Source organism: Sneathiella sp. P13V-1 (assembly GCF_015143595.1).
Classification (GTDB): domain Bacteria; phylum Pseudomonadota; class Alphaproteobacteria; order Sneathiellales; family Sneathiellaceae; genus Sneathiella.
The window spans coordinates 342292-397744 of sequence record NZ_WYEU01000002.1; the positions used below are offsets into that span (position 1 = coordinate 342292).

64 protein-coding genes and 1 tRNA gene (2 of these 65 running past the window's edge) are annotated in these 55453 nt (G+C 48.0%); 47 read left to right on the forward strand and 18 right to left on the reverse strand.

Annotation, left to right across the window (positions count from 1 at the left end):
• On the reverse strand, positions 1-88 hold the 5' portion of the coding sequence (gene motA, locus GUA87_RS08605; protein WP_193716152.1) for a flagellar motor stator protein MotA. 770 nt of this gene lie to the left of the window's left edge; 88 of the gene's 858 nt are visible here — the first part of the coding sequence; the start codon lies at positions 86-88; its stop codon lies off the left edge, out of view.
• Between the two features lie 225 nt (positions 89-313).
• Between motA and GUA87_RS08610 the strand changes: the two genes are divergently transcribed.
• A complete protein-coding gene (locus tag GUA87_RS08610; protein ID WP_193716153.1) occupies positions 314-796 on the forward strand; it encodes a flavin reductase family protein in 483 nt (160 codons plus the stop codon).
• Between the two features lie 12 nt (positions 797-808).
• Here the strand turns inward: GUA87_RS08610 and GUA87_RS08615 are convergent, their stop codons facing one another.
• Positions 809-3208 carry a penicillin acylase family protein gene (locus GUA87_RS08615; protein ID WP_193716154.1) on the reverse strand — a complete coding sequence of 800 codons (2400 nt, stop codon included), beginning with the start codon at positions 3206-3208 and terminating at the stop codon, positions 809-811.
• 159 nt (positions 3209-3367) lie between these two features.
• On the opposite strand from GUA87_RS08615, the gene GUA87_RS08620 reads away from it, so the two are divergent.
• On the forward strand, positions 3368-4243 hold the full coding sequence (locus tag GUA87_RS08620; RefSeq protein ID WP_193716155.1) for an NAD(P)-dependent oxidoreductase: 876 nt from the start codon (positions 3368-3370) through the stop codon (positions 4241-4243).
• Between the two features lie 4 nt (positions 4244-4247).
• Here GUA87_RS08620 and GUA87_RS08625 read toward each other — a convergent pair whose 3' ends face one another.
• Positions 4248-4673, reverse strand: a complete 426-nt coding sequence (locus GUA87_RS08625; protein ID WP_193716156.1) for a CAP domain-containing protein — start codon at positions 4671-4673, stop codon at positions 4248-4250.
• 74 nt (positions 4674-4747) lie between these two features.
• Here GUA87_RS08625 and GUA87_RS08630 point away from each other — a divergent pair, with 74 nt between their 5' ends.
• Positions 4748-5893, forward strand: coding sequence for a trans-sulfuration enzyme family protein (locus GUA87_RS08630; protein WP_193716157.1), 1146 nt, complete (start codon positions 4748-4750; stop codon positions 5891-5893).
• Positions 5894-5914: 21 nt separating this feature from the next.
• Here GUA87_RS08630 and hemB read toward each other — a convergent pair whose 3' ends face one another.
• On the reverse strand, positions 5915-6916 hold the full coding sequence (hemB, locus tag GUA87_RS08635; RefSeq protein WP_227711811.1) for a porphobilinogen synthase: 1002 nt from the start codon (positions 6914-6916) through the stop codon (positions 5915-5917).
• 154 nt (positions 6917-7070) lie between these two features.
• Between hemB and GUA87_RS08640 the strand changes: the two genes are divergently transcribed.
• Positions 7071-8219: an acyl-CoA dehydrogenase family protein gene (locus tag GUA87_RS08640; protein WP_193716158.1), complete on the forward strand. Its 1149-nt coding sequence runs from the start codon at positions 7071-7073 to the stop codon at positions 8217-8219.
• Positions 8220-9278 (forward strand): enoyl-CoA hydratase/isomerase family protein, encoded by a 1059-nt coding sequence (locus GUA87_RS08645; RefSeq protein WP_193716159.1) that lies wholly within the window; start codon positions 8220-8222, stop codon positions 9276-9278.
• On the opposite strand, the gene GUA87_RS08650 is transcribed toward GUA87_RS08645, so the two are convergent.
• Positions 9279-9575, reverse strand: a complete 297-nt coding sequence (locus GUA87_RS08650) for a DUF1330 domain-containing protein (RefSeq protein WP_193716160.1) — start codon at positions 9573-9575, stop codon at positions 9279-9281. It abuts the gene before it with no gap.
• Positions 9576-9641: 66 nt separating this feature from the next.
• Between GUA87_RS08650 and GUA87_RS08655 the strand changes: the two genes are divergently transcribed.
• Positions 9642-10436, forward strand: a complete 795-nt coding sequence (locus GUA87_RS08655; protein WP_193716161.1) for an enoyl-CoA hydratase/isomerase family protein — start codon at positions 9642-9644, stop codon at positions 10434-10436.
• A 58-nt stretch (positions 10437-10494) separates the two neighbouring features.
• Here GUA87_RS08655 and GUA87_RS08660 read toward each other — a convergent pair whose 3' ends face one another.
• Positions 10495-11262 carry an SDR family oxidoreductase gene (locus tag GUA87_RS08660; RefSeq protein WP_193716162.1) on the reverse strand — a complete coding sequence of 256 codons (768 nt, stop codon included), beginning with the start codon at positions 11260-11262 and terminating at the stop codon, positions 10495-10497.
• 135 nt (positions 11263-11397) lie between these two features.
• Positions 11398-12591, reverse strand: coding sequence for an acyl-CoA dehydrogenase (locus tag GUA87_RS08665; protein ID WP_193716163.1), 1194 nt, complete (start codon positions 12589-12591; stop codon positions 11398-11400).
• A gap of 153 nt (positions 12592-12744) precedes the next feature.
• Here GUA87_RS08665 and GUA87_RS08670 point away from each other — a divergent pair, with 153 nt between their 5' ends.
• From GUA87_RS08670 to GUA87_RS08725, 12 genes are all read left to right on the forward strand, one after another.
• Positions 12745-12984: a DUF6898 family protein gene (locus tag GUA87_RS08670; RefSeq protein ID WP_193716164.1), complete on the forward strand. Its 240-nt coding sequence runs from the start codon at positions 12745-12747 to the stop codon at positions 12982-12984.
• Between the two features lie 183 nt (positions 12985-13167).
• Positions 13168-14463, forward strand: a complete 1296-nt coding sequence (gene glyA / locus GUA87_RS08675; protein ID WP_193716165.1) for a serine hydroxymethyltransferase — start codon at positions 13168-13170, stop codon at positions 14461-14463.
• A 52-nt stretch (positions 14464-14515) separates the two neighbouring features.
• Complete coding sequence (gene nrdR / locus GUA87_RS08680) at positions 14516-14992, forward strand: transcriptional regulator NrdR (RefSeq protein WP_193716166.1); 477 nt, start codon at positions 14516-14518, stop codon at positions 14990-14992.
• Positions 14958-16085, forward strand: coding sequence for a bifunctional diaminohydroxyphosphoribosylaminopyrimidine deaminase/5-amino-6-(5-phosphoribosylamino)uracil reductase RibD (ribD, locus tag GUA87_RS08685; protein ID WP_227711812.1), 1128 nt, complete (start codon positions 14958-14960; stop codon positions 16083-16085). The genes nrdR and ribD overlap by 35 nt, the downstream gene beginning before the upstream one ends.
• 3 nt (positions 16086-16088) lie before the next feature.
• The gene (locus GUA87_RS08690; protein WP_193716167.1) at positions 16089-16679 is read left to right on the forward strand and encodes a riboflavin synthase; all 591 of its coding nucleotides are present in this window, start codon (positions 16089-16091) and stop codon (positions 16677-16679) included.
• Position 16680: 1 nt separating this feature from the next.
• Positions 16681-17793, forward strand: coding sequence for a 3,4-dihydroxy-2-butanone-4-phosphate synthase (gene ribB, locus GUA87_RS08695; RefSeq protein ID WP_193716168.1), 1113 nt, complete (start codon positions 16681-16683; stop codon positions 17791-17793).
• A 6-nt stretch (positions 17794-17799) separates the two neighbouring features.
• Positions 17800-18261, forward strand: a complete 462-nt coding sequence (locus GUA87_RS08700; protein WP_193716169.1) for a 6,7-dimethyl-8-ribityllumazine synthase — start codon at positions 17800-17802, stop codon at positions 18259-18261.
• A complete protein-coding gene (gene nusB / locus GUA87_RS08705; RefSeq protein WP_193716170.1) occupies positions 18258-18740 on the forward strand; it encodes a transcription antitermination factor NusB in 483 nt (160 codons plus the stop codon). Before GUA87_RS08700 ends, nusB begins: the two co-directional genes overlap by 4 nt.
• A 2-nt stretch (positions 18741-18742) precedes the next feature.
• The gene (gene thiL, locus GUA87_RS08710; RefSeq protein WP_193716171.1) at positions 18743-19735 is read left to right on the forward strand and encodes a thiamine-phosphate kinase; all 993 of its coding nucleotides are present in this window, start codon (positions 18743-18745) and stop codon (positions 19733-19735) included.
• 122 nt (positions 19736-19857) lie between these two features.
• Entirely contained in the window at positions 19858-20418 is a 561-nt protein-coding gene (locus GUA87_RS08715) for a DUF4865 family protein (RefSeq protein ID WP_193716172.1), read from the forward strand.
• An 86-nt stretch (positions 20419-20504) separates the two neighbouring features.
• Positions 20505-20954 carry a flagellar basal body-associated FliL family protein gene (locus GUA87_RS08720; protein ID WP_193716173.1) on the forward strand — a complete coding sequence of 150 codons (450 nt, stop codon included), beginning with the start codon at positions 20505-20507 and terminating at the stop codon, positions 20952-20954.
• 48 nt (positions 20955-21002) lie between these two features.
• A complete protein-coding gene (locus tag GUA87_RS08725) occupies positions 21003-22199 on the forward strand; it encodes an MFS transporter (protein ID WP_193716174.1) in 1197 nt (398 codons plus the stop codon).
• 67 nt (positions 22200-22266) lie between these two features.
• Here GUA87_RS08725 and ppa read toward each other — a convergent pair whose 3' ends face one another.
• Positions 22267-22800: an inorganic diphosphatase gene (ppa, locus tag GUA87_RS08730; protein WP_193716175.1), complete on the reverse strand. Its 534-nt coding sequence runs from the start codon at positions 22798-22800 to the stop codon at positions 22267-22269.
• 500 nt (positions 22801-23300) lie between these two features.
• Between ppa and GUA87_RS08735 the strand changes: the two genes are divergently transcribed.
• Both GUA87_RS08735 and GUA87_RS08740 read left to right on the forward strand, forming a co-directional pair.
• Complete coding sequence (locus tag GUA87_RS08735; RefSeq protein WP_193716176.1) at positions 23301-25406, forward strand: sodium-translocating pyrophosphatase; 2106 nt, start codon at positions 23301-23303, stop codon at positions 25404-25406.
• Between the two features lie 105 nt (positions 25407-25511).
• Complete coding sequence (locus tag GUA87_RS08740; RefSeq protein WP_193716177.1) at positions 25512-25931, forward strand: GFA family protein; 420 nt, start codon at positions 25512-25514, stop codon at positions 25929-25931.
• 3 nt (positions 25932-25934) lie between these two features.
• Here GUA87_RS08740 and GUA87_RS08745 read toward each other — a convergent pair whose 3' ends face one another.
• Positions 25935-26381, reverse strand: coding sequence for an outer membrane protein assembly factor BamE (locus GUA87_RS08745; protein ID WP_193716178.1), 447 nt, complete (start codon positions 26379-26381; stop codon positions 25935-25937).
• A gap of 192 nt (positions 26382-26573) precedes the next feature.
• Between GUA87_RS08745 and GUA87_RS08750 the strand changes: the two genes are divergently transcribed.
• The 11 genes from GUA87_RS08750 to GUA87_RS08800 all read left to right on the forward strand — a co-directional run bounded on the left by GUA87_RS08750 (position 26574) and on the right by GUA87_RS08800 (position 34886).
• Positions 26574-27113: a ubiquinol-cytochrome C chaperone family protein gene (locus GUA87_RS08750; RefSeq protein WP_193716179.1), complete on the forward strand. Its 540-nt coding sequence runs from the start codon at positions 26574-26576 to the stop codon at positions 27111-27113.
• Positions 27114-27309: 196 nt separating this feature from the next.
• Positions 27310-27876 carry a DUF177 domain-containing protein gene (locus GUA87_RS08755; protein WP_193716180.1) on the forward strand — a complete coding sequence of 189 codons (567 nt, stop codon included), beginning with the start codon at positions 27310-27312 and terminating at the stop codon, positions 27874-27876.
• Positions 27877-27943: 67 nt separating this feature from the next.
• Positions 27944-28129: a 50S ribosomal protein L32 gene (gene rpmF / locus GUA87_RS08760; RefSeq protein ID WP_193716181.1), complete on the forward strand. Its 186-nt coding sequence runs from the start codon at positions 27944-27946 to the stop codon at positions 28127-28129.
• Between the two features lie 39 nt (positions 28130-28168).
• Positions 28169-29278: a phosphate acyltransferase PlsX gene (gene plsX, locus GUA87_RS08765; RefSeq protein ID WP_193716182.1), complete on the forward strand. Its 1110-nt coding sequence runs from the start codon at positions 28169-28171 to the stop codon at positions 29276-29278.
• A gap of 41 nt (positions 29279-29319) precedes the next feature.
• Positions 29320-30291, forward strand: coding sequence for a beta-ketoacyl-ACP synthase III (locus GUA87_RS08770; protein ID WP_193716183.1), 972 nt, complete (start codon positions 29320-29322; stop codon positions 30289-30291).
• Positions 30292-30495: 204 nt separating this feature from the next.
• The gene (locus GUA87_RS08775; protein ID WP_193716184.1) at positions 30496-30801 is read left to right on the forward strand and encodes an integration host factor subunit alpha; all 306 of its coding nucleotides are present in this window, start codon (positions 30496-30498) and stop codon (positions 30799-30801) included.
• Positions 30802-30820: 19 nt separating this feature from the next.
• The gene (locus GUA87_RS08780; RefSeq protein ID WP_193716185.1) at positions 30821-31312 is read left to right on the forward strand and encodes a MerR family transcriptional regulator; all 492 of its coding nucleotides are present in this window, start codon (positions 30821-30823) and stop codon (positions 31310-31312) included.
• Between the two features lie 112 nt (positions 31313-31424).
• Positions 31425-31501: transfer RNA gene (locus GUA87_RS08785), tRNA-Pro, on the forward strand.
• 157 nt (positions 31502-31658) lie between these two features.
• Entirely contained in the window at positions 31659-32933 is a 1275-nt protein-coding gene (locus GUA87_RS08790) for a hypothetical protein (protein WP_193716186.1), read from the forward strand.
• A gap of 136 nt (positions 32934-33069) precedes the next feature.
• The gene (locus tag GUA87_RS08795) at positions 33070-33762 is read left to right on the forward strand and encodes a TetR/AcrR family transcriptional regulator (protein ID WP_193716187.1); all 693 of its coding nucleotides are present in this window, start codon (positions 33070-33072) and stop codon (positions 33760-33762) included.
• 92 nt (positions 33763-33854) lie between these two features.
• Entirely contained in the window at positions 33855-34886 is a 1032-nt protein-coding gene (locus GUA87_RS08800; RefSeq protein WP_193716188.1) for a COX15/CtaA family protein, read from the forward strand.
• Positions 34887-34927: 41 nt separating this feature from the next.
• Here GUA87_RS08800 and GUA87_RS08805 read toward each other — a convergent pair whose 3' ends face one another.
• The 3 genes from GUA87_RS08805 to GUA87_RS08815 are packed head-to-tail and all read right to left on the reverse strand — an operon-like array spanning position 34928 to position 36651.
• Positions 34928-35419: a hypothetical protein gene (locus tag GUA87_RS08805; RefSeq protein ID WP_193716189.1), complete on the reverse strand. Its 492-nt coding sequence runs from the start codon at positions 35417-35419 to the stop codon at positions 34928-34930.
• A 46-nt stretch (positions 35420-35465) separates the two neighbouring features.
• The gene (locus GUA87_RS08810; RefSeq protein ID WP_193716190.1) at positions 35466-36254 is read right to left on the reverse strand and encodes a CsgG/HfaB family protein; all 789 of its coding nucleotides are present in this window, start codon (positions 36252-36254) and stop codon (positions 35466-35468) included.
• Positions 36247-36651 (reverse strand): hypothetical protein, encoded by a 405-nt coding sequence (locus GUA87_RS08815; RefSeq protein ID WP_193716191.1) that lies wholly within the window; start codon positions 36649-36651, stop codon positions 36247-36249. The genes GUA87_RS08810 and GUA87_RS08815 overlap by 8 nt, the downstream gene beginning before the upstream one ends.
• Before the next feature lie 111 nt (positions 36652-36762).
• Here GUA87_RS08815 and GUA87_RS08820 point away from each other — a divergent pair, with 111 nt between their 5' ends.
• Positions 36763-37143: a VOC family protein gene (locus GUA87_RS08820; protein ID WP_193716192.1), complete on the forward strand. Its 381-nt coding sequence runs from the start codon at positions 36763-36765 to the stop codon at positions 37141-37143.
• Between the two features lie 3 nt (positions 37144-37146).
• On the opposite strand, the gene GUA87_RS08825 is transcribed toward GUA87_RS08820, so the two are convergent.
• From GUA87_RS08825 to GUA87_RS08835, 3 genes are read right to left on the reverse strand one after another with little or no spacing between them, the layout of a single operon-like run.
• On the reverse strand, positions 37147-38427 hold the full coding sequence (locus GUA87_RS08825; protein ID WP_193716193.1) for an O-acetylhomoserine aminocarboxypropyltransferase: 1281 nt from the start codon (positions 38425-38427) through the stop codon (positions 37147-37149).
• Positions 38414-38917: a CoA-binding protein gene (locus GUA87_RS08830; protein ID WP_193716194.1), complete on the reverse strand. Its 504-nt coding sequence runs from the start codon at positions 38915-38917 to the stop codon at positions 38414-38416. Before GUA87_RS08830 ends, GUA87_RS08825 begins: the two co-directional genes overlap by 14 nt.
• 12 nt (positions 38918-38929) lie before the next feature.
• The gene (locus GUA87_RS08835) at positions 38930-39736 is read right to left on the reverse strand and encodes an enoyl-CoA hydratase (protein ID WP_193716195.1); all 807 of its coding nucleotides are present in this window, start codon (positions 39734-39736) and stop codon (positions 38930-38932) included.
• Positions 39737-39909: 173 nt separating this feature from the next.
• Here GUA87_RS08835 and GUA87_RS08840 point away from each other — a divergent pair, with 173 nt between their 5' ends.
• The 6 genes from GUA87_RS08840 to GUA87_RS08865 all read left to right on the forward strand — a co-directional run bounded on the left by GUA87_RS08840 (position 39910) and on the right by GUA87_RS08865 (position 43486).
• Positions 39910-40329 carry a PaaI family thioesterase gene (locus GUA87_RS08840; RefSeq protein ID WP_193716196.1) on the forward strand — a complete coding sequence of 140 codons (420 nt, stop codon included), beginning with the start codon at positions 39910-39912 and terminating at the stop codon, positions 40327-40329.
• A gap of 185 nt (positions 40330-40514) precedes the next feature.
• On the forward strand, positions 40515-40979 hold the full coding sequence (rplM, locus tag GUA87_RS08845; RefSeq protein ID WP_193716197.1) for a 50S ribosomal protein L13: 465 nt from the start codon (positions 40515-40517) through the stop codon (positions 40977-40979).
• 2 nt (positions 40980-40981) lie between these two features.
• On the forward strand, positions 40982-41497 hold the full coding sequence (gene rpsI, locus GUA87_RS08850; protein WP_193716198.1) for a 30S ribosomal protein S9: 516 nt from the start codon (positions 40982-40984) through the stop codon (positions 41495-41497).
• Positions 41498-41599: 102 nt separating this feature from the next.
• Entirely contained in the window at positions 41600-41887 is a 288-nt protein-coding gene (locus GUA87_RS08855; RefSeq protein WP_193716199.1) for an antibiotic biosynthesis monooxygenase family protein, read from the forward strand.
• Positions 41888-42041: 154 nt separating this feature from the next.
• Positions 42042-42707: a substrate-binding periplasmic protein gene (locus GUA87_RS08860; RefSeq protein ID WP_193716200.1), complete on the forward strand. Its 666-nt coding sequence runs from the start codon at positions 42042-42044 to the stop codon at positions 42705-42707.
• Positions 42708-42790: 83 nt separating this feature from the next.
• A complete protein-coding gene (locus GUA87_RS08865) occupies positions 42791-43486 on the forward strand; it encodes a nitroreductase family protein (protein ID WP_193716201.1) in 696 nt (231 codons plus the stop codon).
• Here the strand turns inward: GUA87_RS08865 and GUA87_RS08870 are convergent.
• Together GUA87_RS08870 and GUA87_RS08875 are read right to left on the reverse strand one after the other, a co-directional pair.
• Positions 43481-44110: a chloramphenicol acetyltransferase gene (locus tag GUA87_RS08870; protein WP_193716202.1), complete on the reverse strand. Its 630-nt coding sequence runs from the start codon at positions 44108-44110 to the stop codon at positions 43481-43483. The genes GUA87_RS08865 and GUA87_RS08870 overlap by 6 nt on opposite strands.
• A 1-nt stretch (position 44111) precedes the next feature.
• Positions 44112-44771, reverse strand: a complete 660-nt coding sequence (locus GUA87_RS08875; RefSeq protein ID WP_193716203.1) for a LysE family translocator — start codon at positions 44769-44771, stop codon at positions 44112-44114.
• Between the two features lie 78 nt (positions 44772-44849).
• Between GUA87_RS08875 and GUA87_RS08880 the strand changes: the two genes are divergently transcribed.
• Genes GUA87_RS08880 through GUA87_RS08895 form a run of 4 tightly spaced genes read left to right on the forward strand, consistent with a single transcriptional unit; the run spans position 44850 to position 47368 of the window.
• The gene (locus GUA87_RS08880) at positions 44850-45326 is read left to right on the forward strand and encodes a GNAT family N-acetyltransferase (protein ID WP_193716204.1); all 477 of its coding nucleotides are present in this window, start codon (positions 44850-44852) and stop codon (positions 45324-45326) included.
• Positions 45327-45380: 54 nt separating this feature from the next.
• Positions 45381-45713, forward strand: a complete 333-nt coding sequence (locus GUA87_RS08885) for a hypothetical protein (protein WP_193716205.1) — start codon at positions 45381-45383, stop codon at positions 45711-45713.
• Between the two features lie 43 nt (positions 45714-45756).
• Positions 45757-46818, forward strand: coding sequence for an N-acetyl-gamma-glutamyl-phosphate reductase (argC, locus tag GUA87_RS08890; RefSeq protein WP_193716206.1), 1062 nt, complete (start codon positions 45757-45759; stop codon positions 46816-46818).
• A gap of 25 nt (positions 46819-46843) precedes the next feature.
• Positions 46844-47368: a gamma carbonic anhydrase family protein gene (locus GUA87_RS08895; protein WP_193716207.1), complete on the forward strand. Its 525-nt coding sequence runs from the start codon at positions 46844-46846 to the stop codon at positions 47366-47368.
• Between the two features lie 3 nt (positions 47369-47371).
• Here the strand turns inward: GUA87_RS08895 and GUA87_RS08900 are convergent, their stop codons facing one another.
• On the reverse strand, positions 47372-49204 hold the full coding sequence (locus GUA87_RS08900; RefSeq protein WP_193716208.1) for a PHA/PHB synthase family protein: 1833 nt from the start codon (positions 49202-49204) through the stop codon (positions 47372-47374).
• Between the two features lie 246 nt (positions 49205-49450).
• Here GUA87_RS08900 and GUA87_RS08905 point away from each other — a divergent pair, with 246 nt between their 5' ends.
• From GUA87_RS08905 to recJ, 5 genes are all read left to right on the forward strand, one after another.
• Complete coding sequence (locus GUA87_RS08905) at positions 49451-50599, forward strand: OmpA family protein (RefSeq protein WP_193716209.1); 1149 nt, start codon at positions 49451-49453, stop codon at positions 50597-50599.
• Between the two features lie 112 nt (positions 50600-50711).
• Positions 50712-51932 carry an LL-diaminopimelate aminotransferase gene (locus GUA87_RS08910; RefSeq protein WP_193716210.1) on the forward strand — a complete coding sequence of 407 codons (1221 nt, stop codon included), beginning with the start codon at positions 50712-50714 and terminating at the stop codon, positions 51930-51932.
• Entirely contained in the window at positions 51929-53209 is a 1281-nt protein-coding gene (locus GUA87_RS08915; RefSeq protein WP_193716211.1) for a homoserine dehydrogenase, read from the forward strand. Before GUA87_RS08910 ends, GUA87_RS08915 begins: the two co-directional genes overlap by 4 nt.
• Positions 53210-53259: 50 nt before the next feature.
• Complete coding sequence (glpX, locus tag GUA87_RS08920) at positions 53260-54201, forward strand: class II fructose-bisphosphatase (RefSeq protein ID WP_193717009.1); 942 nt, start codon at positions 53260-53262, stop codon at positions 54199-54201.
• A gap of 6 nt (positions 54202-54207) precedes the next feature.
• Positions 54208-55453, forward strand: partial view of a single-stranded-DNA-specific exonuclease RecJ gene (recJ, locus tag GUA87_RS08925; protein ID WP_193716212.1) — the 5' portion only. The gene runs 536 nt beyond the window's last position; only the first 1246 of its 1782 coding nucleotides appear in the window; its start codon is at positions 54208-54210; its stop codon lies off the right edge, out of view.

A 55453-nucleotide genomic window follows, 5' to 3' on the forward strand; every position in this document is an offset into this window, starting at 1 on the left:
GCTGGAATAGAACGCCTGGTTCACCGTGGGGCAGATAACCCCCGGCAACAGAGCCGAACACGATGACTACACCGATGATAAAAAACATGCTTTTAAAAGCCCCTGTTATCTCTCTCACTTGTTTGGTTAACGGATATTGGCTGGATTTGGTTAATAAACAGTGAGCAATTTGATTAAGATTTTAGCTTTTTACACTCTTCGCTCTATGAATGTGGAGAGGGTTTAAAAAAAGAGATGATTTTCTGTCAAAGCTGTGTGAAATTGCCGAAGTGGAGAGATTTATTGTATTTTCAGGTAAAAAAAACAGAACTAAATGACCTTTGATTCTAGACAGTTTCGTGATGCGATGGGCAGCTTTGCGACCGGAGTAACGGTTGTAACATCCATGAGTAATAGGGGTGAGCCTATGGGGATCACCGTAAATTCCTTTTCATCTGTGTCTTTGGACCCTCCATTAGTTCTGTTTTGTCTGGGATTTGACGGAAACCACTGCCGAGAGTTTAAAGAAAGTGGTCAATACGCCATTCACATCCTCGCAGAGGACCAAGGTGATTTGTGTCAGCGCTTTGCCTCTCCCATTGAGAACCGTTTTGAAGGGGTTGAGTATCGTAAAGGTAGCGGGGGCGATGCCCCGGTATTTGACGGAAGCATCGCAGTAATCGAATGTCGTCAGCATCAATTAATCGAAGCCGGCGATCATCTCATTTTCCTTTGTAATGTCACAGATTTGGAAGTGAATATGGAAAAGAAGCCACTCCTGTATTACCGCGGTGGTTTTCCAGAACTGACTTCTTGATCCTTTTAGTATTTACATCTTCGGTTTCAGGATCAGGGTACCCAAGGCACCCTCCATATATTCCTCCCGATTTGTTGTCATTTTCCGATACTTCATATTCGCCCAGTCTTCCGACATGTCTCCATATAAAGGAGATAAAATGTTTCCTGACTGACCTGTGGAGTGAATGAACAGGGAATTGTTCAGATCTGAAAAATCATAAATCGCACGTAGTGATGCCGCATGTGTGTTCGCAAAAGGTTGTGTTTCATCCTTTAAGCGGTTGCGGCCAACATTAACTGTATATGTATCTCCCATTGAGGGCACTTTAATGTCGAACAGCCATGCAAGGGGTTTGATATGCGTAAATGGTAGATGATCACTATGGGCGAAATGGGCCTCTCCCCAGTTCCATTCCAGCATGTCGGCACCATAACGAGCCGTAAGGTCCATAAGAGCGTTTGAAAGAGAGTTTTGTAAAACACTCGCGCAATTTTCGACGACCACTGTTGAGATATTATCGCACCAGGTCTGATGACCATTTTCAGCTTTCAGGACCCGCGCGATAAAGTTAGGGCGCGGCTTCCAATATTGCTCAAAAATTTCTCCAAGCTCATCTGCATATACTTCACGATATAACTCGCGCATCCAGCCATTAAAGATAAGAGGAGTCGGGCCATTTTTGGTCATGCTTCCGTCCCAGATGGACAGCAGTGTCAAAGCCTGTCTGCTTTTGTCATCTTTTGGTTTGGTGGTGAGCAGAATTTCAAGGAATTCTTTCGCCATCAAGGACTGTACATCTGATTGCAAGTCAATGAAGGACTGGACACTGTGTGTATCTTCCTGTTCAAGTCGGTCAGCAATTCGTTTGGCGCGATAAGGAAGCGTCCAATCACTTGTGATGAAGTGTTTATAGTGACTGGGTACGATTTTTTCGTTGGCAGTATAGTGATACCCCCGCTCCGGGTTAAATACCTGAGGTAGTTCTTCAAAAGGAATGAAACCTTGCCAGTCATACTTTGCTTCCCACCCGGGAACCGGAAGGCGGCCTTTGACCTCGTTGTCCTGATGCCTTACAGGAACACGGCCTGGGGCATAATATCCGATATTACCGTCTACATCCGCATAGACCATGTTTTGTTGCGGGCTGGTAAAATCTCGAATTGCTGTTTTAAACTCTTCCCAATTTGTGGCGCGCATCATTTTGGCGGCAGAGGAAGCGGTTAGATCGCCATCTTGCAAGGTTGTCCAGGCAAAGGCCAAAGCATAGCCGTTTGACAAATATTTTTCAGATGAGGCTAGTGCATCGCTTAAGATCGGTCCGTGGCGCGTTATTCTTACCTTAATGCTAACGGGATCAGCGTCTTTTACTTGGATGACCTCTTCGCGAACTTCAAAATTCTGCCATCCTGTTGGCGTTTTATATTGAGCAGGGTTATCGGGGTTTATTTTTTCAATAAACAGATCCTGTGTATCAGGCCCCGTATTTGTGAAGCCCCAGGCAATTTTCTCGTTGCGGCCCAGAATGACTGCGGGTACACCCGGCAGGGTCGCCCCAATGGCGCTGATCTCAGGTGTTTTGATATGGGCGAAATACCATAGGGCAGGCGCCGCCAAGCCTAGATGAGGGTCGTTAGCGAGCAGCGGTTTACCGGTATTGGTAAGATTGCCTGAAACCACCCAGTTATTGGATCCAGCGCCTTCAGGAAGTGGTTCAGGTGCCATCGCAAACAAGTTGTCAGCAGCTTTCATGGCGCTTTTGTAAACGTCATCGAAACGGGGAAGTGGAGTGTTCGGCTCCCCTGGGTAGGAAGGCATGATTTCAGCAACTTTTTGCGGAGACAGGCGCTTCATCAGGCGCATACGTTCAATTTCCTGTCCCCAGTTTTTACCAAGATCCCATGCCATCATTTTTGTCCAAACGATGGAGTCGGTCACTTTCCATGGTTCTGGTTCGAATCCGAGAACAAGAAATTCAGGTGGTAATGCGCCACTTCTGTTTTCTAGAAACGCGTTGACGCCATCAGCATAGGTCTGCATCAAGTCGCGTGTATCTTCGTCAAGGGCTGCGTAAGTGCGTTCAGCCGCTTTGTAAACACCAAGAGTACGCAGGAACTTATCTTTGGAGATCGCAGATTTGCCGAGGATTTCTGACAAACGTCCGGCGCCAATCCGTCGGTTGGTTTCCATTTGCCACAGGCGATCCTGTGCGTGAACATAGCCGAGCGAAAAGACCGCATCTTTTAGGGATTTGGCTTCAATATGCGGGACACCAGATTTATCGCGAACAACGACAACTTCCCGGGCAAGGCCCGCAAGTTGTGTCTGCCCATCTATGGTTGGCAAAGATGTCCGAAGATAGAAATATCCTCCAGCGGCAACGACGACTGCCAGCACTATCAATCCAAAAAAGATCCGACCAATCCAACGCATAAATGCCTCCCCCTATAAATTATTTTCTAATATTCTGACCATAACTTTCAAAAAATTCAATCATCAGTTTTCATGAAGTGAAATCGCCACAGATATTCCTTTGCAGCCGAGTGCTAAGCCATTAAAACCATATCAAACACATTTCAGGGAGTATGAAGCATGAGCAAAAAAGCAGCTTTCATCGGTTTGGGCGTCATGGGATATCCTATGGCTGGATATATGCAAAAAGCGGGTTACGACGTTACCGTATATAACCGCACGACTGCCAAAGCTGAGAAGTGGGCCGCGGAATATGGCGGATCTTTTGCAGCGACACCCCGTGAAGCCTCTGAAGGCGCTGATTTTGTAATGGCATGCGTCGGTAACGATGACGATCTTCGTAGTGTCGTTCTGGGTGCTGATGGCGCATTGGCCGGAATGAAAGAAGGCAGCCTGTTTGTTGATCACACAACAGCATCCAGTGAAGTTGCCCGTGAGCTTGCGGCAGTTGCTGCTGAAAAAGGGATTGGTTTTCTGGATGCACCTGTATCCGGTGGTCAGGCCGGGGCTGAAAATGGCGTTCTAACCGTTATGTGCGGCGGCAGCGAAGCGGATTTTAATCGCGCGGTTGAACCTGTGGATGCTTACTCGCAGGCGTTTAAGCTGATGGGGGATGTAGGCGCAGGTCAATTGGCTAAAATGGTCAACCAGATTTGTATCGCTGGTGTTCTTCAAGGATTGTCTGAAGGAATTCATTTCGGTCAGAAAGCTGGACTTGATGTTGAAAAAGTCATTGAAGTGATTTCAAAAGGTGCAGCGCAAAGCTGGCAGATGGAAAATCGCTATAAAACAATGATCGCAGATGAGTTTGATTTTGGTTTTGCTGTGGACTGGATGCGCAAAGATCTGGGCATCTGTCTTGAAACGGCAAACCAAATCGGTGCTTCACTGCCAAATACAGCTTTGGTCGATCAGTATTATAAGGATGTTCAGAATATGGGCGGTGGGCGCAACGATACCTCCAGCCTTATTCGCAGACTTCGTAAATTAAGCTAAGTCTTCAGATATCTTCGTATGTGAGCGGACAAGCGAAAATAGCAGTCCAATAGACGTTCTCTTTGGACTGTTTTTCGTCTGCCTCTTCGATTTTGGGGGCAATAGCGATACCCATATGGCTGAAATTGGGATTTAGCAGATTTTGGCGATGTAAGGGGCTGTTCATCCAGTGATCAATAACTTTTTGAGGATCAGCTGGGCAGAGGGCGATATTCTCCGCAGCCTCCATAAAGTGATATCCATTTTGCAAAATGCGGTCTGAAAACGTAGAGCTTAGCGATCCTGTATGAGAGAGCGACGCGTTGCGGCACATGAATATCGAATGATGTAATGCGGTTAAATTTAGCATATTATTCATGGTAACCGCTTTACATGAATGACTTGTTCTAAGCTCATTCAGCTTCAAAATAAATTGTTCTGATCTGGACATGACAACTTCTGATTATGAAAATAAGTGATGTTGGTACCAACGTGTCAGCCCGATCAGCTGTGAAAGGAAAAAGGATGAAAGATCCGCGAAAAGTACATGTGGAAACCGCTTTGGCGCAGGGTTTGGGGCGTATGGACGATCAGTTCAAGGGCGTTATTCCGGGTATTCATCCAAGCACGACCTATGAGCGGGAACCTGATGGAAGTTACCCTAATGGTCGCGTTTATACTCGTGATCAGAACCCAAATTACGATCAGGCGGAAAGTATGCTTTCCCTGATGGAAAAGGGGGAAGGGGCGCTTCTTTTCTCGTCCGGTATGTCTGCAGCGGTTGCCGTTTTTCAGGCGCTTATGCCCGGCGATCATATTGTGGCACCAAAGGTGATGTATTGGGCGCTTCGCAACTGGTTGCTCACCTTCGGGGCTGATATGGGCCTTCAGATGACCTTTGTTGAAAATGGTAATCTGGATGACGTGAAAGCCGCCGTTCAACCGGGCAAAACTAAACTTCTTTGGATAGAAACACCAGCAAATCCAACATGGGCTGTGGATGATATTGCAGCGTGGGCCGACATCGCAAATTCTGTGGGTGCCCGCCTTGCCGTGGACAACACGGTTGCGACGCCAATTCTTACCCAACCCATTTCATTGGGGGCGGATATCGTTATGCATTCCGCGACCAAATATCTAAATGGTCATTCAGATGTGTTGGCCGGGGCGCTGATTACCAAAACTAACGATGCCTTTTGGGAACGTATTGCCAAGGTTCGCAATGCTGGCGGTGCGGTCATGGGGCCGATGGAAGCATGGCTTTTGACCCGCGGTATGCGTACCCTTGCCATTCGTGTGGAACGTGCTTCAGCCAATGCGATGCAGATTGCTGAAAGCCTGCAATCTTTGAATAATGTAGAGAGCGTTCTGTATCCGGGCTTACCTTCAGATGCGGGATATGAAGTGTCTGCCAGTCAGATGAGCGGTGGCTTTGGTGGCATGCTCAGTGTCTGCATCAAAGGCGGTGCAGAAGAGGCACTTGCGGTTACCGGACGGCTGGAACTCTTTAAACGTGCGACATCGCTTGGCGGTGTTGAAAGTCTTGTTGAACATCGGGCCAGCATTGAAGGTGAGGGAACCCCATGTCCACAAAACCTTCTGCGGCTATCAATCGGCATTGAAAGCGCGTCAGATCTGATTGATGATCTGAAATCAGCGATCGATGGATAAAGAGTTGGGGTGAGCTTCGGCTCACCCGTTCATATATTTAGCCGCCTCAACAGAGAAGTAGCTGAGAACCCCATCACAGCCCGCGCGCTTGAAGCACATCAGGGCTTCCATCACAACTTTTTCACGGTCAAGCCATCCGTTGTTGGCGGCGCCTGCGATCATCGCATATTCACCAGATACCTGATAGGCAAAGGTCGGAACGCCAAATTCGGCTTTCACGCGCTGGCAAATATCCAGATAAGGCATGCCAGGCTTCACCATCACCATATCTGCGCCTTCTTCCAGATCGAGAGCCACTTCATGGAGGGCTTCATCTGTATTGGACGGGTTCATCTGATAGGTGCGTTTGTCACCTGTTCCAAGGTTGCCAGAGGATCCAACTGCATCGCGGAATGGTCCGTAGTAACCGGACGCATATTTTGCAGAATAGGCCATAATCGGCACGTTTGTATGCCCATTGTCTTCGAGCGCCTGACGGATCGCACCGATCCGCCCGTCCATCATATCTGAAGGTGCAATGATATCGCAGCCCGCTTCGACCTGATTCAGGGTTTGGGTGATCAGCGCATCAATGGTTGGATCGTTGATCACATATCCGTTTTCAAGCAGGCCATCCTGACCGTGCGTTGTAAACGGATCCAATGCCACATCACAGAGAATACCCATATCTGGCACAGCATCTTTGATGGCCTTAATGGATTTGCAGATAATGTTATCCGGGTTTGCGGATTCTCTACCGTCTTCAGTTTTAAGATTTTGCTCTACCGCCGGGAAGAGGGCGATCACAGGAATGCCGAGGCTGTAAGCTTCTTTCGCGGCTTTTGCAGCGAGGTCCGGACTTAGGCGCTGGACACCCGGCATGGAAGGAATATCAACCGCATGGTCTTTTCCTTCATGAACAAATAGCGGCCAAATAAGATCATTGGGAGTTACCACATTTTCTGCAACAAGGCGTCGGGACCAGTCTTCTTTACGAATACGGCGCATACGGGTTGTCGGGAATTGGCGGTTCAATGTTCTCATTTTTGTTGGCTTTCAATCTGATTTGAAACGCCCAGATAATAGTCATGATTTGGGGGTGGTGCAAACCTTTAAGCCTAACGGTCGTTTGGTGTGATTTGACATTAGACTTCAGACGCACTATCACAGGGAAAAGGGACTAACAGGAATTGATCATATGGATTTTAATCTGACTGAAGACCAGGTCGCGTTTCGCGATATGGCACGTTCTTTTGGACAGGAAGTATTCGCCCCAAATGCTGAAAAATGGGATGAGGAAAAAATCTTTCCCGAAGCAGAACTTCGTCAAGCGGCTGAGCTTGGATTTGCAGGCATATATGTGGGTGAAGAATATGGTGGATCAGCCCTGACACGCCTTGACGCCGCCATCATTTTCGAAGAATTGGCAGCAGGCTGCACGTCAACAGCGGCTTATATTTCCATCCATAACATGGCGAGCTGGATGATTGACCGGTTCGGGTCTGACACTGTGCGTGCCAAATTCCTGCCAAAACTTACCACAATGGAACATTTCGCAAGTTATTGCCTGACAGAACCTGGTGCAGGTTCTGACGCAGCTTCGCTTCGGACACGCGCTGTTCGCGAGGGTGATGAATATGTGATCAATGGTGGTAAGGCGTTTATTTCAGGTGGTGGCCGTTCAGACGTTTATGTCACAATGGTGCGTACCGGTGATGAAGGTGCAGGTGGAGTGAGCTGTATTGTCATTCCAAAAGACGCACCGGGTATCAGCTTTGGCGCGCAGGAGCGCAAAATGGGCTGGAATTCTCAGCCAACGTCTCAAGTATTGTTTGATGATTGCCGTGTCCCGGTTGAAAATCTGGTGGGCGAAGAAGGTGAAGGCTTCAAGATCGCCATGATGGGTCTTGATGGTGGCCGCCTGAATATCGGCGCGTGCTCAATTGGTGCCGCGCGTGCCTGCCTTGAAGCAACACAGGAATATACCGCGGACAGAAAACAGTTTGGCAAGCCGGTTGGCTCTTTTCAGGGTGTTCAGTTCGAAATCGCCGATATGGCAACCGAATTGGAAGCATCCCGCCTGATGATCCGTCAGGCAGCATCCAAACTGGATGCGAAAGATCCAGATGCAACGCTTCACTGTGCCATGGCAAAACGCTTTGCGACAGATGCCGGATTTAAGATCTGTAACAGTGCCATGCAGCTTCATGGTGGATATGGGTATCTGAAAGACTTCCCGATTGAACGTTATATGCGGGATGCCCGTGTTCACCAGATCCTGGAAGGCACCAATGAAATTATGCGGGTCGTTATTTCTCGTAAACTGGCTGATGGGCAAGGTAAATAAATGAGCGACGAACAAGAAATCCTGTTTGAGCAGAAAAACCAACTGGGTGTGATCACCCTAAACCGCCCAAAGGCACTCAACGCTTTAACCCATGAAATGGCTTTGGCATTGACGGCCAAGCTAAATGAATGGGCTGAGGACGACAGCATCAAAGCCGTTCTTATTAAAGGCACGGGCGAGAAAGCTTTCTGCGCTGGCGGCGATGTGGTCAAACTTTACAATGAAGGTAAGGCTGGCGGTGATTACCCGTATAAATTCTACCATGATGAATATGTTGGCAACGCAACCGTAAAGCATTTTCCAAAACCATATGTTGCCTTTATTGATGGCATCGTTATGGGCGGCGGTGTAGGTGTGTCTGTTCACGGATCCCACCGGGTCGCGACAGAGAAAACCATGTTCGCTATGCCGGAGACTGGTATTGGTTTGTTCCCGGATGTTGGAGGAACTTACTTCCTACCGCGTTGCCCGGGTGAACTTGGCATGTATCTGGGATTAACTGGTGCGCGCCTTAAAGGGGCCGATGTGGTCTATGCCGGAGTGGCGTCTCACTACATTCAATCTCAGGACCTTGATGGCATTGAAAACGCTTTGTCTTCCATGACATTTTCTGCAGATCCCCATGGCGATATCGACCAGATGCTGGATGTATATGCCGCACCCATGGACGGTATTTCTACGAAAGAGATTCAGGCTTCAATCGACAAGCATTTCGCCTTTGATAGCGTTGATGAGATTTTGGAAAGTCTTGACGGTGACGATAGCGAATGGGCCGAGAAAACTGCGAAAGGCCTGCGCTCTAAATCCCCAACCAGCATGAAAGTAAGCTGTCAGCAACTACGTCTGGGGGCAACAAAATCCTTTGATGACTGCATGAAGCAGGAATGGCGGATGGTGAACCGGATCATTCAGGGTGTGGATTTCTATGAAGGTGTTCGTGCGCTTCTTATTGATAAGGACCAGAACCCAACATGGAATCCTGCAACACTTGATGAAGTCTCCCAGAGTGACGTAGATGCCTATTTCGCCCCTCTGGAAGATGGTGATCTGGATATTTAATTATTCAGGCGTAAAGCCATCAAGAATAACAAACTGGCCCTCGGCTGCTCCTTCACGGGCATCGCGGGCTTTTTTGTATTCAGGGCTGTTATAAAAAGCGCGTGCTGTATCCATATCCGGGAATTGTACCAAAACCACTCTTAGTTTCTGTTCAGGACCTTCCAGTGTTTCCATCTCTCCGCCGCGGGTCAGATACTGTGCGCCAAATTTCTTAATCGCGATTGGGGCGAGGGCTTTATATTCCTCATATTGTACAGGATCTTTCACGTCGATTGTTGCAACCATATAAGCTGGCATAGAGTTTCCTTTTTCAAATTGGAGAAGGACTGTTATCGTGGAAAGAAAAACATAAAGAGGAAATCCATGACCTACAAGTATGTGTCTGTTGAAAAGAAAAACAGAATTGCGGTTGTTCGATTTGATCGCCAGCATGACATGAACCCCTTATCCGTTGAAATAATGGAAGAGTTGACGGATGTAGCCCGTTCTTTTGAAACCGACATCGAAACAAATGTTGTGATCCTGACAGGGAATGGAAAAAACTTCTCTGCGGGTTTTGATCTTAAGGGTGTCGCGCAGAAAGAGCGCATGAACGCTGGTATGCTGGAGCGAAAAGTCCTGCAAAGTGTTGGCCCTCGTATGTGTCAGGCATGGGAGAATATTGAACCCATGACCATTGCCGCAGTGGATGGATATTGCATAGGTGGCGGTGTTGCGCTTTGTGTGGCGCTGGATATGCGTATTGCCGCTTCAAATGCACAGTTTTATGTGCCTGAGATTAAAAACGGAATGAATATGAGCTGGCAATCCATCCCGCGCATGGTCAATTTGATGGGACCAGCGAGAACCAAGCAAATCTCAATCATTGCGGACATGATCCCTGCAGATAAAGCTGAGAAATGGGGGCTGGTTGAAGAACTGGCCGATGGCGACAGTTCTTTTGAACTTGCTATGGAATATGCTGAGAAAATCGCGGCGCGTCCGCCAATTCCGGTTCGTATGATCAAGAAAGGCGCAAGTGCGGCTGCTAATGCACTTAACAATGCGACAAGCTATATGGATGTGGATCAGTTCACGCTCACAACATTCTCAGAAGACTACGCAGAAGGCGTCGCGGCTTTCATTGAAAAGCGGGATCCGGATTTTAAGGGGCGATAAGCGCCCCTTAAAAATTATTCCGAATTAGAAAATTCATCTTGGTGACTGTTGCTCTCAATCAGGCGCCCAGGTATTTTTTCCTGAGGCGTTGCATGCCTCCGATCCAGCGATCATAGTCGGATGTTTTCCGCTGCATGTACTCTTTCACCTGCGGGTGAGGCAGTATAAGAAATTCTTCCTTATCCATGGTTTCGATAACGCAATCCGCCAGCTCTTCTACTGTGATGGTACCATCAACAGAGGCCACACCATCTGTACGTCCCGCAGTCATTGCCGTGTGAACCTGCTGTGGGCAAAGGACGGAAACGCGAACACCCTTATCGCCATATTTGATGGCAAGTGTTTCCGCATAACCAACAGCCGCGTGTTTGGTGACGGCATATGGGCTGGCATCAACTTGGCTCAAAAGGCCAGCGGCAGACGCCGTGTTGACAAGGTAACCTGATCCGCGTTCTACCATTTTGTCCACGACAGCGCGGGCTGCGTATACGTGAGACATCACATGGACATCCCAGCTTAGCTGCCAGAAATCATTTGGAAGATCTTCCCAGCCTTTTCGGATAATGCCTGCGTTGGAAACAAAGATATCAATTGGACCTCCAGCTTCCTCTGCCTTAGCGACTAGATTTTGAATGGCGGCTTCGCTTGATACGTCGGTTTGAACGGCAAGGCCGCCAACGCTTTCCGCGACTTCTTTCAGGGCGTCTTCTTGTAGATCTGCAACTGTTATATGGGCTGCGCCTTCTTTGTGAAATCTCAGGGCGAGTTCTTTTCCGATGCCGCTGGCGCCGCCTGTGATGACGATGTTTTTGCCTGCAACTTTCATGATGTGCCTCCCGCTTTTTTCAGCTTGTTATTTATTTTATGTATAAGTGCATTCTGGATGCTTTTGTTGCAAGGCACAATAAAAAATGGCCCGGTGTTTCCACCGGACCATTAGAGTTTGGAGCTGTTTAGACTTTTATGCGCCTGTAAACGCCTGAATTCCTGTCTGTGCACGACCCAGGATCAGCGCGTGTACATCATGAGTCCCTTCGTAAGTATTTACCGCTTCAAGGTTCATCACGTGACGGATCACATGGAATTCGTCACTAATACCGTTACCGCCATGCATATCACGAGCAACACGTGCAATATCGAGGGCTTTGCCGCAGGAATTACGTTTGATCAAAGAGATCAATTCCGGTGCAGCGCGTTCTTCGTCACGAAGACGGCCTGCCTGCAAGCATGCCTGAAGACCGATTGAGATTTCAGTTTGCATGTCAGCCAGTTTTTTCTGGATCAACTGGTTCGCGGCGAGGGGACGACCGAATTGTTTACGGTCCATTGTGTATTGAAGCGCTGCCTGCCAGCAGAATTCTGCCGCGCCAAGGGCACCCCAGGCAATGCCGAAACGAGCACTGTTCAGACAGCCAAATGGGCCACCCAAACCTTTTACGTTTGGCAACATGTTTTCTTCAGGAACAAAGACATTGTCCATTACGATCTCGCCAGTGATGGAGGCGCGAAGGGAGAATTTGCCTTCAATCTTAGGAGCGCTGAGGCCTTCCATGCCTTTTTCAAGAACGAAACCACGGATAACATCATCATCAGTTTTCGCCCAAACAACAAAAACGTCTGCGACAGGGGCATTGGTGATCCACATTTTTGCGCCTGAGAGACTGTAACCGCCGTCTACGGATTTGGCGCGTGTTACCATGCTTCCTGGATCTGATCCGTGATCTGGCTCAGTAAGACCAAAACAGCCAATCCATTCACCGGTTGCCAGTTTTGGAAGATATTTTTCTTTTTGCGCTTCGCTGCCGTAAGCATTAATCGGATGCATCACGAGGCTGGATTGAACACTCATCATGGAGCGGTAACCGCTGTCTACACGTTCAACTTCACGGGCAATAAGACCGTATGAAACGTAAGACATGCCTGCGCAGCCATATCCCTCAATCGTTGCACCCAGTAGTCCTAGCTCGCCCATTTCACGGAAGATGGATGTATCCATTTTCTCATGACGGTTTGCTTCCAGAACCCGTGGCATTAATTTTTCCTGACAGTAATCATGCGCTGTCTGACGAACCATGCGTTCTTCTTCGGTTAGTTGGCTTTCCAGGAGGAAAGGATCGTCTGGGTTAAAGCTCGGCAGGGTTTTTGAAGTGCTCATGCGGGGTGCTCCAATTTACTATTTTTTATATTGGTGTGGGGTTATTTATATGTTTTCTGTATTAAACTCAATATGAATTTTTAATTCCTTTAACAGACGAGAATACTTTTAATATATACTCGTCCCGCATTGTGAAAAATAGCGAGAGCCAGAATGGCAACAGAAGAAGGTTACATTATTGAATTTGTTCCCATGGGGAACTCAGTCAAGGTTTCTGCAATGGACCCGGAGACCTTGACGGAAGTCTCCATTATTGGGCCGCGGACAGCGGGGCAGGAAGAGCTGCAACGGAATGTTCTCAATAAGTTGCACTATGTTCTTAAAAAAGAAAAAGGTGGTGAAGTGCGGCAGTCGACTGACAAGCAATCTTCAAAGGGCGGAATTATCGTCTGAGCACCTCCGTAAAACACAGATTTTTTCAGTAGATTCACAAATCATCAAAAAACTGTCATAAAACAGCATATGGGGTGAGATAAGGCTAGGAAGTCACATTATCATGTGCTATCCAGTCGTCGCTTTGGTGGCCGGACTGATTATTGCCAGGCCGGTATCTTCTGTGGGATATGGAGTTGAAATATGACGAAACAGAGCCCCGAACAAGTTGCATTCTTTGCAGCCGATCTTCAGAAAAACGATCCTGATGTCTTCTCCGCGATGGAACAGGAATTGGTCCGTCAGCGTGACCAGATCGAACTGATTGCATCTGAAAATATTGTAAGCCCAGCTGTTATGGCAGCTCAAGGCTCCGTTCTCACTAACAAATATGCCGAAGGTTATCCGGGCCGCCGTTATTATGGTGGTTGCGAATATGTTGATATTGTCGAAAATCTGGCAATTGAACGTGCGAAGAAACTGTTTGGTTGTGACTTTGTGAATGTGCAGCCAAACTCCGGATCTCAGGCTAACCAAGGCGCGTTCATGTCCCTGATCAAGCCAGGCGATACAATCCTCGGTATGTCCCTGGCAGCTGGTGGCCACCTGACACATGGTGCAGCCCCGAACCAGTCCGGTAAATGGTTTAATGCTGTTCAGTATGGCGTTCGTCAAGATGATCACCTTGTTGACTTTGATGAAGTTCGTGCTCTGGCCGTAGAACACAAACCGGCCTTGATCGTGGCGGGTGGTTCCGCTTATCCACGTCATCTGGACTTTGCGAAATTCCGTGAAATTGCGGATGAAGTCGGCGCCTACCTGATGGTTGATATGGCTCACTTTGCGGGTCTTGTTGCCGCAGGTGTACACCCAAGCCCATTCCCACATGCCCATATCGCAACAACAACAACTCATAAAACACTGCGTGGTCCACGCGGTGGTATGATCCTGACAAATGATGAAGCGATTGCGAAGAAGGTAAACTCCGCAATTTTCCCAGGCATTCAGGGTGGCCCATTGATGCATGTGATTGCAGGTAAAGCAGTTGCCTTTGGTGAAGCACTTCAACCTGAATTTAAAGCCTATGCTCAACAGGTCGTAGATAACGCTAAAACACTGGCGAGCACTCTTGTCGGTCATGGTCTAGATATTGTTTCCGGCGGCACGGACACGCATCTGATGCTGGTGGACCTTCGTCCGAAAAGCCTGACAGGTAAAGTGGCAGAGCATTCTTTGGAGAATGCCAATATCACCTGTAACAAGAACGGCATACCGTTTGACCCGGAAAAACCAATGGTCACTTCTGGGGTTCGCCTTGGTACACCTGCCGCCACAACACGTGGCTTCGGTACAGAAGAATTTACCAAAGTTGGTGACCTGATTGCCGAAGTTCTTGACGGACTGGTTGCAAATCCCGAGGATAATAGTGCTGTTGAGGCGAAAGTACGCGAAAGCGTCAAGGAACTATGCGAAGCGTTCCCGCTTTACGCCTCGCTCTAATAACGATTTGGGGGGAATATTTCCCCCCAATAAAACTTGGGGGAGTTGCTGAATGCGTTGCCCGTTCTGTAATAGTGAAGAGACACAAGTAAAAGATAGTCGTCCGACGGAAGAAAATACGGCTATTCGTCGTCGGCGATCATGTGCGGCCTGTGGCGCACGTTTTACCACTTTTGAACGGGTACAACTTCGGGAACTCACCGTTGTTAAAAAAGATGGTTCCCGCAGTCCTTTTGAGCGTGAAAAACTGGAACGCTCTATCACCATAGCGACCCGTAAACGTCCTGTCGATCTGGAGCAGATCAACCAGATGATCAGTGGCATTGTTCGCCAGCTTGAAAGCCGGGGAGAGCAAGAGGTTAATTCCGACACAATTGGTGAACTTGTGATGGAAGGGCTAGCCAATATCGACAGTGTCGCCTATGTTCGTTTCGCATCGGTTTACCGGGAATTCCGGGAAGCCAAGGATTTTGAAGAGTTTATCGGCGAACTTCATGGTGATGTCACCTCAGGATCGGGATCTCACTGATCAGAAATTCATGAAAATGGCGCTGCAGCTGGCGCGTCGCGGCCTAGGACAGGTAGCGCCAAACCCGGCTGTTGGCTGTCTTATTGTTAAAGATAACCTTGTCGTAGGTCGGGGACACACACAGGTTGGTGGTCGTCCCCATGCGGAAGTTGTTGCGCTTTCAGAGGCTGGCGACCATGCTAAAGGGGCGACGGCATATGTTACGCTGGAGCCCTGTTCCCATCACGGTAAAACCCCCCCATGTGCAGAGGCCCTGATCAACGCAGGCGTGGCGCGTGTGGTAGTTGCCATGGGAGATCCAGATGAGCGAGTCGATGGTGATGGCGTTGAAATGCTGCGTGATGCGGGAGTTGAGGTGACCGTTGGTGTGCTTCAGAAGCAAGCACTTGAAAACAACCTGGGTTTTGTCCTTAACCGAACCATATCCCGACCAAAGGTGATGCTGAAAACCGCAACAACACTGGACGGAAAAATTGCGACCCATACAGGAAATAGCCAATGGATCACGGGCCCAGATGCACGCCGGTTTGGGCATATGTTGCGGGCAAAAAATGATGCGATCATGGTCGGAATTGGTACTGTTCTGGCGGATGACCCGCGGCTTGATTGCCGAATCCCGGGGCTTGAGAACAGGTCGCCTATCCGCATTGTTGCTGATACCCGCCTTCGGCTGCCACTGACCAGTGAGCTTGTCAAAACCGCGAATGAGATCCCCGTTTGGGTGCTGACTTTAAAAGGAAATGCGCCGGAACGTATTGATGCACTTGAAGATCTGGGCGTCAAGGTGATTGAACTTTGCGCAGGTGAAAGCGGATATCCCGATATGTCGGAGGCGTTAAATGTCCTTTCTGAAGCAGGGATAACACGATTGCTTGTGGAAGGAGGTTCCCATCTGCAGGCATCATTGGTAAAAGAAGACCTCGTTGATGAACTTTATTGGTTCCGCGCGTCCAAATTGGTCGGCGGTGATGGTATTTCTGTATTGCAGTCATTGGGGCTGGATTTAATTGCGGATGCCGTATCAATGAAATTGGCAGATCATCGCCAGTTGGGTGATGATCGCTTGGAAATTTATAACTTTCGAACAGAGTAAGCGATGTTTACTGGAATTATCACAGATGTGGGGAGCATCCTCTCCCTTGAACAGAGTGGCGACACAAAAATAAAAATCAAAACAGCCTTTGAGACCTCTGGCATCGACATTGGCGCTTCTATCGCTTGTTCAGGTGTTTGCTTGACGGTAACGGACAAGGGAGATGACTGGTTTGCTGTTGAAGCATCAGCCGAGACACTTTCTTGTACGAACCTTGGTAACTGGAAAGAGGGAAGTGCCGTAAATCTGGAACGCGCCCTTAAAATGGGGGATGAGCTTGGCGGTCACGTGGTAACCGGTCATGTGGATGCGGTTATTTCTGTCAAAGAAATGGAAACTATTGGCGATTCCACGAAAGTGACATTCTCACTTCCTACCGATTACGCAGGTTTTGTCGCCCAAAAAGGATCGGTTACACTGGACGGTATTTCACTCACCGTGAACTCTGTTGGGGATGATTTTTTTACTGTGAATCTGATTTCCCATACCAAAGGCAATACAACTTTCCAAGGCCTTCAGGTTGGACAATTCATCAATATGGAAATTGATGTCCTGGCCCGCTATGTGTCACGTATGAATGAGGTAAATAATTAAAATGAGCTATAAAGAACACCTCGCGACAACCGAAGAAATCATTGAAGATGCCCGCAATGGCAAGATGATCGTACTTGTGGATGCGGAAGATCGTGAAAATGAAGGCGATCTTGTTATTCCTGCGCAAATGGCGACACCGGAAGTGATTAACTTCATGGCAAAATATGGTCGTGGTCTGATTTGTCTTTCCATGACAGAAGAGCGCATTGAAGAGCTGGACCTGCCGTTAATGGCGCAGTCCAATGCGTCCCGTCTGCATACAAATTTCACGATTTCTATTGAAGCTCGTGAAGGCGTTACAACAGGTATTTCTGCAGCTGACCGCGCACAAACTATTGCGGTTGCTATCGACCCCGACAAAGGCGCAATGGATATTGTAAGCCCGGGCCACGTTTTCCCACTTGTCGCCCGTGAAGGCGGTGTTCTGCGCCGTGCAGGCCATACGGAAGCTGCCGTTGATTTGGCGCGCCTTGCTGGCCTACGCCCCTCAGGTGTTATCTGTGAGATTATGAATGATGACGGCACAATGGCGCGTCTGCCTGATCTCATTGAATTTGCCAAAGAGCATGATCTGAAAGTGGGCACGATTGCTGACCTGATCGAATATCGCCGTCGCCATGACAGCCTGATTGAGCGGGAAATCGAAACAGATATTTCCAGCCTTTACGGTGGCGACTGGAAAATGATCGTGTATTGCAACAAGCCTGAATATGCCGAGCATGTTGCTTTGGTAAAAGGGGACATCAATACAGATGAGCCCATTATGGTACGTATGCATGCCATGAACCCGCTGGGTGATGTGCTGGGTGAGACGGATGAAAATCCAACCATGCTGCAAGATGCCATGAGCCAGATTGATGAAGAAGGGCGCGGTATTGTTGTGTTGATCCGGGAGCCACGTCCGATGGCGCTTTCTGATCGCGTTCGCAAAAAACTGGGCGAGCCGCAGAAAACACCTCAGGAATTGCGTGATTATGGTATTGGTGCGCAGATTTTGCTTGATCTTGGGGTCAAAAAAATGGTCCTTCTGTCAAACACTGAACGTAATATTGTCGGCCTTGATGGATATGGCCTGTCCGTTAGCGAGACGCGCGCTATCAAGCCGAAAGGATAACCTTTTATGGAAGACACCAAAGTACTGATCATTGAAGCGGATTTTTACCGCGATATTTCGGACGCGTTGCTTGAAGGCGCTGTTGAAGTTCTGAACAAGGCTGGCGTGGACTATGAAGTGGTTCAGGTGCCAGGCTGTCTTGAAATCCCGGCGGCAATCCGTTTTGCCATGAAGGCAATGGAGTTTACTGGTGGGCTTCGCCGTTTTGATGCCTATGTGGCACTTGGCTGCGTGATCCGCGGTGAAACGTCCCACTATGACACCGTGTCTGAAGAAAGTGCCCGTGCTTTGATGGACCTTAGTACTGATTACAGTCTGGCAATCGGTAATGGCATTATCACTTGTGAAAATGATGCGCAAGCGTGGGCCCGTGCCAAGAAGGATGAGAAAAACAAAGGTGGCGGTGCTGCTGAAGCAGCGCTTCACATGTTGAACCTTAAGCAGAAATTTGGACTATTCCCACGATGAGCTATAAATCCGAAAAACGCGGAGATAAGCACAGTCGCAGAACACTGGCCCGCCTTAACGCCGTTCAAGCCTACTATCAGAAAAGCATGGATGACAGTAGTGCCGGGGAAGTGGTCGATCAGTTTATGGCTCACCGTATTGGTGCCGAAATTGATGGTCTTCAGTTCAAAGATGCGGACAAGAACTTGTTCAAGGATTTGGTAATTGGCACCGATGAACGCCTAGTTGAGATTGACGAGAAGATCAACGCAGTTCTGGATAAAGAACGTTCCATGGAGAAGCTGGACCTCATCATGCAGGCCTGCCTTCGTGTGGCTGTCTATGAACTCCTTGCGCGTATCGACACAAAAGCCGTTGTGATCATCACGGAATATGTCGGTCTTGCGCGGACATTCTTCACAGGTAAAGAGCCCACTTTTGTAAATGGTGTTCTTGATCGGTTGGCACGGGAAATTCGCGAAGGCGAGTTCAGCGACTGATTATGTCAAATGTAAAGCACGGCGGGCAAGAGTTTGAAATCATTGAAAAATGTTTTCGCCCGCTTGCTTCATCTGCCGCAGGGGCCTTTGACTTAACAGACGATGCGGCTGTGTTCTCGGTGCCCAGCGGCAAAGAAGTCGTCGTTACAAAAGACGCTATGGTTGAAGGCGTCCATTTTCTATCTGATGATAACCCTGCAAATATTTCCAGAAAACTGTTACGCACAAACCTTTCTGATATAGCCGCAATGGGCGGGCGTCCCTTTGGGTATCTGCTTGCGACTTCCTGGAATGATAACACTACCTTTGAATGGGTACAGTTTTTTGCGGAAGGGCTTGCCCTGGATCAGAAGAAATATGGTGTTTCATTGCTGGGCGGTGATACCGTCAAAAGCTCTGGACCCTTGACCTTCAGTTTGACGCTTATGGGATATGTGCCAAAAGGGAAGGCGCTTAGACGAAATGGTGCCCGCGCGGGCGATCTCATTTGTGTTTCAGGCACCATTGGTGACGGAGCCTTGGGCTTGAAAGCTGCCTTGGAGGAATTGCCAAAACTGTCTGATAGACAGCGCGCATGGTTGGATGGGCGATATCGACTACCAACACCGCGGAACATCTTGGGACCGCGACTACTTGGCAAGGCCAGTGCGTGTATCGATATATCGGATGGGTTATTGGCGGATCTTGGCCATATATGCAAGCAATCAAAAGTGGGTGCGGAGATACAAAGATCCGCAATCCCTCTCTCTGATGCCGCAAAAGCGCTTGTTGAGACTGACGAATCCTATTGGCAGGATATCCTGGCCGGTGGGGATGACTATGAGTTGCTATTTACACTCCCCCCCGAAAAGGCTGATGAAATACAAAGATTGTCCAATGAGTGCGGTGTGCCGATCTGCCAAATTGGTCTTCTGGGTGAGGGCGAAGATATTATCGTGCGAGATTCCGCCGGTCAGCCTATGGAATTTGCCAATCGCGGTTGGCAACATCTTTGAATTTTAGACAAATTTTATGATCTCTGCCTGTAGCGCATGAGTGCTATGCATTTCTGACAGTTGTCATATTGTCTGCCTTTTGGAAAACTGCGCCAACATTTATGGCTGATTGGGAGAGCTGTATGCTCGCGATGCAATACTCTGTAAGATTGCCAGAGGAGTTTGACCTAGATAAGGTCTATGAACGAGTGGCAACACGTGGCCCAATGTTTAAGGGCCATCCTGGGTTAAAGCACAAGTTCTATCTTTATGATCACGAAGAGCATATCTACGCTCCCATGTATATATGGGAAAATAGTGCGTCCGCACGTGAATTTCTGATGAATCAGCTATTCTCTGATGTTGTTCAGGATTTTGGCCGTCCGCGTGTCAGAAGCTGGCAAATTCTGGAATTTGATTATGGCCCTTCAGCTCTTGAAGGAAGTTGCATGATTGCGGAAATGGACAAAGTTTGTGATCAGAACAAGTTGATCGATGTCCGTAGTCGCGAAAAGGATCTACACAATCAAATGATCAAGGAAGAAGGCCTGTTCGCCAACATGGTTCTTTTGGATCCTGATCGTTGGGAAATTGCAAGATGTAGCCTTTGGTCCAAGAAAGACCATGGATATGCAGCTAAGGCAGATTGCGTATTTGATTATGAGGTCATTCCTGAAAAAACTCTGGTCTCAGGGGCCGCTTGATACCTAATTTTGGGTCTTTGTAAACCATTCTGAAAGCCTTCCTGGTTTAAGAAGTAAATCAGTTTCTTAATTCAGGGCGGAATGGAATGTTCGAAAAATTTGCTAAACGGGCGCTTGCAGTAACTGTTTTGTGTCTGGGGTTACTGTCACTGACCTCCTTTTATGGGAGTGTATCTTATGCGGCCGGTGGCGGGGGTGGTGAAGAAGTTCCAGAAGAGGGACCTTTCTATCAGGAAATGGATCCTTTAAGTGTTCCTATCCGTCGGAAAAGCGGAAGTATCAAGTATCACATGTTCTTGGTGACCAGTCTGGAATTTGATGAAAAAGATAAGAAAGAAAAGTCTCGCAAACTTATGCCACGTATTCGCGATGCTTTTATTCAGGATTTAAGCGGCCGGTCTGTTATGCATAAGGACAAAAGTCGTGGCTTGGACTTTGAGCAAATTAAAAGTCGGTTGTTAAAACAGTCGAAAAAAGTCCTTGGAAAAAACGCACCTTCTGCGATCCATGTGGTAAAGGTGTTCAAAGGTACCTAATTGTAGCAGCGCATTAACCCGCTTCTACATACTTGGAGGAGCGGTGAGTTGAAAGATAGACGTACCAAGTTGAGTATTTTGTTTATGGCCGGCGCACAGGCCATGTTGAACAGTACGACTTCCATTCTCATTAGTTCCGCGTCATTCGCTGCCTTGTTATTACTCGGTGAAGATAAGACTCTGGCGACGTTACCGGCAACCGCTGTAGTGACCGGCACTGCCTTGGCCACAATTCCGGCTTCCTATTTTATGAAAAAAGCTGGGCGTAAACCTGGGTTTATATTCGGAATATTGCTTGGCATTATGGGGGCGGCCATTGCAGCATATTCGATCTACTATGGTAGTTTTGTCGGCTTTACGATCGGTGCGATGATTGTTGGTACCTGTACCGCATTCGGTAACTATTACCGTTTTGCCGCGGTTGATGTAGCGGGCCCAGAATATAGAAGTAAAGCAGTTTCTTATGTAATGGCGGGTGGGCTCGTCGCAGGTTTCATCGGGCCGCAGATTGCCAGCAATACGAAAGAGCTGTTTCTGCCATATCTTTATCTAGGGCCGTATCTTGCGATTATTGCCCTCGGTGTCTTGGCCCTTTTCTTCGTGAGTCAGGTTAAAATTCCCAAAATGGAAGAAAGCCATTTTGACGATGAACCGCGCCCGTTGATGGAAATCCTGAAGCAACCAACAGCTATTCTCGCGATCTTAAGTGCGATGATTGGTTACGCTGGCATGAGTTTTGTAATGATTGCAACACCTCTCGCGATCATTGGTTGTGGATTGTTAGACGAAGATAGCTTCAACGTGATCAGCTGGCACGTGGTTGCCATGTTTGGTCCAAGCTTCTTTACCGGGTCTCTCATTGCGCGCTATGGGGATTACAAGATCATTATGATCGGCGCATTGCTTGGTGTTGCTTGTGTGTTTGTTGCCTTGTCAGGAGTTGCTTTTTCCAATTTCTGGGTGGCGCTTGTTCTGCTTGGCGTGTCCTGGAACTTCATGTTCGTTGGCGGGACGACGCTTTTGACGACAACATATCGCCCGTCGGAAACGGCGAAGGTGCAAGGCTTTAACGATTTCCTTGTATTCGGTACTGTTGCCACCGCATCTTTATCCGCAGGTATTTTGCAGCAGACATACGGCTGGGATGTCGTGAACTACTCTGTTCTGCCATTCTTTATTCTGGTTGTGGTCATTGCTTTTGCAAAAATTATGGGCGGTAAGAAAGAAGTCGCTGCTGCTGAATAAATGAAATTCAAGCACAAAAAAGGCCGCTGAAATTCAGCGGCCTTTTTTATTGGTATATCTGAGAGGTTTAGCCGAGGATGGCACCTTCAACCAGAGATTTCTTGATCATGCCTGCAGCTTCTTCTGCATCGCCCCAGCGTACGATCTTTACCCATTTATCTTTTTCCAGATCTTTATAGTGCTCGAAGAAGTGAGCGATCTGGTCGAGAAGAACATCACGAAGATCTGAGTAGTTCTCTACGTTTGAGTAATATGGGTGCAGTTTATCAACTGGAACCGCCAGAATTTTCTCATCCTGACCAGCTTCATCTTCCATAATCAGCACGCCAACTGGACGGGCGCGGATAACAGCACCTGGCACCACAGGAATAGGGCCTGCAACCAATACATCTACTGGATCGCCATCGTCAGACAGTGTGTGCGGAATGAAGCCGTAGTTGCATGGGTAGAACATGGCTGTGTGGAGGAAACGGTCCACAAACATTGCACCGGATTCTTTGTCTACTTCGTATTTGACAGGGACACCGCCGATTGGAATTTCAATGATGACGTTGACGTCATTCGGGAAATCTTTACCCGCAGAAATTTTGGAAATATCCATACTATGCAAGCTCCTTGAAAAGGCTTCGTAATTGAGTTGCGTTCGCTTAGCATGTTCTGGGCCGAGATGCTATATAGGAATGTAAAAAAACATCCGATATCCCTCAAAAAAACTAACATTTGAATAGTTTTGAACTTAAGAAAAACATAAATAATAAAAAACTAAAATAAATAACAATTTCATCAACTATACTTGTTTTTTGATGTACAAGTATTTGACTATTTAATTCAAGAATATATCTATTCTAAATATTACTTATTTTATATTTATAAATATAAAAACAAAATCATCAGAAAGTATTGTGTAATTAAAAAAATAAATATCTAAATATAGACACTTTCAATTTAATACACACAAAGTATTGCGGTTATTTTATTTATCTGTCATTCTCGTATTACCGTCGATTTACATGTTAATTATAGTTTGGATTATGGACATTTTGCATATTTAAAATAACAGACAGATCAGCATGATCTGCCAGAAATGTGGGGTAGGGTCTGATGTCAGAATTGTTGTGGATTCCCTTAGTCTGTGGATTTGTGGCGTTGGTATATGGTGTGTATGCGGGCCGGTCAGTATTGGCGGCTGATGCAGGTACCGAAAGAATGCAAGAAATTTCAGGTGCCATTCAAGAAGGTGCGACTGCGTATCTCAATCGACAATATTTAACTATCGCAGTGGTGGGGGTTGTCATCTTCGCCCTCTTATGGGTGCTTCTTTCCCTTCTTGTTGCAATAGGGTTTTTAATTGGCGCGGTTCTTTCTGGTGCCGCTGGTTTCATTGGCATGAATGTGTCGGTTCGCGCAAATGTGAGAACCGCAGCTGGAGCTGCAAAGGGTCTAAAAGAGGGGTTGGAAATATCGTTCAAAGCTGGCGCTGTTACAGGAATGTTAGTCGTAGGTCTCGCATTGCTGGCGGTTGCCGGATACTACAGTGCTTTGGTGACAATGGGGGTCGAAGGACGCCCAATGATTGACAGTCTGGTTGGACTTGGTTTCGGTGCTTCGCTCATATCAATCTTCGCAAGGCTTGGTGGAGGTATATTCACAAAAGGTGCCGATGTTGGTGCTGACCTTGTCGGCAAGGTGGAAGCCGGTATCCCAGAAGATGATCCGCGAAACCCGGCCGTTATTGCCGACAATGTTGGTGATAATGTAGGCGACTGTGCGGGGATGGCAGCAGACTTGTTTGAAACCTACGCCGTGACAGTCGTTGCAACGATGGTTTTGGCGTCAATCTACTTTGCTGGTGATCTGGCGCTGATGTCATATCCGCTCATGATTGGTGGGGTTTGTATTCTAGCTTCTGTCGTTGGTACCTTCTTCGTTAAACTGGGCAGCAGCGAAAACATTATGGGGGCCCTCTATAAGGGCTTTGTCGTCACGACTGTGTTGTCGGCAGTACTTCTTTGGCCTATCACAGATTGGATGTTGGGCATGGGTACTGAATACGCCATTAATGGAAAATCCTTCACCGCGGCGAGCTTGTTCTACTGTGGGCTAGTTGGCTTGGTTGTGACGGGTTTACTGATTTGGGTGACAGAGTATTACACCTCTACCAGCTTCCGGCCGGTAAAAAGCATTGCGGCAGCATCTGAAACCGGGCATGGAACGAATGTGATCCAAGGGCTTGCCATTTCAATGGAGGCAACAGCAATTCCTGCGATTATCATCTGTGCGGGTATTTTTATCGCCTATAATATGGCAGCGCTGTTTGGCATCGCCATTGCCGTGACGACGATGCTGGCGCTTGCAGGGATGGTGGTTGCTTTGGACGCCTATGGTCCGGTAACGGATAATGCAGGTGGTATTGCCGAAATGGCGGAAATGGACGAAGAGGTTCGTAAAACCACGGACGCACTTGACGCTGTTGGCAATACAACAAAAGCAGTTACCAAAGGCTATGCTATCGGATCCGCCGGCCTCGGTGCGCTGGTTCTGTTCGCTGCTTACACTGAGGATTTAGCTTTCTTTATCAAGAATGCAACGCCAGATCAGTTCTCTTTCTATCAAGGGGTAACGTTTGATTTTGGTCTTCAAAATCCATTTGTAGTGATCGGTTTGATATTGGGTGGATTATTGCCATACCTGTTCGGAGCTTTGAGCATGATGTCGGTTGGGCGTGCCGCAGGATCTGTGGTGCGTGAAGTGCGGCGTCAATTCAAAGAGCATCCGGGCATTATGGATGGCACTGACAAGCCAAACTACGGTCGTGCCGTTGATATGCTGACAAAAGCTGCGATTAAGGAAATGATTATTCCTTCCTTGTTGCCTTTGCTCGCGCCAATTGTCACTTTCGGTGTTGTGATGGTGATTGCAGATAAATCAGCTGCTTTCTCAACCGTTGGGGCAATGCTTTTGGGGGTTATTATCACGGGCCTGTTTGTTGCCATTTCCATGACAGCGGGCGGCGGTGCCTGGGATAACGCAAAGAAGTATATTGAAGATGGTAATCATGGTGGTAAGGGGACCGATGCTCATGCCGCTGCGGTTACCGGGGATACCGTGGGGGATCCGTATAAAGACACAGCGGGACCTGCGGTTAATCCAATGATTAAAATTACAAATATCATAGCATTGTTGTTGCTTGCCGTACTTGCTCACTGATTTTTGTTTTTCCTCCGAAAAGCCCCTCTGAAATGGGGGGGCTTTTTTTTTGTGCAGTTTTTCTGGTAATTTGGAGAGGGCAACTAGAAAACAGAGGGTGGGGCCATGGATCAGATGATGACAGGTGGATGTGCTTGCGGGGCCATTCGTTTTGAATGTGATGGGGAGCCGATGCATATGGGGAATTGCCACTGCCGCGATTGTCAGCGGGCAACCGGTGGGCCTTATTTCCCAGCAACGATTTATCCTACTGAAAACTTCACCCTTCTTCAGGGGGAACCTAATTGGTTCGAGAAAAAGTCTGATGGGGGAGATACGGTCGGTCGGGCTTTTTGCGGTGAGTGTGGATCACCTATGTTTTTTGTGAATCAGTCTGCTCCGCATATTTATGCGATTTACGCTACCGCATTTGATGATCCAACATTCTATAAGGCGGTTGACGATATTTTTGTATCAAGTGCGCAAGAGTGGAACCCGCGGGACCTAAACATCCCGCAGTTTGAACGAAGTCCCAAACGGTCCTGAATATTACTGTGCTGGGTTGAAGCGACCGAAGTTGCCAAAGATCTGTTCGAAGAAGCCCAGCTCATTACCGCCGGTTGGGGTTGTTCTCTCGACGACTTCAATTTCACGGGCATCGTCTTTGTTGTATGTTTTGATCTCTTTAACGACTTCCTCATCATTAAAGTGAACAACCACAACATTTTGCTCTTTGATGTCTTTTTCCAAAAAGGCGTAATGCTCGGTCTTCTTGCCGATATAGTACCAGGCCTCGCCGGTTTCAGGAAAAGTTGAGATGCTGGAAGGGGAGCCCATCAGTTCCAGAACTTCGTCTTTAGTCGTGCTGCCGCTTTCGACTTTTGCGATTTGTTCCGGATCCATACGATAGCCGCGTTCTTCCTTAACGGGATCGCAAGCAGCGACCGACAGGGTAATCAGGGCACCACAGATCAGGGATTTCGCAAATTTTGTCATTTGTAGAACCAGTTTGTTTCCAGCAAAAGCAGCAAATTACCTGCCGTCATATGTAAAAAGCAGGAGCTTGCTTTTTTAGTGGCAGTCGGACTATAAATGCCACCGAAATAGCCGATATGTCAAATTATTCGCAAATATATATTCGCGACCCTAAATAGTTTGAGTATGGCTTCTCCAAAGAAGAGTTGTTGAATGATTTTAAAAAAGCTGTTTGGCCCCAAGCAGGAAGTGATTTCTGCGGAAAAGATCTACCAGTCCGTCGTCAGTCAGGCGCGGACACCGCAATTCTATTTGGAGGTTGCTGTCCCCGATACGATTGACGGACGATATGAAATGATTGCCCTGCATTGCTTTCTCGTGCTCCGGCGCCTCAAAAAAAGCGGCAGCAAGTTTCAAACCCTCTCGCAGGAGGTGTTCGATCTGATGTTCCAGGATATGGACCAGTCTTTGCGTGAAATCGGGGTCGGGGATTTGGCCGTTGGTAAACGGATCAAGAAAATGGCCGAGGTCTTCTATGGGCGTATCATCGCTTATGAAGAGGCTTTAGAGGGTGGTGAGGAGACCCTTGAAGCAGCATTAGAGCGGAATCACTATGGTACACTTGAAGTGGCGCCGCAGCCTGAAATACTGACGCGTATGGCGGATTATGTTCGTGAAAATGACGCGTTTCTTGCGGCAATTGACGATGCAAAGCTGGAAATAGGAGAGGTTAGCTTCTCTTCCTTGCAATAATTGTTCGTGGATTGAGTGAAAATTGTTCGAATTTTTCCTTCAATTCAATGGGATATCAAATACTTAAATAGAAGATGTAAAACTGATTGACCCGGGGCGGCGAAACGCTTATTTTCGCGCCTTCGAATCTTGCATCCGTTCGGATTGAAGAATACGCGGTACTATCGGGTCAGAATGTTGTGGAAAGGAATGCTCCATGCAGGAAGCCGGAGCTGAGTATGTTCGGGTGATGAAAGTTGAGAAGTTGGGTAGGGAGCCTATTCACTTCACTCTTGAGCCTGATGAAGACCAACGAGCTGATTTGGCTAAACGACTGAATATAGTCGAAATACCGTTTCTGAAAGCCAGTGGTGAACTGGTTCGTCAGGAAAAGAGTAGCCGGATTGAGCTGAGTGCAGAATTTGAAGCGGAAACTGTGCAGTCTTGCGTTTTGACACTTGCGCCTGTCCCGCAGAAAATTGAACAAAGTTTTACGATGTGTTACACATTTAATAGCGCGGATGCGACGCTTGAAGATGCGGAATATGTTGTGGGCCTTGAGGAAGAGGACCTTCCTGAACTGATCGAAAATGGTGAAATCGATGTGGTTCAGGCGGTTGCAGAGCAATTAGCACTTGCACTCGACCCCTATCCTCGGGCAGAAGATGCTGATAAATCTGACAGCGCAAAATATGTGCAGCAGTCAGAAGAGACCAGTGAAGCGGAAGAGCAGGAGACACACAGGCCTTTCGCGAACCTGAAAGAACTAATGGAACGAAAGTAAGTCTGCTTTGCAGGCATATTGAATTAGGTAAGTCACCCCTTGGGGTGCAAGAGTGAGAGATAGAGACATGGCTGTACCTAGAAAGAAAACAACCAAATCCAAACGCAACATGCGTCGTGCACATGATGCACTGACAGGCACTCAGGTTCAGGAATGCCAGAACTGCGGTGAAATGAAGCGTCCACACCACGTTTGTGATTCTTGCGGTTACTATGGTGATCGTGAAGTTGTGGAAGCAGCAGACGTTCTCTAACGTCAACTGTCTGACTGAAATTCAAAACCGGACGCTGGAATGAGCGACAGTATCATAATTGCCTTGGATGCGATGGGAGGGGATGACGCCCCTGATATCGTTATTAAAGGTGTTGATTTGGTGCGCGTTCAATTCCCGAGCGCCCGGTTTTTGCTGTATGGTGATGAAGAAAAACTGAAGCCTTATCTGGATGCGTATCCTGGGGTGAAGGCTGTTTGTGAAGTTCGCCATACGGATCAGGCCATTTCCGGCGAAGACAAGCCAAGCATAGCTTTGCGCAAAGGGCGCAATAGCAGTATGCGGCTTGCCATTGATGCCGTGAAAAATAAAGAAGCCCATGGTGTTGTCTCCGCAGGAAACACGGGTGCTTTAATGGCTATGGCGAAGATTTCTCTTCGTACGCTTCCAGGTATTGATCGTCCGGCTCTTGCCTCCATGCTGCCATCCCCACGCGGGGAAACGGTTATGCTCGATCTTGGGGCAAACACGGAATGTGATGCTGATAACCTGTTCCAGTTTGCCGTCATGGGCGCCGATTTTGCCCGCGCGGTCTTGGGGCGTGTGCCTCCACGTGTAGGTCTTCTTAATGTCGGTAGTGAAGAGCTGAAAGGCAGCGATACCATTAAAGAAGCGGGGGAGCGTCTACGTTCCTTGGAAAATGCCCCTTTTGAATATCACGGCTTTGTTGAAGGTGATGATATTACGCGCGGTGTGGTCGATGTGATTGTTACAGACGGCTTTACAGGAAATGTGGCCCTTAAAACGGCAGAGGGAGCGGTCTCCCTCTACACTAACTTCCTGCAATCTGCTTTCAAATATTCCTTCATGTCCAAGCTGGGATACCTTCTGGCGCGCGGCGGTCTTCGTATCCTGAAAGATCGATTGGATCCTCGTGGATATAACGGGGCGGTTTTCCTCGGGCTAAATGGTGTATGCGTGAAAAGCCACGGCGGAACGGATGCGTTGGGATTTGCCAATGCAATCGCTGTCACGATTGAGATTATTTCCGAACAAATGATCGAAAAAATGATCGCGCACTTTGAGGAATTTGGTGTAGAAACAAAATCTGGCCCTAATTCGGAGGCACCTTCCACGGATACCTCCAAAGATGCCACCGAGAAACCAGCATCAGAGCCTGAGAAAATATAAACATCTAACCGAGTATCTATTGGTTAGGGAATGGGAAGTTTATGCGTCGTTCAATCATTACCGGAACCGGTTCCTACCTACCAGAACGTATTCTCACGAATAAAGAACTGGAAACCATGGTCGACACTACTGATGAGTGGATTGTCGCCCGCTCCGGCATTCGTCAGCGTCACATTGCTGCTGATGGTGAACTGACATCTGATCTGGGGACAGCGGCGGCCAAAAAGGCGCTAGAGGCAGCTGGACTTGAAGCAGATGATATTGATCTGGTTCTGGTGGCCACAGCCACACCAGATGAAACTTTTCCAGCCACAGCAACGGTTATTCAAAAAAACCTTGGTATGTCAGGTGGCTTTGCCTTTGATGTGCAGGCCGTTTGTACGGGGTTTATCTACGCTCTTTCGACTGCTGATAACTTCATCAAATCCGGTCAGATCAACAAAGCCCTCGTGATCGGTGCGGAGACATTCTCCCGCATTATCGATTGGGAAGATCGCACGACTTGCGTTCTGTTCGCAGACGGTGCGGGTGCGATCGTATTGGAAGCCTCTGAAGAGGAGGGGACAAATCAGGATCGTGGTATCCTGACAAACCACCTGCATTCAGATGGAAACAAACACGATCTTCTGTTTGTGGACGGTGGGCCTTCCTCCACTCAGACAACCGGATACCTTCGCATGCAGGGTAAGGAAGTTTTCCGCCATGCGGTGACCAACCTTGCTAACGTGGTTGGTGAAGCCTTGGAAGCCACGGACTTGAAACCAGAAGACATTGATTGGTTGATCCCGCATCAGGCCAACAAACGCATTATTGATGGCACAGGCCGGAAGCTGAAAATGGATCCTTCTAAAGTAGTTGTGACCGTTGATCGCCATGGTAATACATCTGCGGCGTCTGTTCCGCTCGCGTTGGACGAAGCGGTCCGTGACGGCCGGGTTCAAAAAGGGGATCTGTTGCTACTGGAAGCAATGGGTGGTGGATTTACCTGGGGCTCCTCTCTCGTTCGTTTCTAGGGGTGACTACACCCGAATCTATGGATGGTGATTCTCGTCACATCTTTCATGACACCAGTTTTCCACATTCACTTTCAGGGTGATTTGGGAAGTTTTTTACTAAAATCGCGGGTTTAGCGGGCTTTGCTCATAGATTTTCGTCGTTACCGGTTGACGGTATTCGCGTCTGTGATAATCCTTTTAGGACAGGCGTGAGGTGGGAACATGAGCAAAACAACTGTTACAAGAGCGCATCTAGCTGAAGCGTTATATCATCAAATTGGACTTTCGCGGAACGAATCCGCGGAGCATGTGGAAGCAGTTCTGAACGAGATTTCGGATCGTTTGGTCGCAGGTGAGACCGTGAAGATTTCTTCTTTCGGAAGCCTTCAGGTTCGTGAAAAGAACGAACGGGTAGGACGTAACCCGAAAACGGGTGAAGAAGTCCCGATTGAGGCGCGTCGCGTCCTTGTCTTCCGGGCGTCACATGTGCTGAAAGACAAAATCAACGCCGCAAGTCGCGACGACTGATAGAAAGTTATAGGCACACATGGCCGAAGAGGGAAAAGGACCTGCACCTAAAGGGCGCAAGGCGCCGGGTGCATTCCGTACCATTAGTGAAGTATCCACGGAACTTGATGTTCCGCAGCATGTGTTGCGGTTTTGGGAGAGCAAATTCCCTGTCGTTAAACCCTTAAAGCGTGGCGGCGGGCGTCGTTACTATCGTCCCGCTGATGTGGAGCTGGTGCGCGGTATTCGTGACCTGCTTTATACCCATGGCTTTACCATTAAGGGTGCGCAGAAACTGCTGAAAGAGCAGGGCAATAAAATCGAGAATATCGAAGTCCTGAAACGCAGCAATGGTGATCAAGTCGAGACACGAGAGGCACCTGTTCAGCCAACGGTGACAATCAGTATGTCAAAGCCGGAAGGCAGCACCTTTGATGAGGCCTCCGAAGCTGAAATAACAGGATCCTTGCGCGAAGATCTGGAAAGCCTACTGGATGATCTTAAAGCCATGCGGAAAATGCTTCCAAAATAGGACGTTACCGCACCTTCTTTAGATTCTGATAAATTTATCCTCCCATCAAAAGGGACATTGCAATAGCCTTTTATCGGCGGTATAGTTCGCGCCGCCTCACCCCTGTTTTTATCGGGTAGTAGCGCAGCCTGGTAGCGCACTTCACTGGGGGTGAAGGGGTCGTCGGTTCAAATCCGGCCTACCCGACCAATCAAAGCCTCGAAGAGTTCTTCTTCGGGGCTTTTTTGTGTTTGCTAAACACTTAAATGCTGTTTTGATTTGAAGGCGCACCCGAATTAGTTGGGTTTCGATAGAATCAGAAGTAGAGTAAAACTGTGTTTGATAAGTCACCTTCGAGAGATGATAAATGAAGCGATGTGTATTTGCATTTACTGTGAGCCTGGTAATTTCTCTCGTTACGGGATGTAAAACTGGAATCAATTATGTTAAGGCTGAACGTTCTGACGTATTTAATAAAGCATATGAAGAATATGTAGGAAAACTACATAATATTGAAATTGATAACCCTACTTTGTCGTTTGATGGCAGGTTCATGGCGTTTGATTTTCGCCAATTATTAATTAGTAAAGAGGGACCGGGTACGCATACAAACCTTGTTGGGATTTACGATTTTCAAACGAGGAAGTATCAAATAGTTGCCCCATATGGTGAGAAGATAGGTTTTCACTCTCCGAGTTTTAATAAAACTGCCAATAAAATGCTAATGGTGAGCCATTGTTTTGATATCTCTCGGTGTGATGAGAAAATACGTGGCAATCAAATAGTATTATACGATTTGAAAACCAGAAAACTAACTTGGCTGACGTCTTATTTCACTCAAGGAAAGCTGCGTGTAAAATCTAGCAGAAATCATATTACTCCGATTGATTATATGGGGAAAACGGTAGTAAGAGGATATCCAGTATTTGGCCGCGATGAAAAGCAGATCTATTCACTGGTTGGATTGGGACGGGTATTTTCACTTTATTTTCATCAACGGCATCAAGGAGATTCTTCCTTAGTGCTTTTGTCATCCGATGATGTAGAGGGGGCACAATGGAGGGAAGAGCTTCTCATAAATCATCCAGACCAATTAGGACACTTTATCAATGCTGGCCGAATATCTTTTGCCAATAACAATAGATTGATCATATCTGCCGATAGTTTAACCGGTAACGGAAGTAATAATTTAGAAAAAGAAACAATTGATGCCTTTTTTTACAATGCCGAAGCAGATCGGCTTTCAATTGCGTTTGATGAAAATAACTCTCCAATTAATCAAAATAATCTACCGCTAAATCTAAAAACTTGGACAACTCAGCATTCGATTAGCCGTGATGGCAGCCGGATTGCATTTAAAGCTCTAGGTGGGAACAGCGTGTTCTTGCGCGAGAAAGATAATCAAAAGAAAATTCTAGATGGACAAGGCCTCAAAGCAAATACCATTGGGGAGATTCATATGTCAGGTGATGGTAAATGGTTGGTAGCTCTTCCATCAGAAACCAACTCCAAAGAAACTGATTTGCGGTATTTTTGGAGAGTAAATACTGAGAGCCGCCTTGTAGAACGGCTCCCACTAAGAGAACCAATACTAAAACTTATTAATGAAACTTTTCCAAGTAAAATTAATAAACAACATTAGGCCTATTTGCGTTTAAACGGGTGGGTAGAGCAATAATCCAATCCATTAGATTTCGATCAATGAGGTGCCTATACGAATGGGTTATGCCAGTCTTAGATGTTGGAAGGAACGGCTTTAAAAGCTGGGAGAAGGTAGCATGTCTAAGACTGGTAGAGTAGGGCAGGAAACTGCCGAAGTTGGACGTCGTAAACGGGGACGGCCAAAAGGGGCCAAATCGTCTAATGTTGCGGGAGAGGCAACACGGGCAAAACTCGTAGAGATTTCATTGGATTTGTTTTCGCGGCGTGGTTTTTCAGGGGTCAGCATTGGTGCACTAAGTGAAGCGTCCGGCGTAGCTAAGGGATCCATCACCCATCACTACCCAAATAAAAGAAAACTTTACGGCGCTGTTCTTAAAGTCGTTGGAGAAGGTTTGGGTGAGGCCTGTGCGGGTGCATATGATCCCGAGTTGACATTATCCGAACGTCTTAATTGTCTGATGGATGGGGTTCTCAACTGGGCGCGGGAGCATCAGTCGCAAGCGCGGATGATCGCCTATGAACTGCTTGAATTGCCCGAACGTGATGAGCTTCCCAAAAACTGGGTGCTCGGTCAGAATTTGGAACAGACACTCACTTTATTACAGCAAGGTCAGGATCATGGCTTTTTGATTAAGGAATGCTCCGCGGTGACGTTGCTTGAAATGATTTTGGGATTTGCGGTGTTTAACGTCATGCATAAACCGTTTGCGGGTCTAATGATTGAAAATCAGGATCTTGCAAGGCAGCCTGAATTTACATCGGAAGCACGCACATTGCTTTCCCGCGCACTTTATCCAATGGCGGCATAAAGCCTAAAAACCATCTTTAAATAGTGGGGCGTTCCGTATATGGTCGCCTCATGTCTTCTACTGATTACTCTCAAAATTTTGGGGCGGGGAATATGCCTTATGGGGCCGATCTGCCATCAGAAAACCGTCGACGATTAGCGATCTGGCTGATCGTTGTTGCTGCGCTTGTGGTTTCCATGGTGATCTTGGGCGGTGTGACGCGTCTCACCAATTCCGGTCTTTCCATGGTGGAATGGAAACCTGTAACAGGGTGGCTTCCCCCAATTGGGGAGGAGGCGTGGAACGCAGAGTTTGAGAAATACAAAGCCTTCCCCGAATATAAGAAGGTCAATAAAGGCATGTCCCTTGATGAATTTAAAGGCATCTTTGTCTTTGAATACGCTCACCGGGTATTAGGGCGGATCATTGGCCTGGCTTTCTTTGTGCCCATGGTATTTTTTATTCTGACCCGAACCGTGAAAGCGCGCCATATTCCGCGCCTGATTGGATTGCTGATACTGGGCGGTGGTCAAGGTGTTATGGGCTGGGTCATGGTGAAAAGTGGCCTTGTGGACCACCCGGATGTCAGCCATTATCGCCTCACCGCGCATCTATCATTGGCATGCCTGATATTTATGGCGTTGCTTTGGACGGCACTTGATTTGCTCAAAAATGACGAAGAGATAACCCCGCCAAGTGCGTTAAAATCGTTGGCACAAATCGTAATGTGGTTGGTTTTCGTTCAGATTTTAATTGGTGGTTTTGTTGCCGGTCTAAATGCCGGCTTCATCTATAATGAATGGCCCCTGATGGGGGATGGCTTCCTGCCGGAAGAGTTTATGGACCTCACCCCGTGGTACATGAATTTCATGGAAAATATCGCCACCATACAATTTACCCACCGCATCGGCGCATATGTGGTGCTGGCGGCGTCGTTGGTTGCTGTATGGAAAGTAATGAAAGCCGGAAATTTGAAGCAGGTTAAAGCGGCGCGTATGTTGGCTGCAACAGTAATCCTGCAAATTCTGATTGGGATCTGGACTTTGCTTGCTGTTGTGCCTGTGTCCCTGGGCGCACTGCATCAGGCGGGCGGGTTGATGGTGTTGGGTGCATCCGTCTTTTTGCTGCATCGCCTCAGCCGATAAAGAAACGGGGAATAATCCCCGTTTCAGTATCGGATAAGTAATTACTCTGGTTGTTTTTTGAATGTATCAATTAGAAGATGATAGATACGACCTAAAATAATTTCTGTCTGGTCTTCGTTCGTATCAGTATTAATTGTCCCATCTAATTGAACTGAGAGATCAGCATTAATGACTTTCTCCGGGTATTCGAAAGTTGGTGTATATTGGACACCAACATTATAGAAAACTGGTGCAGCTGCCCCATCTTCGCTTCCGTCTTTCTCGTTTGGTGCCTGAAATTCGATTGGTAGGAAGTTCATTGAACGATAGTTCGTTGCCTGAACAGTTGGACCAACGTTAATGGCACCGTAGAAGGCTGCGGAAGATGGCAATAGTGATGGATCTGTCATCACACCATTAATGGAAATATCAGCACTTGTATCACCGTTGGAAATATTGATGCCGAAAGATTTTGAACCTGAATCTGCCTCGGCAAATGCAGTGGAAGACATGGCGATCAGGGCAACAGCGGAAGCAATGATAGCTTTTTTCATATAAATTCTCCTAATAAATTTATTTAAATCAACTACTTGGTAATTCTTATGTGGCTTCAGTTTCCTGAACACCTTCAACCCGATCTACGATGGGTTGGCATTTGGATTCCAGATCTGGCTCAACTTGCTTCAGGATTTCAAACAGGCCGTACTGGAGCATGGAGCGAAGGGAGAGTTGCAATGGTTCGCGGTTGCCGGATCCCAGGTCAAAATCGACCAATGTGGTGCCGAAGAAGCGACCGATTCCAAAGCCCAGCTCTTCTGCAAAAATCTGTTTTGAGATATTCACTGCGCCTACGACCTCGGTGGTGTCTGCACGGGTAAGATGAAGGTCCAATCCGACAAGAGCACGGCTTTGGCGGTAGCGAGGACCGATCCCAGCAACGGTTACTTCCGCTGATGCGCCCGGAATGAAATCAAGGGTGTTGATGGAACCTGTTAGGTAATAGTCCATTGTCCCTGCGGTTCTCAGAGTACGTTTACCCCAGTTTGCTTCGAGAACAACAGGACGTGGATCGCGGCGGTTGAGAACCTTCTCAGCGCCTGCATGAAGCAACATGGTTTGCATCATGTCACCGGCACCTTGGGACACAAATCGGCCTGTGCCGTTCACATCGGTGGAAACCTTGCCCGTTGCATCCACAATCTCGCCCACTGCCCACGCACCGCGCATGGCTTTCTGATCTGCAATACATCCCATCAAATTTTGGTATGGGGTGCTTACTGTCTGGACAGGAGGCCCTTGTTCCAATGAGATATTCTGGGAGGATGTCGCAACACACCCTGTCGCGAAGAGAGGAGCGCTTATGATAAGGCTTGCGAGAAACTTATTCATAACCACCTCCCGTTCCTACATATTTCTTGCAACTTGTATCTTGTGTGGAACTGCTGCTGCCGCTATCGCTGCTGTGCGTAACCTGTTGTGTGGTGCTGCCGCAATTGTATGAGTAAATCACAGCACCATCTGCAACAGTGCTGTCAGTGATCTGAACGTAAGAACCGATGTTCAAATAAGTTGCACTTGATGAATGGTAAATTGGCTTGTCGTAATAACCGTTCTTGGCTTTTAACATTTCGCCAGCAAGGTAAGCGGTGATTTGCCGCTCGTAGGCTGATTTGTTCCCCGGACTGTCAAACCAGACCTGACTTGCGCTGAGGCGTTCCGCTCCCGCAGGGGAGAGGGTTGCTGAATATCCCAGCAACGACATCAATAGAATTTTCGAGAGTTTCACTTTTCAGTCCTCCTGTGTGAGGAGGCAGAGATTGGAAAGGCCCAAATCTTCTTCAATGATTAATGAAGAGTTAATATACTATGATATGGAATCTGGAGGTTTTGGAAGACAATGATAGGTAAATTGGATCATTTGGTGCTAACCGTCGCGGATTTGGAGGCGACAAAGCATTTCTATTGTGATGTGCTCGGGATGACGTTTGAGCCTTTTGGTGAAGGACGGCAAGCCCTTCATTTTGGGGAGCAGAAGATAAACCTTCATATCAAAGGGAAAGAGCTGGAACCCAAAGCTGATGTCGCCCTTCCTGGAACTGCGGATCTCTGTTTTATCATTGACGGGACAATAGAGGGGTGCGCTGCAAAGCTGAAGGAAGGCGGAGTTCCAGTTTTGGAGGGGCCAGTAAAAAGAACGGGTGCGACCGGAACCATTACATCTCTTTATGTAAGAGATCCCGATCGCAACCTTATCGAATTGTCCGTTTACGACAATTGATCATTAGACCTGGGCCAGTGCCTGTTCCAGATCTGCGATAATATCATCCACATTTTCAATACCAATGGACAGACGGACAACGTCAGGGCCTGCACCCGCGGCGATTTGCTGCTCTTCACCCAATTGACGGTGAGTGGTGGATGCCGGGTGGATGATCAGGCTGCGTGTGTCGCCAATGTTGGCAAGGTGGGAAAAAAGATCGACGCTTTCAACAACCTTAACGCCGGCTTCATATCCTCCTTTAACGCCAAATGTCATCACCGCACCACCATGGCCGTCACGCATATATTTCTTGGCAAGAGCATTATACGGATCGTTTGGCAACGCGGCCTGAGATACCCAAGCCACTTTTTCGTGGGATGACAGATATTCAGCTACCTTCAGCGCATTTTCGCTATGCTGCTTCATACGGAGGGGCAGGGTTTCTATACCCGTAACGATCAGAAACGCATTGAACGGAGACAGGGCAGGGCCCAAGTCGCGCAGACCAAGCGCACGGCAGGCAATACCAAAAGCAAGCTCTCCAAATGTCTCATGGAATTTGAGACCGTGGTAAGATGGGTTCGGCTGGCTTAAAGTTGGGAATTTGTTTGATGCGCTCCAGTCAAACTTACCGCTGTCGACGATAAGACCACCAACAGAATTACCATGACCGCCTAAGAACTTCGTTGCGGAATGCAGAACAATATCCGCGCCCCATTCAATCGGGCGACACAGATATGGACTTGCCATGGTGTTGTCTACGATCAGCGGGATACCTGCTTCATGAGCAATTTTGGCAATTGGTTCGATATCGGTTACGACACCGCCTGGGTTCGCCAGGCTTTCGATAAAGATCGCCTTACATTTTGGTGTCAGGGCTTTACGGAAGTTTTCCGGATCGGCAGGATCCACAAAAATGGCATTCCAGTCGAACTTCTTAAAAGACTGACTGAACTGTGTGATGGATCCGCCATATAGACGCGTGGATGCTAGAAACTCATCACCTGGCTCCATCAGTGTGTGAAAGGTGATAAGTTGCGCCGCATGGCCCGACGCCACTGCCAATGCCGTCGCGCCGCCTTCCAATGTAGCAACGCGTTCTTCCAGAACTGCATTTGTAGGGTTCGTCAGTCGGGAATAGATATTTCCGAACGCCTGAAGGTTAAACAGCTCCGCCGCGTGATCGGCATCGTCAAAGACGTAAGATGCTGTTTGATAGATCGGTGTTGTTCTGGCCCCTGTCGTTGGATCCGGTGCTGCCCCTGCATGGATGGAGAGTGTCTCAAATTTAGGTTCGCTCATTGCGTTTCCCCAGTAGTTTATTTCGTTTTGATGAGATGATCCGAGATGTGCCGCCCATATACGCAATTTCCCCCGAAAGGCGACCAAACTCGATTTTTGGGCAGCGGTTCATAACAACCTTCATGCCCGCTTCCTCCGCGTCCCTAGCCGCTTCGGAATGGAATACACCAAGTTGTGTCCAGATCACCTTGGCCTTAATGGCCTTGGCTTCCTCTACAATTCCCGGAATGGCATCGGATGCCCGAAAGCAATCCACCATATCCACAGGATCCTTGATGTCTTTAAGTGAGGCGTAAACTGTCTCTCCCAACAGCTCATTGCCTGCTTTTCCCGGATTAACCGGAATAACGCGATACCCTTTTCGTTTAAGGTATTTCATCACCATGTAAGAGGGGCGCACGACATTGTCGCTTGCTCCCACCACGGCAATGGTTTTTGTTTCGGCCAGAATGTCGCCGATATATTCATCACTGTAATTTTCGTGATCCATCAGACCTGTTTCCTATTCCCCAGTCCATTTGGGATCACGTTTTTCCAGGAAAGCACCGATACCTTCCTGAGCATCATGCGTTTGCATGTTATCGGCCATAACCTCAGATGCGTAGTCGTAGGCATCTTTCAGGGACATTGGCAGTTGCTGATAGAAAGCGGTTTTACCGGTTTTGACTGTAAGCGGTGATTTCGAGGCAATACGCGCGGCAAATTCATGCACGACCGCATCAAGTTCTTCCTCTGCTACAGCGCGGTTGATCAACCCAATACGAGCAGCATGATCGGCGTCTATAAATTCACCGCCCAGAAGCATTTCCATTGCATGCTTAGGCGATACGTTCCGGCTAAGTGCTACCATAGGAGTGGAGCAGAAGAGACCCAGATTAACGCCCGGGGTCGCGAATTTTGACGAAGTGCTGGCAAAGGCAAGATCTGCACTTGCCACCAATTGGCACCCAGCTGCTGTTGCCACGCCATTTACTTTGGCGATCACAGGTTTTGGCAGGTTCACAATCGTCTGCATCATTTGGCTACACTGGTTGAACAGATCCATCATCGCCTGTTTGCGGTGATCACTCATGACTTCTTTCAGGTTGTGACCAGAGCTGAATACGGGCCCATCTGCTTCAAGCACAATGACGGAAACATCCTTGCGCTCTCCAAGTTCCAGCATGTTCTTTTCAATGAGCCCCATCATCTCTGACGACAATGCGTTCCTGGTCTTTGCATCATTAAGTTTAAAAGATGCAATCCTGTCCACGACTGATATCTCGATCAGATTTGGGGTGCCATTTTGCACGGAGGGCTGGGCTGACATGGGAGTTTCCTCTACTTGAACGTATGTTACTTATCGCTACTGCTTTTTCCCCTAGATTACCTGAAAATGGTATATGTGCAATCTTCCGTCGCTTTGCTTTCAAACTTTTCTTGAGATAGAGGAGCCTGTCCAGATATAAAAGGTGTTACACATCTTAATAAGAAAGAAGAAAAATGCCTTTGATGACAGGTGAGGATCTGCTGGAGTTCCAGAAAAGGGAATTCCCGCAAACTGTAGATATGAATATCGTGGTGGATGAGATCAGCGATGAGCATATTTCATTACACATGGAGACAGGAGAGCGACATCTGCGTCCCGGCGGTACTGTGTCTGGCCCCACAATGATGGAATTTGCCGATCTCACTATGTATTTTCTTCTTTTGGCGCAGATCGGTCCAGTTGCGCTCGCCGTGACAACTAACCTGAACATCAATTTTCTGAGGAAACCGGAACCCGGCGTATTGAAGGCAGAGGGTAAGCTGTTGAAATTAGGGCGCTCTTTGGCGGTCGGGGATATTTCAATATATTCTGGAAATATTGAAGGCCCTGTTGCGCATGTAACAACCACTTATTCAATCCCACCAAAACGGTAAAGAGGGGAGAGGATCCTGGAAGTGAAAAGTGCGGTAATATAATACCGCATTCTTAATCTGGTGATTTTATTGCATTTTTTCGTTTGACATGCGGCATAAGTGAATTTATAACCCGCATCAAGTTTGAGGGGCCCTCGTGGTCCCTTTCTTTTGTTTTGGCACGCATAAGCGAAGGCTGAATTTTAATGAAAACCTATTCTGCAAAACCTACTGAGGTTGAAAGCAAATGGCTGATTATCGACGCTGAAGGGCTCGTTCTCGGTCGGCTGGCAACCATCATTGCAAACCGCCTGCGCGGTAAGCATAAACCAATGTACACCCCACATATCGATTGTGGCGACCATGTAGTTGTGATCAACGCTGAGAAGGTTGCACTGACCGGTAAGAAAATGACTGACAAAGTCTTCTACTGGCACACAGGTCATCCAGGCGGTATCAAAAGCCAGACAATGGAAAAACGCCTAGGTGGTGATTATCCGGAGCGTGTTATTGAAAAAGCCGTTCAGCGTATGGTTCCAAAAGGTCCTCTAGGCCGTGCGCAGCTGAAAAAACTGCGTGTCTATGCTGGTTCCGAGCATCCACATGAAGCACAGAAGCCAGAAGTTCTGGACGTTGCTGCCATGAACTCCAAAAACTCAAGGAGCATCTAAGAATGGCTGATGAAGCAAACACACTCGAAGATTTGAAGAATCTGACAAGCGGTGCGGCAGCCGAAGGCGCCGAAGTTATCGAAGCTGCTGAAGTTATCGATGCCCCTCTGGCAGAGCCAAAAATCGACGAACTGGGCCGCTCTTATGCGACTGGTAAGCGTAAAGATGCGATCGCACGCGTTTGGATCAAGCCAGGTTCTGGTAAGATCACAGTGAACGGTCGTGACCAGGAAGTATACTTCGCACGTCCAGTGTTGCGCATGGTTGTTGCACAGGCTTTTGAAATTGCCGACCGCGTTGATCAGTTCGACGTTGTTTGTACTGTTAAAGGTGGTGGCCTTTCTGGTCAGGCCGGTGCGGTACGTCACGGTATTTCCAAAGCACTGACATACTACGAACCAGCTCTGCGTCGTTCACTGAAAGCAGCTGGCTTCCTGACACGCGATAGCCGTGTTGTTGAACGTAAGAAATACGGCCGTGCGAAAGCCCGTCGTAGCTTCCAGTTCTCAAAACGTTAATCGAACGTTTTTCCGAATTCAGAAAGCCGCTTCTTTGGAAGCGGCTTTTTTTATGTCTCAAGTACTTGGAAATTTCAAAAACCATTGGGCAAAGGCTTAAAGATGATTATCAGAATTTTCAGAGTTCAAATTAAACCTGAGCTCAGGGAAGAGTTTGAAGGAAAGTTTAAAACTGCATCTGTTCAATCTATTGAGGGGCAGGTCGGATTTATTTCTGCTGAAATAGGATTCCCTACAGATCAGGCGCCAGATGAATATACGATGATTTCAAGGTGGAAAAGTAAGACGGATCTGATTGATTTCCTGGGAGAAAAGTGGGGCGAGGCGCATATTCCAAGTGAAATGCAAAAGTATTTGGTTGACTGCTGGGTACACCATTATGAGGCTTAAATGATCTGATAAATGTAGGTTTCTGGTTTGAGCAATGGTGTGGGGATCAACTCAATAAACGTCCATTGATATCGGTTTATTAGTAAATTGTTATGGTTATGCTATTATGGTAGCGTTTTTTATTCGCTAATACACTGATTGTATTGAGTAGTTTATGGGTAAATTAGTCAAATGGATCGCCCTGACACTTTTCTTTTTACTGCTTTCGCAGGAAAAGCAAATACAGGCGCAGGAGCTTTACATCATTTCCGGGCAAGCGACGGAAGAGTCACTTGTGATCAAACCCATTATTCGCGCTGCATATAAGGCGATTGGTGTATATCCAGTGTTCAAATATTACCGCGGAAGTCGAAGCCTGAATTTGGTGAACCGTGGGGCACATGACGCGGAACTTGGTCGGATTATGGGGATAAACCTGATCTACGAAAATCTCGTTCGTGTAGATGTGCCGATATTCAGTATCAGATTTGCCATGATCGTTAGAAAAGGTACTCCTAAGGTCCCTTTTGACAGGTCGAGTGTAGGCGATGTTAAACTCGCATACCCAAGAGGGATTGAGTATTTAAAACGCCGTCTGAAGGGCGAGAATAGCTGGGAAATTACTGACGATCATGAAATTTTGTTAATGCTTGAAGGCAAGCGCATTGATTTTGGTTTTATGCCACTTCTGACGGCTCGAAAACTGATAGACCGATTTCCTGGTTTGGAAATTCGTGATGGCCCCTTTGAACCCGCTGAGGTCTACCATTATATCCATAAAAAACATATACATCTGAAATCAAAGCTAGAACTCTCATTGAGAAAGCTTATGCCCGTATAAAAATGTTTCAGCTAACCTCTAATTCCTGCTAAAAAATGACAAACCCTGATATCCAATCAGGGAAAACGACAGGTGGGAAATCAATGGTAAAAGTATTCAATCCAGGGGAAGTGTATGATCCAATTAGTTATCCCGATCGCAGGGATTACTCTGATCAGGTAATGATTGAGAAATCATCCGAGTTTTGCACGAATATCCAAAAACGGCATTCTACACGAGAGTTTTCCGGCAAGCCGGTGCCCCGTGAAGTAATCGAAAACTGCCTAAAAGCTGCATCGACCGCACCCAGCGGTGCCAATCATCAACCATGGCATTTTTGCGTTATAGAAACAGCGGAATTAAAAGCAAAAATTCGTGAAGCAGCTGAAGAAGAAGAACGCGCCTTTTATGGTGGACGTGCAGCGGATGAATGGCTTTCGGCTTTATCAGGTCTTGGTACAGATACCGATAAGCCCTTCCTTGAAATTGCTCCTTATTTGATCATCGTTTTTGCAGAGCGCTACGGTGTCACCGAAGAAGGTGAGAATTACAAGAATTATTATGTGAATGAATCTGTGGGAATTGCGACTGGCTTTTTGATCAATGCGCTGCATGACTCAGGTCTTGCAACATTGACGCACACGCCAAATCCAATGAAGTTCTTGAACGAGATTTGTGGACGACCTGATAATGAAAAGCCGTTCCTCATTCTTGTGACGGGGCATCCTGCAGACGATGCGGTTATCCCTAGGAAATCCACATACAAAAAAGAGGCGAGTGAGTATAGCTCATTTCTATAGATCAGAAGCGGTTGCCAGATTCTCTTCAACTTTTTGAAAAAATTGGGAGATGTGGAAGCCATCTGCCAAAGCGTGGTGCATTTGGATATTGAGTGGCATGTTGTAACCCTGATCTGACTTTGTGATCTTTCCCCAGGCGATGCGCGGTATGCAATCGTCTGGGCCGGCAACTGGATGGGTCATGCCTGTAAAACTAAGCCAGGGGGCGCATGTTAGGTAGGTCCACTTGAAATGATCCGCTTCTTCTTTCAGCTTGGTTTGTTTTTTTGCCTCTTCGATTGAAGCAGCGCAATTGTTGTTAAACCTTTGCCAATCGTCGGAAAACTCAGTTTGGCAAAATGCAAAATTATTGTCAGCGATGGGGACTGTGTAGGAGGGGTGGGTCACATCCAGTTCGAAAACTCTGTCCCCATCAAACCGTAAACGAAGCTCCGGAACGTCGTTCACAGCTTTCATAATAGCATACAGAGTGTAGTTAAAGACAGAGACGCCCGTCGGCTTAATATGCTGCATCATTCCTGTCACATCAACCGGTGCTGTCACATTGAAATGAGGTTGTTGGCTTCTCCTGAATAACTCATATGCGGGTCGCCTAGACCAGCTATTGAGATTAATTTCCTTCATTTTAAATCTCACTAAGTGCGGACCACAGGTCTTTCCCGGGAATGTAAGCCCCCAATAACATGACCATGGAGCCTGCAAATTTCGGAAGCCAGTTCTGGCCACTTCCCGCGGCAGCAAACCGTGCGGAGGCTATTCCGGCGAAAAGACCAATACCGCCCATAATAACCAGAGCAACGGCCTGAAAAAGAAAACCAAAGATCACAAACTGATGGGTGGCGTACTCACTGTTGATATCGACAAACTGAGGAAGGAAGGCAAGGAAGAATAGTGCGACTTTCGGGTTCAGGATATTCATCATAATGGTTTGACGGTAGATGGCCCAAAGCGGAGAGGCTGGCGTGTCTGTAGTGAGAGAGACGGGGCCGGATTTATAGATCTGCCAGCCCACATACAGGATGTAGGCGGCTCCTGCATATTTGACAGTGGCGAACAAAATAGGAGAGCTCGCCAGTACGGCTGACAATCCCAGGGCCGCCAACAAGATGTGAACAAACAAGCCTGTTATAAGCCCTAATGCCGCAACCAGGCCCGCTTTCCAACCCTGAGCCAGCCCACGAATGGCGACATAAACATTGTCAGGTCCCGGCGCGATGGTGAGGAGCGAAGCAGATGTAATAAACAAAAAAATGGTTGAGACTTCAGGAAGCATAAAAATATCCATTTGTAGTTTTGCCAGAACGTTATCTTTCCTGTATGTCCAATGCAATAGGTCAAAATTCTGAATGTATGAGTAACGTAGATGACAATTGACTATCGACGCGGACGTGATGATGACGCAGAGGGATTAATCACCCTTATTGAAAAATGTTACGCAGGGTATGAGGGCTGCGTGTTGGATGTGGATAATGAAGAGCCACAGTTACGCCATATCAAGACCTACTTTGAAGGTCTGGGTGGAGAGTTCTGGGTTGCTGAAAAAGAGGGGAACGTTGTCGGCTGTATCGGATACAAACCGGTAGAGGGAGGCGTAGAGATCAAACATCTATACGTGGATGGTGATATTCGGCGTCAGGGGTTAGGGACAACCCTTTGTGATCTGGTTGAAGAAGCTGCCGTCAAACGGAAGTGTGAGAAAATTGTATTGTGGACGGACACGCGTTTTCATGAAGCCCACAGCCTTTATGAACGCCGTGGGTTTGTGGGCAAAACGGAAACGCGCGAATTGCACGATTTGAGCAAATCCGTTGAGTATTACTATGAGAAGACTTTGCCCTGAGCCGTAATTGGTGTATGAAGCCGCAGTTAAGTCGATAAATTTCCGGAAAATGTAATGGACTATCCTATTAAAAATATGGACGAAGTGAGTGCCGCCGATCTCAATATCACCTTGGATGGTGAAGGTCGTTTTGACATTCAAATCAAGGAATATGTCCACTCTCTGAGTGAAGAAGAACTGTTGGCTGAAATGAAGGATCAGCTGGATGTACGCGGATCCGTGCGAAACGCCCTTCTGCGTAAAGCTCAGAAAGAGATTTTGTCAGGTTTAAAACGCGGGCGACGACGAATGAACGAAGAAGCCCTCGAAGTGTTTGATCTTAATGTGTTGATCTGGTTTGCAGATAAAGCACTTAAGGGCGAGCACGCTGAATATCTTGCAAAATAAAACATGAAAGGCGGGCGCGATTAGCCGCTGCCCCGAATAGGAAATGGAAAAACAAAATAAAGTGATCAAAGCCGGCATTCTCGGCGCCAGTGGGTATACAGGGGCAGAAGCCATGCGGCTGTTGCTACGTCACCCAAATGTGGAACTCACATTATTGACGGCCGATCGGAAAGCCGGACAATCAGTAGAAGAAGTTTATCCGCATCTTGGCGGCTATGGCCTGCCTGATATGGTGTCAGTAGAAGATGCGGACTGGTCATCTGTAGACGTTGTATTCTGCGGGTTGCCTCATGGCACAACACAAGAAATTATCGCAACCCTTCCAAAAGAGGTGAAGGTGGTCGACCTTTCAGCTGATTTCCGTCTTCGGAACCCCGAGACTTATGCGGAATGGTATGGTCATGCTCATCAGGCGCTGGATTTGCAGAAAGAAGCAGTGTACGGCCTTACCGAATTTTATCGGGAAGATGTCAAAGAAGCACGGCTTGTGGCCTGTCCTGGCTGTTATCCAACAGCGACCCTGATTGCATTGCTGCCTTTGGTACGGGCTGGTCTTGTGGACCCGAAAGACTTGGTTATTGATGCAAAGTCAGGCATCACTGGCGCAGGTCGGGGCTTGAAGCAAAACACACTATTTAGTGAAGCCGGTGAGGGGCTAAGTCCTTACAGTGTGTCAAAGCACCGGCATGCTCCTGAAATCGAACAGGAAGTCGCGGCTTTTGCGGGACTGAAGGCTGATGATGTTCGGGTGAATTTTGTGCCGCATCTTATTCCTATGAGCCGGGGCGAACTGGTCACATGTCATGTGAAGTTGACCGATGGAAAAACAGTTCAGGATATTCGGGATGAGTATTCAGCACTGTTCAAGGATGAACCTTTTGTGCGTTTGCTGGATGGCTCCGCGATCCCGCAAACGCAAATGGTGCGGGGATCTAATCACTGCGTCGTAAATGTTTTTGAAGATCGTATTCCGGGTCGGGCTACGGTAATTGCTGCCATTGATAACCTTGTAAAAGGATCAAGCGGTCAGGCCATTCAAAACATGAACCTGATGTTCGGTTTTGGAGAAACACTAGGTTTGGAACAGGTTGCGCTCTTCCCATAATAAATAAAAAAAAGGATGCTGGAAAATGACCAAAAATATTATAAATTTCAAAGGCATAACGCCAGAAATTCATGAAACAGCGTTTGTCGCGCCCTCTGCGGATGTGATCGGCGATGTTGTCATTGGTGAAGGTTCCAGCATCTGGTTTAACTGTGTTGTGCGTGGGGATGTTAATACTATCCGCATCGGTAAACGCAGCAACATTCAAGACGGAACGGTTATCCATGTCTCCAACGGGACGCACCCCGCTAACGTCGGGGATGACGTTTTGGTTGGTCATAACTGTATTATTCACGGATGCACGTTGGAAAATGGCAGCTTTGTCGGTATGGGTACCACTGTACTGGATGGTGCCGTTGTTGAAAGTGGCGGCATGCTGGCGGCAGGCGCATTACTGACTCCGGGCAAAGTAGTCCCCTCAGGTCAGTTGTGGGGTGGCTCACCGGCAAAATACCTTCGCGATCTGACACCAGAGCAGCAGGAAAATCTCACAAGTGGCGCAGAGCATTACGCCGAACTTGCGAAAGTCTACAAAGATGAGTTGGAATAGGGGCTAGTCCTTCGCCCCTTGTTTTCCGGCTTTCGCCTTAGCCTTAACGTAAGACCCTGGCGCATCTTCAATTGGTTTTAGCTTACCTTTTTCCGGATCGCGGGCATCAACCTTCGGTCCGGATTTCTTTGAAAGCCATTTGTGCCAGTGCGGCCACCATGACCCCGGATGTTCTGTTGCGTCAGCAAGCCATTCATCAGCAGTCTCGTATTTTTTCTTGCTCGAATTTGTCCAGTGCTGATATTTCTTCGCGTCCGGGTGATTGATCACACCAGCAATATGTCCCGATCCCGCCAGCATAAATTCGGCCGGGCCGCTCATCAGTTTGGTGGCCTTGAACACGGAAGTATATGGTGCAATATGGTCTTCCTTGCTCGCTTGAACAAAAATCGGAACTTCAACTTTTGATAAGTCAATCGGTTGACCGCCCAATGTCAGACCGCCCGGCTTGCTCAGCAGGTTCTTCTGGTACATGTTCCGAAGATAGAAACTATGCATCTGTGGCGGCATATTTGTTGTGTCGCAGTTCCAGAATAACAGATCAAACGGGAACGGATCTTTGCCCAACAAGTAGTTGTTGATCACGAAAGACCAAATGAGGTCGTTGGAGCGCAACATGTTGAACGTAGTCGCCATATTCTTCCCTTCAAGGAAGCCGGCGGCTTTCATTTTTCGCTCAATCATCTGCACCTGCTCTTCATCGGTGAAGAGCAAGAGATCACCCGCATCATCGAAATCTGTCTGGGCAGCAAAGAAAGTGCTGGCGGCAATACGCTTTTCACCGATCGCCGCTAGATATGCGAGCGTTGCCGACATAAGCGTGCCGCCAATACAGTAACCGATTGTGGTGACTTCTTTTTCCCCAACGGTTTCTTCAATGGCGTCGAGCGCGGCGAGAATACCTTCGGACATGTAACTTTCGAAGGTTCGATCAATATGACGCTCATCCGGGTTTACCCATGAAATCACAAAAACCGTATAGCCTTTGTCGACGCACCATTTGATGAAGGAATTATCCTGACGCAGGTCAAGAATGTAAAATTTGTTGATCCAGGGCGGGGTGATCAGAAGTGGTTTTTTATACACCTTTTCCGTTGTCGGAGTGTACTGGATCAGTTGCATCATCTCGTTCTGGAAGACGACCTTACCCGGTGTGACCGCAACGTTTTTGCCAACTTCAAACGCGCCTTCAGGGACCATGCGTGGATTGAGCTGGCCCTGACCTGCTTGCATGTCTTCCAGCAGATTTTCAAGGCCTTTGATCAGGTTCTCACCTTTGCTTTCCAAGGTGGCCTTAAGGACATCCGGGTTGGACCAGAAGAAGTTGGTCGGTGACATGGCGTCCGTCATTTGCTTGGTGTAGAAATCCACTTTTTTGCGGCTTTCTTCATCCAATCCGTCAACTGACGCAACCACGTCATTCACCCAGTTGGATGTCAGCAGGTAACTTTGCTTGATATAGTCAAATATCTGATTTTGTGTCCATTCATCGGAGCGGAAGCGTTTGTCACCTTTTGCTGGTTCAACGACAGGTTCTGATTTCTGGCCAGACGCGGCGAGCGCCATATTCTGCCAGATATCCATATAGCCCTTCCAAAGCTCTGCTTGAGCCTCAATCAGTTTGGCAGGGTCCGACATCATTTTCTGGCTAAGCTCCATGAAAGCGCCGCCAATATTGAAGGGGTCGGGGTCGAAGTCGACCTGCTTGCTTTGTTGTTCGTAGAAATTATTCACCAATTCCATACTTTTCTCGGAAATCTTGGCGAAGTTTTCGGCAAATTCTGCGGAGCCTTCTGGAAGGGTATTTGGAAATTGGCTTTCTTTTCGTTCGGACATCTGCACCCCTGTCTGTTTTGTCTTGCCTTGTCCCATTCTCGAAACTTTATCAGATAGGGAAACCCACTTACATCTAAAAAATGTAATGTCACTTTAATTTCATAGAGTATGTGCCGAAAATATTGCGGAAATGTCTTTCATGTGGTTTAAGTTGTACTGCACACTTCAACTGAAAGAGATTGAAGCAGGCAAATACTGGTTTTGGGGATATAACCCGTATAACAGGGGCAGCAACAGGCGGCGAGAATGGTAACACAGGTTTTTCTTTCGGATATGGATTTGGATGGCATCAAAAAAGGGATATCGCGGGCGGCAATTATCGCTTCCTTGCTGGTCGTGTCCGGATGTTCCTCCACTCCTGATTGGGTAAACCCTCTGAACTGGTGGGGAGACGATGAGGAAGAAGCTGCGGTAGAGACTGCTGCAACCGGTGAATATCCAAAACTCGGATCCGTTCCAGACAAAGCTGGAACCACTGTGTCCATTCAGGATGCTGAAAATATCAAGGAAGGCCTGCAGGCGGATCGCACAAATGCGCAATATACCGACCAGCAGCTTCGTGCAGAGACGTCTGCCCAGCCACCAGCCCCAACTCCGGCTGTACCCGCTTCTGTAAAGCCTGTTCAGCAGGTTGGTCCAGCTGTTACCCCATCGCCATCAACCAACGTGAGTGCGAACCAACTTGGCGCGCCAGGTCAGCAGTTCCCTCAAACTCAAGTGCAGACCGGACAAAAATTGATGCCGAATGCAGCACCGGTAACATCTCCGCAGGAAGCCTATGCACGTCAAATCCCTGGAACGGGTACCGTGCTCATTTCCGGAACAAGTGCTCAGGATGTGATGCAGAAGCAGCTTATGGCTTCCTCTGCGACGACAACTACGTTGCCAGCAAATACTCAGTTCCAATCATTGCAACCTGTACCGCTTGGAAATTCTGCGGTGTCTGTCGCGCCGATTGTTCGAGATGTTTATAACCAGCCCACTCAATTGGGATATGGCGCTGCCATTGGCCAGCCGGGTTACGGTGCCGTGGGGCTGACAGGCAAACCAAATGCCGTTATTTACTTTGACGTTGGATCCTCCCGCGTGGGGGCTGGTGATATGAGTAAAATCGCAGCATTGGCCACACAGCAGAAACAAACGGGTGCCATGGTCAAAGTTGTCGGACATGCATCAAGCCGTACGCGTCAGCTTCCGGTAGATCGTCACAAGATGGTCAACTTACGCATGTCACAGGAACGTTCGAGTGCTGTGGTAAAAGCACTGATCAGCAAGGGTGTGAGCCCTCAGAAAATTACTGTGGAATCCGTGAGTGACAGCAACCCTGTCACACGGGAGTCCATGCCAAGCGAGGAAGCAAAAAACCGCAGGACGGAAATCTTCCTCGTCAATTGAACGGGTTTCCTTTAAACACAGTTCAAATTCACCAATTTGCGTCTGATTGTCCTAGCGACTTTCGGGCGCAAATCGTATAAACAAAATTCAAAATTAATAGTAGAGAAGGCCGATGAATTCCGATTTTCACCGCATTAAGCGATTGCCCCCATACGTTTTCGAAGAAGTGAACCGTATGAAAGCAGCCGCGCGAGCGGCCGGGGAGGACATCATTGACCTTGGGATGGGTAATCCTGATACGCCGACCCCACAGCATATCGTGGATAAAATGGTCGAAACGGTTAAGGATGGACGTACTCATCGCTATTCCACAAGCCGAGGTATTCCGGGCCTTCGCCGCGCGAACGCGGCATATTACAAGCGCCGCTTTGGTGTGGATATTGATCCTGAGACTGAAACAATTGCAACATTGGGCTCTAAAGAAGGTCTCGCAAACCTTGCCATGGCGATTACAACGCCGGGTGATGTGATCCTGTCTCCAAACCCTAGTTACCCGATCCACCCCTATGGGTTTATCATTGCTGGTGCGGTTGTTCGCCATTTTGAGGTTGGGCCGCATATTGATTTCTTCGAGAGTTTGGAGAAAGGGATGCATCACTGTTTCCCAACTCCTACATGCTTGATCCTTAACTTCCCGTCCAACCCAACGGCGATGACGGTGGATCTGGATTTCTACAAGCGGGTCGTGGATTTTGCGAAAGAGCACAAGATGTATATCTTGTCGGACCTTGCATATGCCGAAATCTATTTCGGCGATACACCACCGCCTTCAATTTTGCAGGTCGAAGGGGCGCGTGACGTTGCCGTTGAATTTACATCACTGTCCAAGACCTACTCCATGCCTGGTTGGCGTATGGGCTTCGCAACAGGCAATAAAGAACTGATTGGCGCGCTTACACGGATTAAATCTTATCTGGATTATGGTGCGTTTACACCTATTCAGGTGGCCGCAACTGCCGCCCTGAACGGGCCACAGGATTGTGTGCAGGAAGTTCGCGATATGTACCGGGTGCGCCGTGATGTTATGATTAGCAGCATGAAAGCAGCAGGGTGGGACATCCCCTCCCCAGAAGCTACCATGTTTGCCTGGGCCCCAATTCCAGAACCGTTTACTGAGCTTGGCAGTCTCGAGTTCTCGAAATTGCTCCTTCAAAAAGCGCAAGTTGCTGTTGCACCTGGTCTTGGCTTTGGTGAGCATGGCGATAAGTTTGTCCGTATTGCCATTGTTGAGAATGAACAGCGTATTCGCCAGGCCGCAAGAAATATCAAAAAATTCATGTCGGAAGCTGATGCGCATCTGGCAGCTTATAAAGCAGAGAAGTTGGGAAAATGAGATTAGGTATTGCCGGTATCGGTACCGTTGGTGTCGGTGTCATCAAGATTGTTGAAAAACACGGTGAATTGCTTGCAAATCGTTGTGGCGAACCGATCGAAGTGGTTGCGGTTTCGGGGCGGGATCGCACGAAAGATCGTGGGGTCAATCTGGATGGCATGACGTGGTATGATAATGCTGTAGATCTTGCCTCTGATCCTAATGTGGATATGGTTCTTGAACTTATTGGCGGTAGTGAAGGTGTTGCGCGCGAGCTGTGTACGAAAGCACTGGAAGCTGGAAAGCCTGTCGTAACTGCGAATAAGGCGCTGCTCGCGGTGCACGGAACAGAGCTAGCAACACTGGCTGAGCAGAACAACACTTCTTTGGCTTATGAAGCGGCTGTTGCGGGCGGCATCCCGATTGTGAAAGCCATCCGCGAAGGCCTGGCAGGAAACGTGTTCACACGCGTATATGGCATCTTGAACGGCACCTGTAACTACATCCTGACTGAGATGGAAGAAACTGGTGGCGATTTTGGAGATATTCTGGCGGATGCGCAGAAACTGGGATATGCCGAAGCAGATCCAAGCTTCGATGTGGATGGTGTCGATGCCGCACATAAGCTGGCGATCCTGACCAGCCTTGCCTTTGGTACACCAGTGGATTTTGACAGCGTTTATATTGAAGGTATCCGCGAAGTAACTGCACTGGATATCCAGTTTGCGCAGGAATTTGGCTATCGCATTCGTTTGCTGGGTGTTGCGCGCCAAACTGAAAAAGGAATTGAGCAGCGGGTTCATCCCTGCATGGTCAAACGTGAAACTGCCATTGCGAACGTCTCGGGTGTTTTCAATGCTGTTGTTGCAGAGGGTGACTTTGTTGACAGTACAGTATATGAGGGCCGGGGCGCGGGTGAGGGACCGACAGCTTCTGCGGTTATGGCTGATGTTATTGATATCACATCAGGTAGAACGTCACCGACTTTTGGTATTCCGGCAAACAAGCTGACAGACCTGCCCAAGGTGCCAGTTAAAGAACATGTTGGCTGCTACTATGTGCGCCTGACAGTTCTTGATCAGCCTGGTGTTATTGCTGATATTTCTGCGGCTTTCCGCGATGAGCAGGTGTCCATCGAAAGTCTGCTGCAACGTGGCCGGGATCCAGAGCAATCGGTTTCCGTCGTACTGACAACACACGAGGTTCAGGAAGAGGCGCTGGTACGCGCTCTCGGCCGGATCGAAAACTTTGATCACAACGTGGCGGCCCCACGCATGATCAGAATTGCAAAACTGTAAGGGCCGCACCGTCATTATTTGGATGAATGAGAGAATTTGAAATGACTACAATGGATCGCAAACTCACGCTCGAAATCGTGCGTGTCACAGAAGCCGCCGCTCGCGCTGCGTGTAATCTGGTTGGTCTGGGCGATGAAAAAGCTGCTGACCAAGCCGCTGTTGATGCAATGCGCACGGCTTTGAATGCGCTGGATATCGATGGTACGATCGTTATTGGTGAAGGTGAGCGCGATGAAGCGCCAATGCTCTACATCGGTGAGAAAGTCGGTAGCGGTGAAGGTCCAAAGATCGATATCGCTCTGGACCCACTTGAAGGCACAACACTGACAGCTAAAGGCGGTCCAAATGCATTGGCAGTTATTGCTTTTGCTGAATCCGGTAACTTCTTGCACGCTCCAGATACTTACATGGAGAAAATCGCAGTTGGCGGCGGCCTTCCTGAAGGTGTGATTGATCTTGATAAAGCGGCCGGTGATAATGTTCGTGCCGTCGCTGAAGCAAAAGGTGTTCCTGTGAATCAGATCACTGCATGTGTTCTGGACCGCCCGCGTCACTCAGAGATTATTTCTTCTATTCGTGAAACAGGTGCGCGCATCAAGCTGATCTCTGACGGGGACGTTGCCGGTGTGATGGCGACATCCAACCCGGACAGTGGTGTTGATATCTATATCGGTACTGGTGGTGCCCCTGAAGGTGTTCTGGCGGCGGCTGCGCTTCGTTGTATTGGTGGTCAGATGCAAGGTCGTTTGGTTTTCCGTAATGAAGATGAGAAAAAACGGGCAATCAAATGGGGTGTGGAAGATTTTGATAAAATCTACTCTCTGGAAGAACTGGCCTCCGGCAATGTTATTTTCGCCGCTACCGGTGTAACAGACGGGTCTATGCTACGCGGTGTTCGCCAGATTGGTGATCGCGTTCATACAGAAACAATTGTAATGCGTTCCAAGTCAGGAACAGTGCGTTACATCCGCGGCAACCACCGCGCAAAGTAATTGACCATGAGTGATTTGGAAAAGCCCGCATTCCTGGGGGTGGAGCAATCACTCAAAGGTAGAAAATGGCGCTTGCGGTCAGAAGATGACCGCAAGGCCCTCACCATTGCGCAGCGACTTGATGTTCCCGAAATAGTTGGGCGTGTTCTTGCTGGTCGTGATGTTCCGCTTGATGAGGCGGAGAGATATTTAAACCCCACCCTAAAAGACCTTCTTCCCAATCCTTCAACGTTTAAGGATATGGATGTAGCCGCGTCTCGTATTGCCCATGCCATTAGAAACGGCGAGAATATTGCTGTATTTGGTGATTATGATGTGGACGGAGCAACCTCAAGCGGGTTACTGAAGTGTTTCTTTGATCAAATCGGTGTGCCTTTGCGGATCTATATTCCTGATCGCATGAGCGAGGGGTATGGCCTTAATACACCTGCTTTGCAGACCTTAAAAGGTGAGGGGGCCGATCTCGTAATAACGGTTGATTGCGGGATTGTTTCTTTTGCTGAGGCTGATGCGGCAAAGGAGATAGGACTTGACCTGATCATCGTGGACCACCATCAGGCGGAAACACGCCTTCCGGAAGCCATCGCAGTTGTTAATCCGAAGCGACATGATGAAAATCAGGAGTTCACCTACCTGGCGGCTGTTGGGGTCGCCTTTATTCTGCTCGTTGCGATCAATAGAGAGCTTAGAGACAGTGGCTGGTATGGAGACCGCAAAGCACCAGACCTAATCGGATTGCTGGATCTCGTAGCGCTTGGGACTGTATGTGACGTGGTGCCTCTTGTGGGGTTAAACAGGGCATTTGTCGCGCAGGGTCTGAAAGTCATGGCGCAGCGGCGTAATCCGGGGCTTGTGGCTCTTGCGGATGTGGCAGGGCTTGATGAAGCTCCCGGCACATATCATCTGGGGTATATAATGGGGCCGCGGGTCAATGCAGGTGGCCGGGTTGGTAAGGCGGACTATGGTCCCAAACTCCTCTCTTCCCAAAACCGTGAGGAGTGTGCGGAGCTCGCTCGTGTTTTAGATGAATACAATCTTGAACGTAAAGCCATTGAAACGCAGGTGACGGAAGAAGCGCAGGCGATTGCAGAAAAGCAGTCAGACAGTGATGGTGTTCTTGTTGTTTCAGGGGAAGGGTGGCATCCAGGCGTTATCGGTATCGTCGCCAGCCGCCTGAAAGAAGCTTTCCAGAGGCCTGCTATTGTCATTGGTCTGGATAATGGCATTGGTAAAGGGTCGGGACGTTCTATCG

Excerpts from the sequence above, each read along its gene's own strand:
- GUA87_RS08610 (WP_193716153.1), top strand. The coding sequence starts at position 314 with ATGACCTTTGATTCTAGACAGTTTCGTGATGCGATGGGCAGCTTTGCG.
- GUA87_RS08615 (WP_193716154.1), bottom strand. The coding sequence starts at position 3,208 with ATGCGTTGGATTGGTCGGATCTTTTTTGGATTGATAGTGCTGGCAGTC.
- GUA87_RS08620 (WP_193716155.1), top strand. The coding sequence starts at position 3,368 with ATGAGCAAAAAAGCAGCTTTCATCGGTTTGGGCGTCATGGGATATCCT.
- GUA87_RS08625 (WP_193716156.1), bottom strand. The coding sequence starts at position 4,673 with ATGTCCAGATCAGAACAATTTATTTTGAAGCTGAATGAGCTTAGAACA.
- GUA87_RS08630 (WP_193716157.1), top strand. The coding sequence starts at position 4,748 with ATGAAAGATCCGCGAAAAGTACATGTGGAAACCGCTTTGGCGCAGGGT.
- hemB (WP_227711811.1), bottom strand. The coding sequence starts at position 6,916 with ATGAGAACATTGAACCGCCAATTCCCGACAACCCGTATGCGCCGTATT.
- GUA87_RS08640 (WP_193716158.1), top strand. The coding sequence starts at position 7,071 with ATGGATTTTAATCTGACTGAAGACCAGGTCGCGTTTCGCGATATGGCA.
- GUA87_RS08645 (WP_193716159.1), top strand. The coding sequence starts at position 8,220 with ATGAGCGACGAACAAGAAATCCTGTTTGAGCAGAAAAACCAACTGGGT.
- GUA87_RS08650 (WP_193716160.1), bottom strand. The coding sequence starts at position 9,575 with ATGCCAGCTTATATGGTTGCAACAATCGACGTGAAAGATCCTGTACAA.
- GUA87_RS08655 (WP_193716161.1), top strand. The coding sequence starts at position 9,642 with ATGACCTACAAGTATGTGTCTGTTGAAAAGAAAAACAGAATTGCGGTT.
- GUA87_RS08660 (WP_193716162.1), bottom strand. The coding sequence starts at position 11,262 with ATGAAAGTTGCAGGCAAAAACATCGTCATCACAGGCGGCGCCAGCGGC.
- GUA87_RS08665 (WP_193716163.1), bottom strand. The coding sequence starts at position 12,591 with ATGAGCACTTCAAAAACCCTGCCGAGCTTTAACCCAGACGATCCTTTC.
- GUA87_RS08670 (WP_193716164.1), top strand. The coding sequence starts at position 12,745 with ATGGCAACAGAAGAAGGTTACATTATTGAATTTGTTCCCATGGGGAAC.
- glyA (WP_193716165.1), top strand. The coding sequence starts at position 13,168 with ATGACGAAACAGAGCCCCGAACAAGTTGCATTCTTTGCAGCCGATCTT.
- nrdR (WP_193716166.1), top strand. The coding sequence starts at position 14,516 with ATGCGTTGCCCGTTCTGTAATAGTGAAGAGACACAAGTAAAAGATAGT.
- ribD (WP_227711812.1), top strand. The coding sequence starts at position 14,958 with ATGGTGATGTCACCTCAGGATCGGGATCTCACTGATCAGAAATTCATG.
- GUA87_RS08690 (WP_193716167.1), top strand. The coding sequence starts at position 16,089 with ATGTTTACTGGAATTATCACAGATGTGGGGAGCATCCTCTCCCTTGAA.
- ribB (WP_193716168.1), top strand. The coding sequence starts at position 16,681 with ATGAGCTATAAAGAACACCTCGCGACAACCGAAGAAATCATTGAAGAT.
- GUA87_RS08700 (WP_193716169.1), top strand. The coding sequence starts at position 17,800 with ATGGAAGACACCAAAGTACTGATCATTGAAGCGGATTTTTACCGCGAT.
- nusB (WP_193716170.1), top strand. The coding sequence starts at position 18,258 with ATGAGCTATAAATCCGAAAAACGCGGAGATAAGCACAGTCGCAGAACA.
- thiL (WP_193716171.1), top strand. The coding sequence starts at position 18,743 with ATGTCAAATGTAAAGCACGGCGGGCAAGAGTTTGAAATCATTGAAAAA.
- GUA87_RS08715 (WP_193716172.1), top strand. The coding sequence starts at position 19,858 with ATGCTCGCGATGCAATACTCTGTAAGATTGCCAGAGGAGTTTGACCTA.
- GUA87_RS08720 (WP_193716173.1), top strand. The coding sequence starts at position 20,505 with ATGTTCGAAAAATTTGCTAAACGGGCGCTTGCAGTAACTGTTTTGTGT.
- ppa (WP_193716175.1), bottom strand. The coding sequence starts at position 22,800 with ATGGATATTTCCAAAATTTCTGCGGGTAAAGATTTCCCGAATGACGTC.
- GUA87_RS08735 (WP_193716176.1), top strand. The coding sequence starts at position 23,301 with ATGTCAGAATTGTTGTGGATTCCCTTAGTCTGTGGATTTGTGGCGTTG.
- GUA87_RS08740 (WP_193716177.1), top strand. The coding sequence starts at position 25,512 with ATGGATCAGATGATGACAGGTGGATGTGCTTGCGGGGCCATTCGTTTT.
- GUA87_RS08745 (WP_193716178.1), bottom strand. The coding sequence starts at position 26,381 with ATGACAAAATTTGCGAAATCCCTGATCTGTGGTGCCCTGATTACCCTG.
- GUA87_RS08750 (WP_193716179.1), top strand. The coding sequence starts at position 26,574 with ATGATTTTAAAAAAGCTGTTTGGCCCCAAGCAGGAAGTGATTTCTGCG.
- GUA87_RS08755 (WP_193716180.1), top strand. The coding sequence starts at position 27,310 with ATGCAGGAAGCCGGAGCTGAGTATGTTCGGGTGATGAAAGTTGAGAAG.
- rpmF (WP_193716181.1), top strand. The coding sequence starts at position 27,944 with ATGGCTGTACCTAGAAAGAAAACAACCAAATCCAAACGCAACATGCGT.
- plsX (WP_193716182.1), top strand. The coding sequence starts at position 28,169 with ATGAGCGACAGTATCATAATTGCCTTGGATGCGATGGGAGGGGATGAC.
- GUA87_RS08770 (WP_193716183.1), top strand. The coding sequence starts at position 29,320 with ATGCGTCGTTCAATCATTACCGGAACCGGTTCCTACCTACCAGAACGT.
- GUA87_RS08775 (WP_193716184.1), top strand. The coding sequence starts at position 30,496 with ATGAGCAAAACAACTGTTACAAGAGCGCATCTAGCTGAAGCGTTATAT.
- GUA87_RS08780 (WP_193716185.1), top strand. The coding sequence starts at position 30,821 with ATGGCCGAAGAGGGAAAAGGACCTGCACCTAAAGGGCGCAAGGCGCCG.
- GUA87_RS08790 (WP_193716186.1), top strand. The coding sequence starts at position 31,659 with ATGAAGCGATGTGTATTTGCATTTACTGTGAGCCTGGTAATTTCTCTC.
- GUA87_RS08795 (WP_193716187.1), top strand. The coding sequence starts at position 33,070 with ATGTCTAAGACTGGTAGAGTAGGGCAGGAAACTGCCGAAGTTGGACGT.
- GUA87_RS08800 (WP_193716188.1), top strand. The coding sequence starts at position 33,855 with ATGCCTTATGGGGCCGATCTGCCATCAGAAAACCGTCGACGATTAGCG.
- GUA87_RS08805 (WP_193716189.1), bottom strand. The coding sequence starts at position 35,419 with ATGAAAAAAGCTATCATTGCTTCCGCTGTTGCCCTGATCGCCATGTCT.
- GUA87_RS08810 (WP_193716190.1), bottom strand. The coding sequence starts at position 36,254 with ATGAATAAGTTTCTCGCAAGCCTTATCATAAGCGCTCCTCTCTTCGCG.
- GUA87_RS08820 (WP_193716192.1), top strand. The coding sequence starts at position 36,763 with ATGATAGGTAAATTGGATCATTTGGTGCTAACCGTCGCGGATTTGGAG.
- GUA87_RS08825 (WP_193716193.1), bottom strand. The coding sequence starts at position 38,427 with ATGAGCGAACCTAAATTTGAGACACTCTCCATCCATGCAGGGGCAGCA.
- GUA87_RS08830 (WP_193716194.1), bottom strand. The coding sequence starts at position 38,917 with ATGGATCACGAAAATTACAGTGATGAATATATCGGCGACATTCTGGCC.
- GUA87_RS08835 (WP_193716195.1), bottom strand. The coding sequence starts at position 39,736 with ATGTCAGCCCAGCCCTCCGTGCAAAATGGCACCCCAAATCTGATCGAG.
- GUA87_RS08840 (WP_193716196.1), top strand. The coding sequence starts at position 39,910 with ATGCCTTTGATGACAGGTGAGGATCTGCTGGAGTTCCAGAAAAGGGAA.
- rplM (WP_193716197.1), top strand. The coding sequence starts at position 40,515 with ATGAAAACCTATTCTGCAAAACCTACTGAGGTTGAAAGCAAATGGCTG.
- rpsI (WP_193716198.1), top strand. The coding sequence starts at position 40,982 with ATGGCTGATGAAGCAAACACACTCGAAGATTTGAAGAATCTGACAAGC.
- GUA87_RS08855 (WP_193716199.1), top strand. The coding sequence starts at position 41,600 with ATGATTATCAGAATTTTCAGAGTTCAAATTAAACCTGAGCTCAGGGAA.
- GUA87_RS08860 (WP_193716200.1), top strand. The coding sequence starts at position 42,042 with ATGGGTAAATTAGTCAAATGGATCGCCCTGACACTTTTCTTTTTACTG.
- GUA87_RS08865 (WP_193716201.1), top strand. The coding sequence starts at position 42,791 with ATGGTAAAAGTATTCAATCCAGGGGAAGTGTATGATCCAATTAGTTAT.
- GUA87_RS08870 (WP_193716202.1), bottom strand. The coding sequence starts at position 44,110 with ATGAAGGAAATTAATCTCAATAGCTGGTCTAGGCGACCCGCATATGAG.
- GUA87_RS08875 (WP_193716203.1), bottom strand. The coding sequence starts at position 44,771 with ATGGATATTTTTATGCTTCCTGAAGTCTCAACCATTTTTTTGTTTATT.
- GUA87_RS08880 (WP_193716204.1), top strand. The coding sequence starts at position 44,850 with ATGACAATTGACTATCGACGCGGACGTGATGATGACGCAGAGGGATTA.
- GUA87_RS08885 (WP_193716205.1), top strand. The coding sequence starts at position 45,381 with ATGGACTATCCTATTAAAAATATGGACGAAGTGAGTGCCGCCGATCTC.
- argC (WP_193716206.1), top strand. The coding sequence starts at position 45,757 with ATGGAAAAACAAAATAAAGTGATCAAAGCCGGCATTCTCGGCGCCAGT.
- GUA87_RS08895 (WP_193716207.1), top strand. The coding sequence starts at position 46,844 with ATGACCAAAAATATTATAAATTTCAAAGGCATAACGCCAGAAATTCAT.
- GUA87_RS08900 (WP_193716208.1), bottom strand. The coding sequence starts at position 49,204 with ATGTCCGAACGAAAAGAAAGCCAATTTCCAAATACCCTTCCAGAAGGC.
- GUA87_RS08905 (WP_193716209.1), top strand. The coding sequence starts at position 49,451 with ATGGTAACACAGGTTTTTCTTTCGGATATGGATTTGGATGGCATCAAA.
- GUA87_RS08910 (WP_193716210.1), top strand. The coding sequence starts at position 50,712 with ATGAATTCCGATTTTCACCGCATTAAGCGATTGCCCCCATACGTTTTC.
- GUA87_RS08915 (WP_193716211.1), top strand. The coding sequence starts at position 51,929 with ATGAGATTAGGTATTGCCGGTATCGGTACCGTTGGTGTCGGTGTCATC.
- glpX (WP_193717009.1), top strand. The coding sequence starts at position 53,260 with ATGGATCGCAAACTCACGCTCGAAATCGTGCGTGTCACAGAAGCCGCC.